At 69.2% G+C, this 55,269-nt stretch carries 53 protein-coding genes and 1 pseudogene (1 of these 54 only partly in view); 21 read left to right on the top strand and 33 right to left on the bottom strand.

Going from position 1 to position 55,269, the window contains the following annotated elements; all coding sequences use genetic code 11:
• The 10 genes from tnpC to hoxE all read right to left on the bottom strand — a co-directional run.
• Positions 1–250, bottom strand: partial view of an IS66 family transposase gene (gene tnpC, locus CKO41_RS09875; RefSeq protein ID WP_200382044.1) — the beginning only. Its footprint begins 1,337 nt before the window's first position; the window shows 250 of its 1,587 coding nt (coding positions 1–250); the start codon lies at positions 248–250; its stop codon lies beyond the left edge, outside the window.
• Between the two features lie 9 nt (positions 251–259).
• Positions 260–622 carry an IS66 family insertion sequence element accessory protein TnpB gene (gene tnpB / locus CKO41_RS09870; protein WP_200382042.1) on the bottom strand — a complete coding sequence of 121 codons (363 nt, stop codon included), beginning with the start codon at positions 620–622 and terminating at the stop codon, positions 260–262.
• Positions 622–924, bottom strand: coding sequence for an IS66 family insertion sequence element accessory protein TnpA (gene tnpA, locus CKO41_RS09865; protein ID WP_200382040.1), 303 nt, complete (start codon positions 922–924; stop codon positions 622–624). Before tnpA ends, tnpB begins: the two co-directional genes overlap by 1 nt.
• Before the next feature lie 225 nt (positions 925–1,149).
• Positions 1,150–1,380 carry a type II toxin-antitoxin system Phd/YefM family antitoxin gene (locus CKO41_RS09860; RefSeq protein ID WP_200255446.1) on the bottom strand — a complete coding sequence of 77 codons (231 nt, stop codon included), beginning with the start codon at positions 1,378–1,380 and terminating at the stop codon, positions 1,150–1,152.
• A gap of 185 nt (positions 1,381–1,565) precedes the next feature.
• Positions 1,566–2,099 carry a hydrogenase maturation protease gene (locus CKO41_RS09855; protein WP_200382037.1) on the bottom strand — a complete coding sequence of 178 codons (534 nt, stop codon included), beginning with the start codon at positions 2,097–2,099 and terminating at the stop codon, positions 1,566–1,568.
• Positions 2,100–2,102: 3 nt separating this feature from the next.
• Positions 2,103–3,530 (bottom strand): Ni/Fe hydrogenase subunit alpha, encoded by a 1,428-nt coding sequence (locus CKO41_RS09850; RefSeq protein ID WP_200382035.1) that lies wholly within the window; start codon positions 3,528–3,530, stop codon positions 2,103–2,105.
• A 55-nt stretch (positions 3,531–3,585) separates the two neighbouring features.
• Positions 3,586–4,140, bottom strand: a complete 555-nt coding sequence (locus CKO41_RS09845) for an NADH-quinone oxidoreductase subunit B family protein (protein ID WP_200254566.1) — start codon at positions 4,138–4,140, stop codon at positions 3,586–3,588.
• A complete protein-coding gene (gene hoxU, locus CKO41_RS09840) occupies positions 4,137–4,868 on the bottom strand; it encodes a bidirectional hydrogenase complex protein HoxU (protein WP_200254564.1) in 732 nt (243 codons plus the stop codon). Before hoxU ends, CKO41_RS09845 begins: the two co-directional genes overlap by 4 nt.
• Before the next feature lie 75 nt (positions 4,869–4,943).
• Positions 4,944–6,554 carry a NuoF family protein gene (locus CKO41_RS09835; protein ID WP_200382033.1) on the bottom strand — a complete coding sequence of 537 codons (1,611 nt, stop codon included), beginning with the start codon at positions 6,552–6,554 and terminating at the stop codon, positions 4,944–4,946.
• A gap of 3 nt (positions 6,555–6,557) precedes the next feature.
• Positions 6,558–7,052: a bidirectional hydrogenase complex protein HoxE gene (gene hoxE, locus CKO41_RS09830; protein WP_200254560.1), complete on the bottom strand. Its 495-nt coding sequence runs from the start codon at positions 7,050–7,052 to the stop codon at positions 6,558–6,560.
• A 240-nt stretch (positions 7,053–7,292) separates the two neighbouring features.
• Here hoxE and pssA point away from each other — a divergent pair, with 240 nt between their 5' ends.
• A complete protein-coding gene (gene pssA / locus CKO41_RS09825; protein ID WP_200254558.1) occupies positions 7,293–8,045 on the top strand; it encodes a CDP-diacylglycerol--serine O-phosphatidyltransferase in 753 nt (250 codons plus the stop codon).
• A 208-nt stretch (positions 8,046–8,253) separates the two neighbouring features.
• Here the strand turns inward: pssA and arfB are convergent, their stop codons facing one another.
• Positions 8,254–8,673 carry an alternative ribosome rescue aminoacyl-tRNA hydrolase ArfB gene (arfB, locus tag CKO41_RS09820; protein ID WP_200382031.1) on the bottom strand — a complete coding sequence of 140 codons (420 nt, stop codon included), beginning with the start codon at positions 8,671–8,673 and terminating at the stop codon, positions 8,254–8,256.
• A 468-nt stretch (positions 8,674–9,141) separates the two neighbouring features.
• Between arfB and crcB the strand changes: the two genes are divergently transcribed.
• Positions 9,142–9,531 (top strand): fluoride efflux transporter CrcB, encoded by a 390-nt coding sequence (gene crcB / locus CKO41_RS09815; protein ID WP_200251410.1) that lies wholly within the window; start codon positions 9,142–9,144, stop codon positions 9,529–9,531.
• Positions 9,532–9,538: 7 nt separating this feature from the next.
• Positions 9,539–9,913, top strand: a complete 375-nt coding sequence (locus tag CKO41_RS09810) for a putative PII-like signaling protein (protein ID WP_207143956.1) — start codon at positions 9,539–9,541, stop codon at positions 9,911–9,913.
• A gap of 468 nt (positions 9,914–10,381) precedes the next feature.
• Here the strand turns inward: CKO41_RS09810 and trxA are convergent, their stop codons facing one another.
• The gene (trxA, locus tag CKO41_RS09805) at positions 10,382–11,245 is read right to left on the bottom strand and encodes a thioredoxin (protein ID WP_200382030.1); all 864 of its coding nucleotides are present in this window, start codon (positions 11,243–11,245) and stop codon (positions 10,382–10,384) included.
• A gap of 160 nt (positions 11,246–11,405) precedes the next feature.
• Between trxA and trxC the strand changes: the two genes are divergently transcribed.
• From trxC to arsB, 3 genes are all read left to right on the top strand, one after another.
• The gene (gene trxC / locus CKO41_RS09800) at positions 11,406–11,840 is read left to right on the top strand and encodes a thioredoxin TrxC (RefSeq protein WP_200382029.1); all 435 of its coding nucleotides are present in this window, start codon (positions 11,406–11,408) and stop codon (positions 11,838–11,840) included.
• A gap of 132 nt (positions 11,841–11,972) precedes the next feature.
• Positions 11,973–12,407: an arsenate reductase ArsC gene (locus tag CKO41_RS09795; RefSeq protein WP_200382028.1), complete on the top strand. Its 435-nt coding sequence runs from the start codon at positions 11,973–11,975 to the stop codon at positions 12,405–12,407.
• Positions 12,408–12,411: 4 nt separating this feature from the next.
• Positions 12,412–13,518 carry an ACR3 family arsenite efflux transporter gene (gene arsB, locus CKO41_RS09790; protein ID WP_200382027.1) on the top strand — a complete coding sequence of 369 codons (1,107 nt, stop codon included), beginning with the start codon at positions 12,412–12,414 and terminating at the stop codon, positions 13,516–13,518.
• Positions 13,519–13,608: 90 nt separating this feature from the next.
• Here arsB and CKO41_RS09785 read toward each other — a convergent pair whose 3' ends face one another.
• The 6 genes from CKO41_RS09785 to CKO41_RS18655 all read right to left on the bottom strand — a co-directional run bounded on the left by CKO41_RS09785 (position 13,609) and on the right by CKO41_RS18655 (position 18,144).
• On the bottom strand, positions 13,609–14,103 hold the full coding sequence (locus CKO41_RS09785) for an arsenate reductase ArsC (RefSeq protein WP_200382026.1): 495 nt from the start codon (positions 14,101–14,103) through the stop codon (positions 13,609–13,611).
• Positions 14,104–14,169: 66 nt separating this feature from the next.
• Positions 14,170–14,523: a metalloregulator ArsR/SmtB family transcription factor gene (locus CKO41_RS09780; RefSeq protein WP_200251400.1), complete on the bottom strand. Its 354-nt coding sequence runs from the start codon at positions 14,521–14,523 to the stop codon at positions 14,170–14,172.
• 426 nt (positions 14,524–14,949) lie between these two features.
• On the bottom strand, positions 14,950–16,071 hold the full coding sequence (modC, locus tag CKO41_RS09775; RefSeq protein ID WP_200382025.1) for a molybdenum ABC transporter ATP-binding protein: 1,122 nt from the start codon (positions 16,069–16,071) through the stop codon (positions 14,950–14,952).
• A gap of 104 nt (positions 16,072–16,175) precedes the next feature.
• Entirely contained in the window at positions 16,176–16,853 is a 678-nt protein-coding gene (modB, locus tag CKO41_RS09770) for a molybdate ABC transporter permease subunit (RefSeq protein ID WP_200251398.1), read from the bottom strand.
• A 13-nt stretch (positions 16,854–16,866) separates the two neighbouring features.
• Entirely contained in the window at positions 16,867–17,625 is a 759-nt protein-coding gene (gene modA, locus CKO41_RS09765) for a molybdate ABC transporter substrate-binding protein (RefSeq protein WP_200251397.1), read from the bottom strand.
• Positions 17,626–17,718: 93 nt separating this feature from the next.
• Positions 17,719–18,144: a TOBE domain-containing protein gene (locus CKO41_RS18655; RefSeq protein ID WP_242464205.1), complete on the bottom strand. Its 426-nt coding sequence runs from the start codon at positions 18,142–18,144 to the stop codon at positions 17,719–17,721.
• A gap of 861 nt (positions 18,145–19,005) precedes the next feature.
• Here CKO41_RS18655 and CKO41_RS09755 point away from each other — a divergent pair.
• Both CKO41_RS09755 and CKO41_RS09750 read left to right on the top strand, forming a co-directional pair.
• Positions 19,006–20,649 carry a glutamate synthase-related protein gene (locus tag CKO41_RS09755; RefSeq protein WP_200251396.1) on the top strand — a complete coding sequence of 548 codons (1,644 nt, stop codon included), beginning with the start codon at positions 19,006–19,008 and terminating at the stop codon, positions 20,647–20,649.
• Positions 20,650–20,838: 189 nt separating this feature from the next.
• Positions 20,839–21,405, top strand: coding sequence for a Uma2 family endonuclease (locus CKO41_RS09750; RefSeq protein WP_200382024.1), 567 nt, complete (start codon positions 20,839–20,841; stop codon positions 21,403–21,405).
• A 73-nt stretch (positions 21,406–21,478) separates the two neighbouring features.
• On the opposite strand, the gene CKO41_RS09745 is transcribed toward CKO41_RS09750, so the two are convergent.
• The 4 genes and pseudogenes from CKO41_RS09745 to CKO41_RS09730 all read right to left on the bottom strand — a co-directional run.
• Complete coding sequence (locus CKO41_RS09745; RefSeq protein WP_200382023.1) at positions 21,479–21,721, bottom strand: thioredoxin family protein; 243 nt, start codon at positions 21,719–21,721, stop codon at positions 21,479–21,481.
• Between the two features lie 88 nt (positions 21,722–21,809).
• Positions 21,810–22,772, bottom strand: coding sequence for a permease (locus CKO41_RS09740; RefSeq protein WP_200382022.1), 963 nt, complete (start codon positions 22,770–22,772; stop codon positions 21,810–21,812).
• 308 nt (positions 22,773–23,080) lie between these two features.
• Entirely contained in the window at positions 23,081–23,452 is a 372-nt protein-coding gene (locus CKO41_RS09735) for a DUF6164 family protein (protein ID WP_200251389.1), read from the bottom strand.
• A pseudogene (locus CKO41_RS09730) lies at positions 23,449–24,491 on the bottom strand (efflux RND transporter permease subunit); the annotation flags it as partial. The pseudogene CKO41_RS09730 and the gene CKO41_RS09735, both read right to left, overlap by 4 nt.
• Positions 24,492–24,507: 16 nt before the next feature.
• Here CKO41_RS09730 and CKO41_RS09725 point away from each other — a divergent pair.
• Complete coding sequence (locus tag CKO41_RS09725; RefSeq protein WP_242464204.1) at positions 24,508–25,254, top strand: class I SAM-dependent methyltransferase; 747 nt, start codon at positions 24,508–24,510, stop codon at positions 25,252–25,254.
• Between the two features lie 33 nt (positions 25,255–25,287).
• On the opposite strand, the gene CKO41_RS09720 is transcribed toward CKO41_RS09725, so the two are convergent.
• Positions 25,288–26,493 carry a hypothetical protein gene (locus CKO41_RS09720; protein WP_200251384.1) on the bottom strand — a complete coding sequence of 402 codons (1,206 nt, stop codon included), beginning with the start codon at positions 26,491–26,493 and terminating at the stop codon, positions 25,288–25,290.
• 167 nt (positions 26,494–26,660) lie between these two features.
• Positions 26,661–27,824: an AI-2E family transporter gene (locus tag CKO41_RS09715; protein ID WP_200382021.1), complete on the bottom strand. Its 1,164-nt coding sequence runs from the start codon at positions 27,822–27,824 to the stop codon at positions 26,661–26,663.
• A gap of 349 nt (positions 27,825–28,173) precedes the next feature.
• Between CKO41_RS09715 and msrA the strand changes: the two genes are divergently transcribed.
• Complete coding sequence (gene msrA / locus CKO41_RS09710; RefSeq protein WP_338115563.1) at positions 28,174–29,442, top strand: peptide-methionine (S)-S-oxide reductase MsrA; 1,269 nt, start codon at positions 28,174–28,176, stop codon at positions 29,440–29,442.
• 693 nt (positions 29,443–30,135) lie between these two features.
• On the top strand, positions 30,136–30,765 hold the full coding sequence (locus CKO41_RS09705; RefSeq protein ID WP_200254982.1) for a MarC family protein: 630 nt from the start codon (positions 30,136–30,138) through the stop codon (positions 30,763–30,765).
• Here CKO41_RS09705 and CKO41_RS09700 read toward each other — a convergent pair.
• Positions 30,711–31,739: a hydrolase gene (locus tag CKO41_RS09700; protein WP_200382020.1), complete on the bottom strand. Its 1,029-nt coding sequence runs from the start codon at positions 31,737–31,739 to the stop codon at positions 30,711–30,713. The genes CKO41_RS09705 and CKO41_RS09700 overlap by 55 nt on opposite strands.
• Before the next feature lie 153 nt (positions 31,740–31,892).
• Between CKO41_RS09700 and CKO41_RS09695 the strand changes: the two genes are divergently transcribed.
• From CKO41_RS09695 to CKO41_RS09670, 6 genes are all read left to right on the top strand, one after another.
• Positions 31,893–33,314 carry a TolC family outer membrane protein gene (locus CKO41_RS09695; RefSeq protein WP_200382019.1) on the top strand — a complete coding sequence of 474 codons (1,422 nt, stop codon included), beginning with the start codon at positions 31,893–31,895 and terminating at the stop codon, positions 33,312–33,314.
• 61 nt (positions 33,315–33,375) lie between these two features.
• Positions 33,376–34,479 (top strand): chorismate synthase, encoded by a 1,104-nt coding sequence (aroC, locus tag CKO41_RS09690; protein ID WP_200382018.1) that lies wholly within the window; start codon positions 33,376–33,378, stop codon positions 34,477–34,479.
• Positions 34,480–34,529: 50 nt separating this feature from the next.
• Positions 34,530–35,669, top strand: coding sequence for an MFS transporter (locus CKO41_RS09685; RefSeq protein WP_200382016.1), 1,140 nt, complete (start codon positions 34,530–34,532; stop codon positions 35,667–35,669).
• 387 nt (positions 35,670–36,056) lie between these two features.
• Entirely contained in the window at positions 36,057–38,150 is a 2,094-nt protein-coding gene (glgX, locus tag CKO41_RS09680) for a glycogen debranching protein GlgX (protein ID WP_200255386.1), read from the top strand.
• Between the two features lie 183 nt (positions 38,151–38,333).
• A complete protein-coding gene (locus tag CKO41_RS09675) occupies positions 38,334–38,567 on the top strand; it encodes a hypothetical protein (RefSeq protein ID WP_200382014.1) in 234 nt (77 codons plus the stop codon).
• Positions 38,568–38,589: 22 nt separating this feature from the next.
• Positions 38,590–39,375, top strand: coding sequence for a hypothetical protein (locus tag CKO41_RS09670; RefSeq protein ID WP_200382012.1), 786 nt, complete (start codon positions 38,590–38,592; stop codon positions 39,373–39,375).
• A 126-nt stretch (positions 39,376–39,501) separates the two neighbouring features.
• On the opposite strand, the gene CKO41_RS09665 is transcribed toward CKO41_RS09670, so the two are convergent.
• Together CKO41_RS09665 and CKO41_RS09660 are read right to left on the bottom strand one after the other, a co-directional pair.
• Positions 39,502–40,329 (bottom strand): ABC transporter ATP-binding protein, encoded by an 828-nt coding sequence (locus tag CKO41_RS09665; protein WP_200382010.1) that lies wholly within the window; start codon positions 40,327–40,329, stop codon positions 39,502–39,504.
• Positions 40,313–41,449 (bottom strand): MlaE family ABC transporter permease, encoded by a 1,137-nt coding sequence (locus CKO41_RS09660; RefSeq protein ID WP_242464202.1) that lies wholly within the window; start codon positions 41,447–41,449, stop codon positions 40,313–40,315. Before CKO41_RS09660 ends, CKO41_RS09665 begins: the two co-directional genes overlap by 17 nt.
• Before the next feature lie 547 nt (positions 41,450–41,996).
• Between CKO41_RS09660 and CKO41_RS09655 the strand changes: the two genes are divergently transcribed.
• The 3 genes from CKO41_RS09655 (at position 41,997) to CKO41_RS09645 (ending at position 48,215) form a co-directional block, all read left to right on the top strand.
• Complete coding sequence (locus CKO41_RS09655) at positions 41,997–42,914, top strand: alpha/beta fold hydrolase (RefSeq protein ID WP_200382006.1); 918 nt, start codon at positions 41,997–41,999, stop codon at positions 42,912–42,914.
• A gap of 828 nt (positions 42,915–43,742) precedes the next feature.
• Positions 43,743–44,972, top strand: a complete 1,230-nt coding sequence (locus CKO41_RS09650; protein WP_200382003.1) for an AAA family ATPase — start codon at positions 43,743–43,745, stop codon at positions 44,970–44,972.
• Positions 44,973–44,984: 12 nt separating this feature from the next.
• Positions 44,985–48,215: a tetratricopeptide repeat protein gene (locus CKO41_RS09645; protein ID WP_200382001.1), complete on the top strand. Its 3,231-nt coding sequence runs from the start codon at positions 44,985–44,987 to the stop codon at positions 48,213–48,215.
• A gap of 117 nt (positions 48,216–48,332) precedes the next feature.
• On the opposite strand, the gene CKO41_RS09640 is transcribed toward CKO41_RS09645, so the two are convergent.
• Positions 48,333–48,830 (bottom strand): DUF1648 domain-containing protein, encoded by a 498-nt coding sequence (locus CKO41_RS09640; RefSeq protein ID WP_200381999.1) that lies wholly within the window; start codon positions 48,828–48,830, stop codon positions 48,333–48,335.
• Positions 48,831–48,871: 41 nt separating this feature from the next.
• Positions 48,872–49,654, bottom strand: coding sequence for a Uma2 family endonuclease (locus tag CKO41_RS09635; protein ID WP_338115562.1), 783 nt, complete (start codon positions 49,652–49,654; stop codon positions 48,872–48,874).
• On the opposite strand from CKO41_RS09635, the gene CKO41_RS09630 reads away from it, so the two are divergent.
• On the top strand, positions 49,648–50,682 hold the full coding sequence (locus CKO41_RS09630) for a zinc-binding dehydrogenase (RefSeq protein ID WP_200381998.1): 1,035 nt from the start codon (positions 49,648–49,650) through the stop codon (positions 50,680–50,682). The genes CKO41_RS09635 and CKO41_RS09630 overlap by 7 nt on opposite strands.
• 697 nt (positions 50,683–51,379) lie before the next feature.
• Here CKO41_RS09630 and CKO41_RS09625 read toward each other — a convergent pair.
• The 4 genes from CKO41_RS09625 to CKO41_RS09610 all read right to left on the bottom strand — a co-directional run.
• Positions 51,380–51,787 carry a putative toxin-antitoxin system toxin component, PIN family gene (locus CKO41_RS09625; protein ID WP_242464201.1) on the bottom strand — a complete coding sequence of 136 codons (408 nt, stop codon included), beginning with the start codon at positions 51,785–51,787 and terminating at the stop codon, positions 51,380–51,382.
• Positions 51,788–51,793: 6 nt separating this feature from the next.
• Complete coding sequence (locus CKO41_RS09620; RefSeq protein ID WP_200381997.1) at positions 51,794–52,048, bottom strand: type II toxin-antitoxin system prevent-host-death family antitoxin; 255 nt, start codon at positions 52,046–52,048, stop codon at positions 51,794–51,796.
• A gap of 559 nt (positions 52,049–52,607) precedes the next feature.
• Entirely contained in the window at positions 52,608–54,440 is a 1,833-nt protein-coding gene (locus tag CKO41_RS09615) for a BatD family protein (protein ID WP_200381996.1), read from the bottom strand.
• Positions 54,434–55,269: hypothetical protein (locus CKO41_RS09610; RefSeq protein ID WP_200381995.1), on the bottom strand; the 836-nt coding region annotated here is incomplete at its 5' end. The genes CKO41_RS09615 and CKO41_RS09610, both read right to left, overlap by 7 nt.

Below are 55,269 nucleotides of genomic sequence, written 5' to 3'. Positions count from 1 at the left end.
GCCGGCGGCGCTGGTGGGCACCGACCGGGGCGCTGGCGGCAGGTGGCGCCTCGGGGCGACCAAGTCCCTCGCCGAGAGACATCTGCTCAGGGGGTGGCTCGCCATGGCGACGCTCGGACTTCTCGCCGAAGATCTGGCGCTGAAACCAGGCCAGCTGCTGCTCGAGCTGGGCGATGCGCGCGAGCAATTCCGCGCGCTCGGCGGGCCACTCCGGCGGGGCGTCGAAGATGTCACAAGCCTCTGATGTCATGAGGAAATTCTACCAGATTGCGGTTCTCTTTTCACCTTCTCGTGCATAGCGCAAACGCCGTCGCGCCGGCTCGATGCCCTCCAACAGCAGCCGCAAACCGGTGACATCGAGCTCCCGATCCTGACCTCGGCGCCAATCACTGATCAAGCGCCCGCGCTCCAGGCGCTTGCACCACAGACAGAAGCCGCTGCGGTCCCAGTAGAGCGCCTTGAGATAATCACCGCGGCGGTTGACGAAGACGAACAGATGCCCCGACAGCGGATCCTGAGCCAATGCCTGCTGGGTCAGGGCGATCAGCCCGGTGAAGGACTTGCGCATGTCGACCGGGCGGCCGTGGAGAAAGACCCGCACGCGACCTTCGGGGAAGAACATTACCCACGCCTCAGGCGCAGCGCGACGCCGTCGCTGAGGTCGAGCTCAAGGTCCCAGGATGCGGTATCCGTCTTCGCCGGCCTCGACAGCCGGCCGAGATCGAGAAACTCAGGGGTCGGCCCACGCGGCTCGGGCACGCTCGGAGCCACGCCGCGCAGGCGCTTGCGCCAAAGGTAGAAGCTGGTGGTGCTGATGCCCTCGGCCGCGCAGAAGGCGGCGGTGCTCAGCGAGCTGCACTCAGCGCGCGAAATGAGGGCTTGCCAGTCGGCGCGGCTGCGTCGCACGCGGGTGGTCGTGGCCATGGTGGTCTCCTGTCGTGATCGATGACAGAAGCCATTGTCCGCATCGCGCGCGGGCGGAGAAGAACGCCGCTCAGTTGCCGGTTACGGCATTTCTCCCGTACCGGACAAGTAGGACCCCGGGACCTGTTACCCAGGGACTTGCGTGGCCTGCAATGGCTACCATAGCCGCATGATCCCTAAGGTATCGAACAGCAGGGCGTGGGTATCGAGCAACAGGCGCATCCCTTACTCCCAGGCGCTCAGCTCGGCCTCGGGCAGGGGCTCGAAGAACCGCTCGTCGACCCGCGCCCGTCCCGCCAGGGTACCGAATCGGCGTCCTGAACGCGCCGGCGGGATGGCGGTCAAGCGAGCGACGGGTATACCGGCCTTGGCGATGATGACCTCCTCGCCGCGACTGGCTTGATCGATGAGCCGGGACAGTTGGGTCTTTGCTTCGTGGATATCGACTTGCTGCATGCGCTACTCCGGACAATCTTCGCCAGGTAGACCGAGCCGAGCTTGGCACGATCGGCCGTCATCCCCCTTTGCGTTACGAAGCGGGCCCGCATGAGAAGGCCGGATTCGGAAAGAGCCGGAATCTTGCCCGGCTGAGACGGGCAGAGAGGCCGTGATCTGGGCGCGCCGTCCCGATTCGACCGCGATCAACTCGTCATCGAGCCGTCACCGAAGGCGTTCGAGACGACCGGTTGTCCATCGATGCCGGGCGGCTCGGCAATCAACCCGCGCACCCGCGCGGCCAGCGCCTCGACCGCCCCGGCAACGGGCTCGCTGAGCCCGAAGTGGGCGAATGCGAAGCTGTGTCCGGGGGTCGAGACGAGGTAGGCGGGCGGGTGGTGGTCGTAGAGGGCGGCGGCCCAGGCGAGGAGCTCGCGGGGGTCGAGGGCGTGGGCCATCGGGGCGATGGTCGTGGGGTCGGCGGCGAGCGGGCGGCAGTGGATCTCGCCCGGTTCGCCGTCGGGGGTCGCGTCGATGAAGATGACGAGGTCGGCGGCGCAGATGTCGGGGACGAGGTCGGCGGTGAGGATGTGGCGGGCGAGGATGGTGACCCCGGCCGGGACGCCGTCGCGTTCGAGGCGCTCGGCGACGAGCGGGCCGATCGCGTCGTCGCCGCGGATCGGGCTGCCGTAGCCGATGACGAGCGCGCGGCGCACCGGGGTATCGGAGGGTGCCAACACCGCTCAGCCTCGCCGCACGGTGGCGAGGATCCGCCCGGTCGGGTCGGCGACGTCGACCTGGAGCGGCATCTGGCCGAAGGCGTGCGAAGCGCACGAGAGGCAGGGGTCGTAGCAGCGGATCACGGCCTCGACGCGGTTCAACATGCCTTCCTGGACGTTGGCGCCGTCGACGTAGGCCTCGGCGACCTGGCGGATGCTCGCGTTCATCGCCAGGTTGTTGTGGCCGGTCGCGATGATCAGGTTCATCCAGGTCAGGAGGCCCTCGTCGTCGATCCGGTAGTGGTGGATCAGGGTGCCGCGCGGGGCCTCGGCGACGCCGATGCCCTCGTTTTGGTTGCTGCGGGCGCGCGCGCGCACCCGGTGGTCGAGGATCTGCGGGTCCTTGAGCAGGCGCTTCATCATCTCCAGCGCGAAGATGATCTCGACGAGCCGCGCGTAGTGGTAGTGGAAGCTGCTGCTGATCGGCCCGGATTCCTGGAGCGTGCGGAATTCGGCCAGCGCGACGTCGGCGTAGGGCGTGCCGCACGACTCGGCATTGTTGAGTCGCGCCAGCGGGCCGACCCGGTAGATGCCCCGCGGGTAACCGAGCGGCTTGTAGTAGGGGAACTTCATGTAGGAGAAGTCTTCGACCGCCTCGCCGATCAGGCGCTGGTACTCGCTTGGCGGCACCATGTCCTCGAGGATGTGGCCGTGGGCGTCGGTGATGCGGATCAGCCCGTCGTAGTGCTCGAGATCCCCCTCGGGCGTGATCAGGCTCAGAAACAGGGTCTGGAGGTCGCCGAAGTGGCGCGCCTCTTGATGGAATTTGGGCACCAGGGTCTTGAAGAAGGCGTAGCTCTCCTTCGCGATCTCCAGCCCCTCGGGCAGCAGCGCGAGCATCGCATCGCGCTTCTCGGCCGTCAGTGGCTCGTTGACGCCGCCGGGCACGACCCAGGTCGGGTGGATCTTCTTGCCGCCGAGCATCTCGATGATCTGCTGGCCGATCTGGCGCAGGCGGATGCCGTCGCGCGCGAGCTGCGGGTGGCCCTGCATGACGCCGAAGATGTTGCGGCTGGCCGGGTCCGAGTCCCAGCCGAGCAGGAGATCAGGCGAGGAGAGGTGGAAGAACGACAGCGCGTGCGATTGGACGAGCTGGGCCAGGTTCATGACCCGCCGCAGCCGCTCGGCCGTGGCCGGGATGCCGACGCTCAAGAGATCGTCGCAGGCCTTGTTCGAGGCGAGCAGGTGGCTCACCGGGCAGATGCCGCAGGTGCGCGCCGTGAGCGCCGGCATCTCGCGGTAGGGGCGGCCCTCGCAGAACTTCTCGAAGCCGCGGAACTGGGTCAGATGGAAGCGGGCGTCGCTCACCTTGCCGGCGTCGTCGAGCTGCAATGTGATGCGGGCGTGGCCCTCGATGCGGGTGACGGGCTCGATGGTGATGGTGCGGCTCATGGCGGTGGTCCCCGGATGGTGGCCCCTGATGGTGGCTCAGGTGATGGCGCTCGGCTCAGGCCCCGAAGCGGGTCAGGTCGCTCGGCCTTGGCGTGCGCCCGGCGAGGAGCTCGCCGAGGACGTGCCAGATGGTCTCGGCCGACGGCGGGCAGCCGGGGATGAAGAGGTCGACGGCGACGGCGGCGTGCACCGGTATCACGGTCTCGCGCAGGGCCGGCACGTCCCGGGTCGGGAGCTGCGGGTGCAGCGTGACCGTCTCGCGGTAGGCGCGATCGATGACGTCGGCGAGCTTGAAGTGGTTGCGCAGGGCCGGGACGTTGCCGGTCACCGCGCAGTCGCCGAGGCTGATCAGCCGCTTGCAACGACGTCGAAACTCCTGCGCCCGGGCCAGGTCGTCCTCGTTGCTGATCGCGCCCTCGAGGATCCCGATGTCGACCTGCTCGGGCAGGGTCTTGGTATCGACGAGCGGGCTGTAGACGATCTCGATCTGGCGGGCCAGCTCGATCAGGCGCTCGTCGAGGTCGAGGAACGACATGTGGCAGCCGGAGCAGCCGTCGAGCCAGGCGGTGGCCACCCTGATCTTCGCCGGGTTCTTCGCCGGGGCGCTCATCGGTTGTGCCTCCTGCGGGTGATGTAGGGAAGGAAGTGGAGGTCCTTGGTCATCTCCCCGACCGAGGTGCCCTGCTTGACCAGCGCCCCGGTCGGGCAGACCTGGACGCACTTGCCGCAGCTCGTGCAGGTGTCGCTCGCCCCCCAGGGGCGGTTCATGTCGGTGATGACCCGGCAGTCGCTGCCGCGGCCCATGACGTCCCAGGTGTGGGCGCCCTCGACCTCGTCGCAGACGCGCACGCAGCGGGTGCAGAGGATGCAGCGGTTGTGGTCGACGCGGAACATCTCGTGCGAGGCGTCGACCTCGTAGGCGACGTGGCGGTAGGGCACGCGGACGTGGTCGAGGCCGTAGCGCTGGGCGAGGGCCTGGAGTTCGCAGTGGCCATTGGAGACGCAGACCGAGCAGACGTGGTTGCGCTCGGCGAAGAGGAGCTCGAGGATCGTGCGCCGGTAGCGCTGTAGGCGCGGGGTATCGGTGTAGATCTGCAGGCCCTCGGCGACCTGGGTCGCGCACGCGGCCACCAGGCGCGGTGAGCCGGCGAGCTCGACTAGGCACAGCCGACAGGCCCCCCAGGTGCTCAGCCCCTCGAGGTAGCACAGGCTCGGGATCGGGATGCCGTTCTCGCGGGCGACCTCGATGATGGTCTCGTCCTCGCGGGCCGAGTAATCCCGGCCATCGATCTGGAAGGTGACGACGCGGACATTGGTGGGCGGGGCAGGGATGGGCATCGATCGGCTCCGGAGATGGCGGACGCGCTCGGCTGGGGGCGGCGGCCAGCGGTAGGCCGGGCCGTTCGTCAGGTCCTAGACCTGCGCTGCGGCCAGCCGTTCCTCGTACTCCTCGCGAAAGTAGCGCAGCGTGCTCAGGACCGGGTTCGGCGCGGTCTGGCCGAGGCCGCACAGGCTGGTCGCCTGGACCATGTCGCAGAGCTCTTCGAGCAGGGCCAGGTCCTGGGCCGAGCCCCGCGCCTTGGCGATCTTGTCGAGCAGGCCGTGCATCTGCAGGGTGCCGGCGCGGCACGGCACGCACTTGCCGCACGACTCGCTCATGCAGAACTCCATGAAGTAGCGCGCCACGTCGACCATCGACGAGGTCTCGTCCATGATGATCATGCCGCCCGAGCCCATGATGGTGCCGAGCTCCCGCAGGCTGTCGTAGTCGACCGGGATGTCGAGCATCGCCGCCGGCAGGCAGCCGCCCGACGGGCCGCCGGTCTGCACCGCCTTGAAGGCCTTGCCACCGGGGATGCCGCCGCCGATCACCTCGATGATGTCGCGCAGCGTCGTGCCCATCGGCACCTCGATCAGGCCGGTGTTGCGGATCGTCCCGGCCAGCGCGAAGACCTTGGTGCCCTTCGAGCGTTCGGTGCCGATGTCGGCGAACCAGTCGCCGCCCTCGCGGATGATCGGGGCGATGTTGGCGTAGGTCTCGACATTGTTGATCAGGGTCGGATAGCCCCACAGGCCGGCCTGGGCCGGGTAGGGCGGGCGAGGTCGCGGCTGGCCGCGCAGGCCCTCGATCGAGGCCATCAGCGCCGTCTCCTCGCCGCAGACGAAGGCCCCGGCGCCGAGGCGGATCTCGACGTCGAAGCTGAACTGGGTCTCGGCGATGCGGTTGCCCATGAAGCCAGCGCGCTTGGCCTTGCGGATCGCCGTCGCGATGCGCTCGACGGCGAGCGGGTACTCGGCGCGTACGTAGACGTAGCCCTTGTTGGCGCCGACCGCATAGGCGGCGATCGCCATCCCCTCGAGGATGCGGTGGGGGTCCGACTCCAGGACCGCGCGGTCCATGAAGGCCCCGGGGTCGCCCTCGTCGGCGTTGCAGATCACGTACTTCTGCCCGGGGGGCATCTTGGCGACCGTCGACCACTTGAGACCGGTCGGGTAGCCGCCGCCACCGCGCCCGCGCAGGCCGCTCTTGGTCACCTCTTGCACGACCTCGGCCGGGGTCATCTCGGTGAGGGCCTGGATCAGCGCGAAGTAGCCGCCGGCGGCGACATAGCCCTTGAAGCTGTCCGGGTCGATGATGCCGGCGTTGGCCAGCACGATCCGCTGCTGGCGGGTGAAGAAGGGCTGATCGGTCGGACAGCGCAACCGTTCCACCGGCTGCCGGCCGACGCTCGCGAGGATGTCGGGCGCATCGGCGGCGCGCACGTCGCGGTAGAGGACCGGTGCCTCGTTGGGCGCGGCGACCTCGGCCACGGCGACGAGCGGGCCGGCCGAGCACAGGCCCATGCAGCCGACCGCCTTGACCCGGCACGCGTCGCCCTGGCCGCCCTCGCTCAGCGCGGCGAAGACCGGCTGGGCGCCGGACGACTGGCAACTCGCCGCCATGCAGACGCGCACCTCGTGCTCGACGCCGGCGCTCTCGGCCCGGTACTCCTCGGCGCGCTCGAACATGTCATCCAGGTGCATGGCTCACTCCAGCCTGTTCAATTCGGCGACCAGCGCGTCGGGCGTCTGCTTGCCGAGGACCGCGCCGTCGAGGACCACGGCCGGGGCCAGGCCGCAGGCGCCGACGCAGCGCGCCGTGAGCACCGAGAGGCGGTCGTCGGGCGTCGTCTCGCCCGGGACGACGCCGAAGCCCTGCTCGACGCCCTCGATCAGCCCCCCGGCGCCCTTGATGTAGCAGGCCGTGCCGGTGCAGACGACACAGGCGTGGCGACCCTTGGGTTTGAGGGTGAAGAGGTGGTAGAAGGTCGCGACGCCGTAGACCTTGCTCGGGGGCAGGTCGAGCGACTCGGCGACGAAGCGCAGCGAGGTCTCGTCGAGATAGCCGAAGGCGTCCTGCACCGCGTGCAGGGCCTCGATCAGGGCGTGGCCGGCGTAGCCGTTGCGGCGCATTGCGGCGTTGACGAGCTTCCAGCGCTTGTCGGCGTCGGGCGGGGCGGGCTTGGTCTGCTGCAATGCCATGGCTCCTCGGGATCTGACGGTGGCGCCTGGCGGCGGTCCGATGCGGGCGGTGGATCGGTTGCGACCTGTGAACGGGCCGATGTCTGGCGGTTGGCCTCGATCCGGGCAGGCGCCATTGTGCCTGGCGGTCATTACAGCCCGAACGGCAGGCGCAGCGCATCCGGGCTTGTCCGGCTTTTTCCCCTGGGGCGGGCGCGGCTATACTGACGGACGCCTGCTGGCCTGGGGACCCCTGCATCGATGGAAGAGCCGCTCATCCCGCCGAAACGCCGCCGTGGCATCTACCTGCTGCCGAACCTCTTCACGACCGCCGCCCTGTTCGCCGGTTTCTACGCGATCCTCGCCGCCGACCAGGGGCGCTTCGAGGCCGCGGCCCTGGCGATCTTCGCGGCTATGGTCCTCGACGGCTTCGACGGGCGCATCGCCCGTCTGACCAACACCCAGAGCGATTTCGGCGCCGAGTACGACAGCCTCTCGGACATGGTCGCCTTCGGGGTCGCCCCGGCGCTCGTCGTGTACCACTGGACGCTCGAGACCGCCGGCCAACTCGGCTGGCTCGCCGCCTTCGTCTACACGGCCGCCGCGGCGCTGCGCCTGGCGCGCTTCAACACCCAGGTCGGCATCGCCGACAAGCGCTATTTCCAGGGCCTACCGAGCCCGTCGGCCGCGGCGATCGTCGCCGGCGGGGTCTGGATCGGCGACGTCTACGGCGTCCCGCGCGACCTGTGGTTCGTCGCCCTGACGGCGACGCTGCTGACCGGGACTGCCGGGCTGCTGATGGTCAGCAACTTCCGCTACTACAGCTTCAAGGACCTGGAGCTGCGCGGCCGCGTCTCCTTCATCCTGGCCGTGCTCGTCATGCTGACCTTCGCGGTCGTCTCGATCAACCCCCCTGTCGTCCTTTTTTCGGGCTTCCTGGTATATGCCGTCTCGGGTCCGATTTGGACCCTGGCACGCCGTCGACAGCACCGCGAGCGGCGCCGGCCGCACTGAGGCCGCTGTCGGACTGCGGCGCGCCTAACCCGACGGCCTCGCACCCGAAAAAGAGATATCGCGCAGAGACGCAAAGGCGCAGAGAAGGAGAAGAGGGGCGTACTGGTGACATCGACCAATGCCTTCTCTTCACTTTGCGCCTCTGCGTCTCTGCGCGAGCCCGTAGGTCGCATGAGCCCTGTAGGGTCCGCTGTGCGGACCGTTCGTGCTAGTCGTCGACGGGCGTCCCGCGCTGGCGCTTGGTCGCGGCGCGCTGACGCTTGCCGGCGAGGCGTCGCTCCTTCGCCGCGCGGGTCGGGCGGGTCGGCTTGCGCAGCGTCGGGGCGCGGCCGGCGCGTCGGATCAGTTCGGCGAGGCGCTCCAGGGCATCGGCGCGATTGCGCTCGCGGGTGCGGAAGCGGTGGGCCTCGATGGTCAGGATGCCGTCGTTGCCGACGCGCCGCCCGGCGAGGCGGATCAGTCGCTCGCGCACGTCCTCGGGCAGGGCGCTGAAGCCGCCCAGGTCGAATCGCAGCTGGACCGCGGTCGCGACCTTGTTGACGTTCTGCCCGCCCGGTCCCGGGCTGCGCACGAAGCGCTCCTCGAGGTCGCGTTCGTCGACGGCGATGTCGGGGGTGATCTGGATCATCTGGTTGTGTCGCTGTCCGGGCGGCCTTTCGCCGCCTCGCGGGCCGTGGGAGAATCGCCGAGGCACCTCGGGCGGGGGAGCGGTAGCGGTCCTCGCCGACTGCACCGCGTTCGCCTCATGGGCGGTTCCAGAACAACGGGGGGCGTACCTCTGGGCCGCCAGGCGGACGGGACCCCGCCCCCATGGTCGCGCGCGCCACTTGATTTTTCACTCGTTACTTGGTGACGATTCAAGAACGACCGGAGGCTCTTCTTGGAACTACGAAACACGCGGAATAAGCGAAAAGGATGGATGAACACAGGAGCACCTGCTGTCTTTTCGCGACTTTCGTGTATTTCGTAGTTTCTTGTCGTTCGCGCTTGTGTCGGCTGTTTTCGAACCCTTCCGAGTGTTCGATCGGCCCGCGTCGTCAGTTTACCGCCGGCCGGCGCATCGCGTGTCGCCGGCGACCGTCGCCAGGACCTGTCCATGTGGAGATCCGTGCTCGCCATCGCCGCCGGCGCCGCCCTCGGGGCCGTCTTACGGTGGCAGTTGGGCGCCAAGCTCAATGCCCTCTTCCCGACCATCCCGCCGGGCACCCTGGCCGCCAATCTGATCGGCGGCTACCTGATCGGCCTGGCGATCGGCTTCTTCGCGACCATGACGGCGCTCGCCCCCGAGTGGCGCCTGTTCGTCATCACCGGCTTTTGCGGCGGGCTCACGACCTTCTCGACCTTTTCGGCCGAGATCGTCACGCTTTTGCAGCAGGGCCGGCCGTCGTGGGCCCTGATGGCCGTTGCGCTGCACGTCGCGGGCGCGGTCCTCGCGACCGTCGCCGGCATCGTCAGCGTTGCCTGGGTGCGCCAGCTCGGCGGCTGACGGATCCATGCCAACCGATTCGGAGGTGACCACCGTGGACGGCTGCTTCATCCGTTTCTACCTGCACGAGGATCAGCGCTGCCATGGTCGGCTGGCCTGGGAGTGGCTGCTCGAGCAGGCCAATCGGCTCGGCATCCGCGGCGGGTCGGCCTTCCGGGCGATTGGCGGCTTCGGCCGTCATCACCAGCTTCACGAGAGCCGCTTCTTCGAACTGGCCGGGGCGTTGCCGGTGCAAGTGGACTTCATCGTCTCGGACGCCGAGTCCGCACGCCTGCTCGAACTGGTCCGCGAGGCCGGCCTTCGGGCCCCTTACGCCCACATCCCGGCCCGTTTCGGCGTCATCAATCCGGAGCCGGGCGAGCCGCCGACCGAGCCCGAGTGACGATGCAAGAACAATCGAAACGGGTGCGGTCTTCGCATAATGTGTAAGATTCAATAAGAACTACGAAATACGCGAAAGACACTGGTTGACGGAACGTTTCTGCTCGATCTTTGGGTTGGCGACCGACATCGACCAGCACACCGAGCGGCTGACCGAAAGCGCTGCTCCTTGAACAGGATGTCCCCGGGGCAGCGTTTCGCGCGTTTCGTCGTTTCTGATCCTCCTAAGGCGACCTCCTGCGCACCGAAGGCACATTGTTCGAAGACCACATCCACCGAAACGGCGGCGGACCGGGTCGCTGAGGTCGCGAAGCGGAACAGCGCGACCAGGGAGCGCTGCGCCCCGTAGGAGCCGGCTTGCCGGCGATCCCCACGGTCCGATGGCAATGCCGATCGCCCGCAAGCGGGCTCCCACCGGTGCCGGCGAGGCGCGCGTACCGATCGCCGAACCCGGACTCGGCGCGCTTCGTCAGAAGAGGACCGCGGTCATGCGGTTGCGGTAGCGCTTGACGAGTTCGCCCTCGCCGCCGAGGAGGTCGAAGACCATGACCATGCCCTTGCGCGCGGCGTCCTCGCCCCAGGCGCGGTCGCTCTTCAGGAGTTGGAGCAACTCCTCGAGCGCGCCCTCGTAGTCGCCGGCGACGACCCGATGGGCGGCCGACTGGTAGCGCGCCTCGCTGTCCTTCGGGTTGGCCGCGAGGCGCTCGCGCAGCGCCTCGGCCGACGGGGCGCCGGCGAGGATGCTGGAGAAGCGCAGTTCCCCGCGCAGCGCCGCCACCTCGGGGTCGTGGGCCAGCTCGAGCGGGACTCGCTCGAGCAGCGCCTCGGCCTCGGCCGTGTCGCCGCGGGCCGCCGTCAGGCGCACCTCGGCCAGGTGCAGGCGGGCGTTCTCCGGGTCCTTCTCGCGCGCCTCGGCGATCGCGGCGGCGGCCTCGTCGAGGCGGCCGGCGCGCAGCAGCTGTTGGGCGCGCTCCACCAGCCCGGCGGATGCGCGGGGGATGTGGCGGTCGAGGAAGTCGCGGATCTGCGCCTCCGGCAGGGCCCCCATGAACTGGTCGATCGCTTGGCCGTCCTTGAACAGTTGGACCGTCGGCAGGCTGCGGATGCCGAAGTAGGCGGCCAGGTCGCGTTCCGCCTCGGTGTCGACCTTGGCGAGGATGAACTTGCCGCCATATTCGTTGGCCAGCTTCGCGAGCAGCGGCATCAGCGCCTTGCAGGGGGCGCACCAGTCGGCCCAGAAGTCGACCAGTACCGGGACCCGGTAGGAGGCCTCGAGGACATCCTGGCTGAAGGTCTGCGCGGTGACTGTGACGATGAAGGGTGAATCGGCCATGAGACTTGTCGCTCCCGAAGCTCTTGAGGAAAAATCAGGCGAGCAAAATAGGCGCCTTGTTCGGGCGAATCAAGGCGGCGCACCGTCGGTCGGGCCGCGGCGTCGACCGCGGGGAGCCTGTCGCGCGAGTGTCTCGGCGAGTGAATCGGGGGAGGTTGGGATGAGCGAGAGTGTCCATGTCGTCTGTCCGCACTGCGATGCGGTCAATCGCGTGCCGCGTGCGCGGCTCGCCGCCGGCGCCAAGTGCGGCCGGTGTCACGCCCCCCTCTTCGCGGGGACCCCGGTGGCGCTCGACGAACGCCGCTTCGCCACGCACCTGGGGCGCAGCGATCTGCCACTGGTCGTCGACTTCTGGGCGCCCTGGTGCGCGCCCTGCCGGATGATGGCGCCGATCTTCGAGGAGGCCGCGCGCACGCTGGAGCCGGGTGCCCGCTTGGTGAAGGTCGATACCGAGCAGGCCCAGGGGCTGGCGATGCAGTTCGCCATCCGCAGCATCCCGACGCTGGCCGTCTTCCGCGGCGGCCGCGAGGTGGCCCGCACCGCCGGCGCGATGGACCTGGCCTCGCTCCTCGCCTGGGTGCGCCAACACCTCTGAGCGGCCGCGGCGGCGGCTGCGCCGCATCGCGGTCGGAGCCCTCGCGCCGTCCTGTATATCCGCTCTCGTATATATGGCCATGGGAATATAATCGGCGGCGTTGCCGTTTTGCACGCTGCCAGAGGAATCCCCATGCAAAAAGCCCCGCCGACGGTCCTGGTCCTCTGTACCGGGAATTCGTGCCGCTCGCAGATGGCCGAGGTGCTTCTCAACCACGACCTGGCCGGGCGGGTGCGCGCGCGCTCCGCCGGCACCCGGCCGCAGCCCCGCGTGGCCGATGGCGCGCTCGCCGCGCTGCGCGCGATCGGCCTGCCGACCGATGGTCTGGTGCCCAAGGACGTGGAGGCCGTGATCGACGAGCCGATCGATCTGGTGGTCACCGTCTGCGACAAGGCCAACGAGGTCTGCCCGGTCTTCCCGCGCCCCGTGCCGCGCCTGCACCTGCCTTTCCACGATCCGCACGGCGAGCCGCTGGAGTCCTTCATCGCGGTGCGCGAGGCGATCCGCGCGCGGCTGGTCCCGGCCGTCGCCGAGGCGCTGGGGCTCGCCCCGGGCGCCGGGGGCTGATGCCATGTCGGTGCAATGCGACGTCTCCGTCAAGCAGGCCGCCGGGGCGCCGATGAGCGTCTTCGAGCGCTGGCTGACCCTGTGGGTCGCCCTCTGCATCCTGGTCGGCATCGGCCTCGGCCAGCTCGTGCCGGCGCCGTTTCGGTTCCTCGGTCAGCTGGAGGTCGCGCAGGTCAATCTACCGGTCGGCCTGCTGATCTGGGTGATGATCATTCCGATGCTGATGAAGGTCGACTTTGGCGCGCTGGGCCAGGTGCGCGCGCATTGGCGGGGGATCGGCGTGACCCTCTTCGTCAACTGGGCGGTCAAGCCCTTCTCGATGGCGCTGCTGGCCTGGCTCTTCATCCGCGTCCTCTTCGCCGACTGGCTGCCGCCCGAGCAGCTCGACAGCTATGTGGCCGGGCTGATCCTGCTCGCCGCCGCGCCCTGCACCGCGATGGTCTTCGTCTGGAGCCGGCTGACCGGGGGCGATCCCTACTTCACGCTGTCGCAGGTCGCCCTCAACGACGTCATCATGATCTTCGCCTTCGCGCCGATCGTGGGGCTCCTGCTCGGCCTGTCGTCGATCCTGGTGCCCTGGGACACCCTCCTGACCTCGGTGGTGCTCTACATCGTCGTGCCGGTCATCATCGCCCAGCTCTGGCGCCGGCACCTGCTCGCGCAGGGGCAGGGGCGCCTCGACGCGACGCTCGAGCGGCTCGGGCACGCCTCGATCGTCGCGCTGCTCCTGACCTTGGTCCTGCTCTTCGCGTTCCAGGGCGAGCAGATCCTCCGCCAGCCGCTGATCATCGCCCTGTTGGCGGTGCCGATCCTGATCCAGGTCTTCTTCAACTCGTCGCTCGCCTATCTGCTCAACCGGGCGGTCGGGGAGCGGCACAGCGTCGCCTGTCCCTCGGCGCTGATCGGGGCCTCGAACTTCTTCGAACTCGCGGTCGCGGCGGCCATCGCGCTGTTCGGCTTCCAGTCCGGTGCGGCCCTTGCGACCGTGGTCGGGGTGCTGATCGAGGTACCGGTGATGCTGTTGGTCGTGCGAGTGGTCAATCGCACCAAGGGCTGGTACGAGGCCAATGTCCCGGTCGGCCGCAGGGTGGCCCGAGCGGAGGACGCCTGATAGACGGTGCGACCGGCCAGGCGCGCGCCATGGAGCGCCTGGCCGGTCGCGGGCGACCCCATGGGGCGGCAGTGCCGCCGGTCGATGCGCTCAGGTCGTGCCGATGCGCTCGATCTCTCGCTGGAGCCTGAGTCGGTCGAGCGAGGCGAAGGGCAGGGCGACGAAGATCTTGATGCGATTCTCGATCTCGCGCAAGGCGGTGCGGAAGGCGTTGAGCCGGGTCAGTTCGTCGCCCTCGACGGTGGCCGGGTCCGCCGTGCCCCAGTGGGCGGTCATCGGCTGCCCGGGCCAGACCGGACAGAGCTCACCGCGGGCCTTGTCGCAGACGGTGAAGACGAAGTCCATGGCCGGGGCGTCCGGCTGGGCGAATTCCGCCCAATCCTTGCTGCGCAGTCCCTCGGTCGAATAGTTGTTGCGCCGCAGCACCTCCAGTGCCAGCGGGTGCACCTCGCCCCGGGGGTGGCTGCCGGCGCTGAAGCCGCGGAAGCGACCGCCCCCCCAGCGCTCGATGAGGCGCTCGGCGAGGATGCTGCGTGCCGAGTTGCCGGTGCAGATGAACAGGACGTTGTAGGTCTCTTGGCTCATGCGACCTTCCCGTGACTCCTCACGATGAAGCGGTGACCGGGTGCGCCGAGCCAGCGCGGCTCGGGCTCAGGCGCAACGCGCGGTGCTGGGACGGGCCGGCATCCTGGCCAGCGCGCGATCATCGTCGGCGAACGGCCCCAGGTGCGCGACGCCGCGCAGGGTCTCGCGCAGGACCCCCTCGACCCAGGCGGGGATCCCCGGATTGACCCGGTAGTGGATCCACAGCCCCTCGCGCCGATCGACGACCAGTCCGACCTCGCGCAGTTGGGCCAGGTGCCTGGAGATGTGCGGTTGCGCTGCGCCGATGGCCTCGGTCAGCTGGCAGACGCACAACTCTTCGTGCCGGAGCAGCAGCACGAGGCACCGCAGGCGGGTCTCGTGGGAGAGGGCACCGAAGAGCTCGGTTGGTCGAATCTCCATGGGAATATATACCGTCAATAAAATATACAGGCAAGTGAAGATTTTATTGCGGTCCCCAGGTCGCGTCGAGTGCGATGCTGGCGGCGTCGCGAATGACGGCTGCGGCGGAGATGCTGGAACCGGCGCGTTGCGGGAGCCTGTCCGAGCCCCAGCATCCGCCCGGTGTAACCGACGAGGACTCATGACAACCGCCGCCTGGGTTGCGCGCCCATGGGCGGCGCCAGCCGAAGCCTCGCACCTCGCCCGGTGCGGCGGCGATCCGCCTCGGGAGCAGGATGACCTCTGGGACGATGAGCGCGCCACTTGAATCTGAAAACGGCGCTTGACCGCTTCATCATCGCTTCAAGTCATCGAAATCCCGAATACGCCCCCGCGCGGCGCACCTCGGGCACCGTCCAACTGTCGCTTTATGGGTTGAATCGTTCCTCAGTCCATCAGGGCTACGGCCTTGACTTGGGCGAAGACCTCTTGTCCCTCCCGCAGGCGCAACCGGTCGCGCGAGTGGCGGGTGATGCGCGCGAGCAGGGGCGTCGCCTTGCTGGCGCCGGTGCAGAGCTTGACCAGGACCTGGGCCTGTTCGATCTCGCGCATCTCCAGGATGCGGGCTGGCAGGATGTTCAGGATGCTGGAGGTGCCCGGCTCGTCGAGGGCGAGACTGACGTCACGCGCATGAATGCGCACGCGCACCGAATCATGGATCTCACGATCGACACGCGCCACGGTCAGGCGCCCACCTGGAATCCCCAAGTGCGTCAGCGCATAGTCGACATCGTGACCGAGGATGACCCCTTCGATGATGGCGCTCGCCTCCTGATCCTGGGCTAGCGCCAGATCGAGCCGGCTGAACACGTCGGCTACCGGACCCAGCGCGCGCACCCGGCCCTCTTCCATCAGTACGACCGTGTCGGCCAGTCGGGCGACTTCGTCCGGCGCGTGGCTGACATAGAGCACAGGGATCTCCAGTTGGTCGTGCAGCCGCTCCAGATAGGGCAGAATTTCCAGCTTGCGCTTGAGATCGAGCGCCGCGAGTGGCTCATCCATCAGCAGCAGCCGTGGCTGGACCGCCAAGGCGCGGGCGATGGCCACGCGCTGCCGCTCGCCGCCCGAGAGTTGGTGCGGACGGCGCTCGAGCAGGTGGGCGATGCCGAGCAACTCGACGGCCTGCGTCAGCGCTTGGCGATCCATGGCGTTGCCCACGCGCCTCATCCCGTAGGCCAGATTGCCGCGCGCGCTCAGGTGCGGGAACAGGCTCGCCTCCTGAAAGACATAGCCGAGCGGGCGCTGATGTGTCGGTCGAAATGTCCGCCCGTCCTGCCAGACATCGCCATTGACCTTGAGATGGCCGTCGCGGACCTGGATCAGTCCGGCGATGAGCCGCAGCAGGGTCGTTTTGCCCGAGCCCGAGTGGCCGAACAGGGCCGTGACCCCGCGCCCCGGCAGTTGGAGATCCACATCGAGCGAGAATTCCGCGTAGTCGAGATGGAAGCGCGCCCGGATCTGGTCGGAGCCGAGGGCGTCGGCGGCGAGCGCATGTCGCTCAGTGGGCATGCTGAGACACCTTGATTGCGGAGATGAGAAGGATCATGCCCAGGGCCGTGATCAGGATCCCCGACGGGACGGGCTGTGTGGCCAGACCGATGGTGTCATCGGCGTCAGAACGTCCGTTGGCGGGGGTTGAGGGTATAGAGCGCCAGCAGCACCAGGAAGGAGAAGACCACCATGCTTGCCGCCAGCCAGTGGGCTTGGCCGTATTCCATCGCCTCGACATGGTCGTAGATCTGTACCGAGACGACGCGGGTCGCCCCTGGAATATTGCCGCCGATCATCAGCACCACGCCGAACTCGCCGACCGTGTGGGCGAAGCCGAGGATAGCGGCGGTGAGGAAGCCCGGTCGCGCCAACGGTAGCACCACGCTGAAGAAGCGGTCCCAGGGACCGGCGCGGAGCGTGGCGGCGACCTCCAGCGGTCGTTCGCCGAGCGCCTCGATGGCGTTCTGGATCGGCTGCACCACGAAGGGCATCGAATAGAAGACCGAGGCGACGACGAGGCCCCAGAAGGTGAAGGGCAATAGCCCGATGCCGAGTGCCTGGGTAAGCTGGCCGACGGGGCCGTTCGGCCCCATGGCCAGCAGCAGGTAGAAGCCAAGGACTGTCGGTGGTAGCACCAGCGGCAGGGCGACCACTGCGCCGACGGGCCCCTTCCAGCGCGAGCGGGTGCGCGCCAACCACCAGGCGATGGGGGTGCCGATCAGCAGCAGCAAGATCGTGACCAGCCCGGCGAGTCGCAGGGTCAGCCAGATGGCCTGGAGGTCGGCATCGGAAAAGCCCATCGCGCTCGGTCTCCTACTTCGACAGCCCGTAGCCATAGGCGCGGATGATGCTCTGCGCCCGCTCGCCTTGGAGATAGTCCATCAGCGCGTGCGCGGCGGGGTTCTCGGCGCCCCTTGCCAGGATCACAGCGTCCTGGCGGATGGGCGCGTGCATGTCCGCCGGCACCACCCAGCCCGAGCCAGAACCGATCTCGCCGTCCTGGATCACCTGCGACAGGGCGACGAAGCCCAGTTCGGCATTCCCGGTGCTGACGAACTGGTAGGTTTGGGCGATGTTTTCCCCTTGGACCAGCTTGGGCGTGACCAGCTGATCGACATCGAGCTTCTCGAGGACCTCGATGGCGGCCGCGCCATAGGGCGCGAGCTTGGGGTTGGCGATTGCGAGCTTGCGGAACTGGTTCCGTCCCAGCACCCTGGGGCCATCCTGGATGAGCTCGGCATCGGCGCTCCAAAGCACCAGGCTGCCAAGGGCGTAGGTGAAAGTCGTGTCGGGCACGGTCAGTCCGTCCTCGACGAGCTGTGCCGGCTTCTCCGCATCCGCCGAGAGGAAGACCTCGAACGGGGCGCCGTTCCTGATCTGGGCGTAGAACTTGCCAGAGGAGCCAAAGGAGGTCTTGGCCTGGTGTCCGGTGTCTTCGCCGAATGCCTCGGCGATCTCGTTCATCGGGCCGGTGAAATTGGCGGCGACCGCCACCGAGACGGTTTCGGCGCCCGCGGCGGTACTGACGAGGGCCAGCGCGAACAGGGTAACAAGGTTGCCTGGGGTCTTCATCGTGGGTCTCCGGATGGGTATGAGGCGGGTCGAGCGTTGCGTCTTGTTTGCTATAACGGTGGTCGCGGCAGGCTCCTGACCTGCCGGGTATCCTCAGTCCTCGACGGCCAGGATGACGTGCGGCGCCTTGATCAGCGCGCAGGCGCGGCCGCCCTCGGCGAGTCCGAGTTCCTCGGTGCTGTCGTTGGTGATCATCGCGACCAGGCGGGTCCCGCCATCGAGCGCCAAGACCACCTCGGCGTTGACTGCGCCCCTGGTGATGCGCTCGATGGTGCCGCACAGGCGGTTGCGGGCGGAGGTCTTGAGCCCACCGTCTTCGGTGGCCAGGATGACGAAGGAGGCCTTGATCAGTGCGAAGACGTCCGCTCCGACCGTCAACCCCAGCGAGTGGACGCTCTCATTGGTGATCATGGCGACCAGGGGGGCACCATTGACGTCGAGGATGACCTCTGTGTTGACCGCGCCCGCTTTGATGGCGGTGACGACACCGCGCAGGTTGTTGCGTGCACTGACCTTCATGCCTACGACTCCTCACAGGTTGTGAAAATGTTCGAACTCCCGCTTGTGCCGGCCCAGTCGTGCGAGAACGCGGCGGTGCGCCTCGTCGGCGATCCGGAGCCGGTGTGTCGCCCCTCGTCTGTCACCTCGGCTCGGCCTTGCCGCCACGACGCCCGCCGGTCTGACGCCATAGCCGGGGGCTGGTCCGAGAGGTCATCTGCAGAGTCGACCGAACCCCAGGCCTGTTCGTGGGACATGCCCGTCTGCGAGATCGAGCCCGTCTCGCCGGTCCGCCGCATCGATTCGTTGCCGTCATATCCGATGAGGCGGTGCTTGTTCAGGTCGTCAGGCCCCGCGGACCTCCGGGCTCGACACGAGGGTGTCAGCCTCGAAGGGGGTGCTCCGATCACGACAGGGTTATGTGTTGCACGATATAACGCCTGGCCGATACCAAGCAAGTTGTGGGCCGTCCATTCGGGGCGCTGGATCGGTGCCCCGAGCGCCGGTGGTTTGTCGGCTTCGCGACAAAGGTCGTCGAGATTGAGAGGCATCGAACAGTCGGTGGCGCCTGCGTCGTTCGCGGCGTGATCGCGACTGGGGGGCCGCCCTGGCTACCCGAGCGCGCGATCACCCTTCGCGTCGGTCTCGCGGCGGGAGCCAAGGCCTTGGCATCGCGGTAAGATCGCCCGCAGGCCGAGATCCCGGCAGCGGGATCGCGCGCCTGCCGGGGGTCATTGCCCCGCGCCTTGACAGGGCGCTGTCTTTGCCGCGTCGCGCGCTGCGGCGATGTCGCCGGCGCGATCGGGTGAAGCGTCCGTGCGCCCCCGGATGCAACCACTGAGAGCGACATCGAATAAAGACGAGATAAGACGAGGTATCCGCATGTATCAAGCGCCGAAGCAGAACGATGCCCTGGGCACGACCAACCGGGGCAACCCCTGCGAGTCCGGGCTCTGTACACTGTGCAGCGCCGATTGCAAAGGCAAGTGCGAGACATGGCTTTCGTCGCTGCTGGGTCGCAAGCTGCTCTACCCGCGCAATTTCGGCGAGATCACGGCCGGCTCGGCCAACATCGAGGCCGAGGGCATCGGCTATCACGCCCTGCGCATCCAGGGCTACGCCCATGGCGCCCACGGCCTCGATGGTCGTCTCTCGCGCAGCCCCGACGATCGGGTCTTTCCCAACGTCGAGATCATGACCCAATTCGGCCGCACCCACCCGGTGCGCTGTCGGCTGCCGATCATGACCGGTGCCCTCGGTTCCACCCCGATCGCGGCCAAGTATTGGGATTCGTTCGCCGTCGGTGCGGCCCTCTGCGGCTTTCCGATCGTGGTCGGCGAGAACGTCGTCGGGATCGACCGGCAGGCGGTCATCGACAACGGGCGGACCCTGGCGGCCCCGGAGCTGGATCGGCGCATCGAGACCTTCAAGCGCTATTTCGATGGCCATGGCGCCATCATCGTCCAGATGAATGTCGAGGACACCACCAATGGCGTGGCCGAGTACATCATCGACAAGTTCGGCGACGAGGTGGTCATCGAACTGAAGTGGGGTCAGGGGGCCAAGGACATCGGCGGCGAGATCCAGGTCGCCGACATCGAGTATGCCCGTTTCCTGAAGGGGCGTGGCTATGTCGTCGACCCGGACCCGACCGACCCGGTCGTCGAGAAGGCCTATGCGAGCGGGGCGGTCACCAGCTTCGCCCGCCACAGCCGTCTGGGGGCGACCGATCAGGATGCGGCCGTCGCCGTGCGCGAGGCCTTCCTGGCCGAGGTGACCCGCCTGCGCCGCCTTGGCTTCCAGCGCATCTCGCTGAAGACCGGGGCCTATGGCGCCGAGGCCCTGGCGATGGCGATCCGCTTCGCGGCGGACGCTGGGCTGGACCTGCTGACGATCGATGGCGCCGGCGGTGGCACCGGCATGAGTCCCTGGAACATGATGGATCACTGGGGGGTGCCCTCGCTGCCGCTGCACGCGATGGCGCAGGAGTACTGCGAGATCCTCGCGGGTCGCGGCCTGACGCCACCGGACCTCTCGCTGGCCGGGGGCCTGGCCCGCGAAGACCACATCTTCAAGGCCCTGGCGCTCGGGGCGCCCTATGCGAAGCTCGTCTGCATGGGCCGGGCGCCCATGATCCCGGGCTTTCTCGGCAGCAACATCGAGGGGGTCCTGCGCCCGGAGCGGCGCGCCGCCGTCGCCGGTCACTGGGACAAGCTGCCCGCCTCGGTGGAGTCCATCGGGACCCGCCCCGAAGAGATCTTCGCGGGCTGGGAGGCGGTGCGGGCCAAGGTCGGCGAGGCCGAGATGGACAAGATCCCGTTCGGTGCCGTGGCCATGTACGGCTATGCCGACAAGCTCGCGTGCGGGCTCCAGCAGTTCATGGCCGGCGCCCGTAAGTTCTCGCTCGATCAGATCGATCGCGGCGACCTGATGGCCGCCAACCGCGAGACGGCCGAGGTCACGGGCCTGCCCTTCCTGACCGAGGCGGGCCGGGAGCGGGCCCTGGCGATCCTCCAGGCCGAGTAGCGGCGAGCCCCGGCGAGGCAGCCTGGGGCCAGGGATGGGTGCCGGTCAGCAGCGGGCTGGGATCGCCCGCCCAGGTTCCTCGCTGCCGCCGGGGTATCGCCCCTTGGCCCTCGAGGTGTCTGGACCGCAGCATGCTAAGCTGAAGGCTATGTCCAAGGGCCTCACCGGTCGAGTTGTGAGAAACACCTGATGGAAGCGCGACGATTGCTCAACATCGACGACCTGCTGGCCTGGCCCGGCGATGAGCGCGTCGAGCTGATCGACGGCGAGATCGTGCAGCGGCCGATGGGTCGCTTCGAGCATGGCCAGGCGCAGACTGCGCTGATTGGCCAATCATTTCCGCTCGTCCTGCGACGCCAACCGGGCGGTTGGTGGATCGTCCCCGAGATCAGTGTCCGGTACAACGAGCACCACTGTCCCAGCCACGACCTGGCCGGCTGGCGCAAGGAGCGGCTGCCGGAGCGCCCTTCCGGCGTCATCACCGTGTTGCCGGATTGGGTCTGCGAGATCCTCTCCCCGGGCCACGAGCGCAAGGACACGGTCACGCACTTCCTGCGCCTACAGCGCGCCGGGGTTCCCTTCTATTGGATTGTCGCACCCGAGGACCGGGCGCTGATCGCCTATGCCCTGGAGGCCGGCGGCTACCGTGCCCTGTTCACGGCCGAAGGCCCGGAGGAGACCTCGGCCAAGGTGCGTATCCCGCCGTTCGAAGCCATCGAGATCGATCTGGGCCTGCTGTTCGGGAGTCTGGAATGACGGGCGACCGCCCGGAGATGGCGACGTCACGTCCGAACAGGCCCATCCAGGCCCTGTCGGCCTGGTGGCCAGCCTAATCCGAGGCCTGCATCCAGGCGCGGATCCGCTCGGGGCCCGGCACCCCGCCGGAGTGCACGACCGTGCCGTCGATGACCACTCCCGGCGTGGACATGACCCCGTAGGACATGATCTCGGCGATGTCGGTGACCTTCACGAGGTCGATCTCGACGCCGGCCTGCTCGGCCGCCTTGGCGATCGCGTTGGCGGTGATCTCGCAGTTGCGGCAGCCGGAGCCGAGCACCTTGATCTGTTTCATGGATTGACCTCGTAAATCGCATAAGTAATGGAGGGGAGGGCGTAGGATGCGGCGAGGAACGAACCGCATCGATCGCGTGCGTCTTTCCTCAGGTGATCAGGTTGAAGCCCCAGCCGACCAGGATGAAGGACACCGCCAGCACGGCGGCGAACAGGGCCAGCGCCGGCCAGCGGATGACCTTGCGCAGGATCAGCATCTCGGGGATCGACAGGGCCGCGATGCTCATCATGAACGCCAGCACCGTGCCGAGGGCGACCCCCTTGCCGAGCATCGCCTCGGCCACCGGGATCACGCCGGTGGCGTTGGAATAGAGCGGGATCCCGACCAGGACCGCGGCGGGCACGGCCAGCCATTGGCCATCGCCGAGGTGCTCGACGATCCAGTCCGCGGGCACGTAGCCGTGGATCAGCGCACCGACGCCGATACCGATGACGACCCACTTCCAGATCCGGCGGAGGATCTCGCGGACCTCGGCGACGGCGAAGCGGTGACGCCCGAGTAGGCTGGTGTCCGGGCGCGGCACCGCGGCCTCGCCCATCTGGATCCGCCAGACGTACGCCTCGACCCAGCGCTCGGGTCGGAAGCGCTGCATGACGATGCCGCCGACCCAGGCGACCAGCAGCCCGGCGCCGATGTAGAGCAGTGCCAGCTCCCAGCCGAGGAGGCCGATCAGGAGCACCGCCGCCACCTCGTTGATCATCGGCGAGGCGATCAGGAACGAGAAGGTCACCCCGAGCGGGATGCCGGCCTCGACGAAGCCGATGAACAGCGGTACCGACGAGCAGGAACAGAAGGGCGTGACCGCGCCCAGGCCGACGGCCAGGCCGCGTGCCTGCCAGTCCGGTCGACCGCGGACGAACTCGCGCACCCGTTCCGGGGAGACCAACGCGCGCAGCAGGCCCATGACGTAGATGACGACGACCAGCAGGGCGAAGATCTTGGCGACGTCCATGACGAAGAACTGCACGGCCGCGCCGCTGGCCGAATCGCCGGCGAGGCCCAACAGGTCGTAGGCGACGCGGTCGCCGAGCCAGTCGAAGGGGTCGAGCATGTCCTGAATTCCACGGAGGCGGGGCCGAGCACCGCCCGGGTGGTGTGCCCTGGCCCGCCGTGCTTGGGCATGGTGTGTCGGGCGCAGTATATAGCGTTAATCGAATATACTCAACGGCGCCCGATTCGAAGGCGTCGCGGTCGGGGATCGCGTCCTGTGTGGCGATGGGAGGACCTCGCCGTCGGTCTCGATGCGGTGCCCCGAGCCGACATCCTTTCCGAATATCGGTTCGAAAAGACCTGGGCATTCGTCTGGTGGGCGCGGCGCGACCCGACATCCGAGGCCGAGATCCCTGGCGGGTGTCTCGGTCAATCCCCGAGGGCGACCTGGATGAAGGGCACCGTCATGAGCGCGGCGATGGCCGCGACGGCCGCGAAGTAGAACAGCACCCGGGCCGGTTCGCGCCGGATGCGCTCGGCCAGGGTCTCCAGTTCGCCGCGCGCGCGGGCCGCCTCGTGCTCGGCCCGCACGCGGGCGCCGCGCTCGGCCTGATACCGATCGAGCAGGCGTCGCGCCGCCGGGAACTGGCCGTGGTCCTCGAGCCAGATGGCCCCGACCGTGATGCCCCAGCGATTGGGCGGCGTCTCGTAGTAGGCGATCTGGTGACGATTGAGGAGCTCGCGGACCTCCGCGGCCTCCTCGTCGGTCACGTAACGCAGATTCATCAACAGCTTGCTCATGCCTTCCTCGACGTTGCCGCCACCCCGGGCGCACCGCCTCGCCGGTGCAGGATCAGGTAGATGGCCGGGATCACGAACAGACTCAACAGCGGGGCCGTGATCATGCCCCCGACCATCGGGGCCGCGATCGGCCGCATGACCTCGGAGCCGACCCTGGCCCCGAGCAGGATCGGCAGCAGCCCGGCGAAGATGGTCGCGACCGTCATCGCCTTCGGCCGCACGCGCATGACGGCGCCTTCGATGATCGCCTCGACCAGATCGGGCTCGTCTCGCAGCCGACCGGCCGCGCGCCGATCGCGCACCGCATTGTTCAGGTAGACGAGCATGATGACGCCGAACTCGGCGGCGACGCCGGCCAGCGCGATGAACCCGACGGCGACGGCGACCGACAGGTTATACCCCGCGAGATAGACGAGCCAGACCCCGCCGAACAGTGCGAACGGCAGCGACAGCATCACGAGAGCAGCGGTGCCCCCCGAGCGGAAGGTCAGGTACAGTAGCAGGAAGATGGACGCGAGCGTGATCGGCACGATCTGCGCGAGCCGGGCCTGCGCGCGCTGCATGTATTCGTACTGGCCGGACCAGGCGATCGAGATCAATACCGACACCGCGATGGTCGTGCCGGGGCGGCACAGCCCGCCGCGCAACAGCGGCCGGTAGATCGCGATCAACGCGCGATTGATCGGGTTGGCCTCCTCGCGCGCGATCCGCCCGCGGAGCAGGTAACCCATCAGGACCGGGACCAGGGTCACCGCCAACCCGGCGGCCGCGGCCATCGCATAGAGGTCTTCGTGAAGGCCAGCGGGGCGAAGAGCCGGCCCACTTGGGCCTCGAGCGCGAAGACCGGCAGGAAGCGGACGGTCACGATCAGGAGCGAGAAGAACGGCGTCGGACCGACCTCGATCGCCGTCGCGCCGATGACCTCCCAGCGGCGGCTGGCACTCAGGCCCGGCCCCGCGCGTTCGAGGTGCTTGTGGGCGTTCTCGATCATCACGATCGCGATCCCGCCGAGCGACATGATGTTGGCGTTGATGCCTTCGGAGGGTCCATCCCCCATGCAGGGCGACATCCCGAGGCGGGGGCGTCCCCCGCGCTGCCCGGTCTGCCGTGCCCCGGGACCCGCCCCGCTGCTGTCCAGCGCGGGGCGTGACTATTGGGCCTGTGGGACCTGCGAGGCCCGCTTCCTCGACCCCCGCCAGCATCCGTCGCGCGCGGCGGAGCGGGCGTATTATCGCCACCACCAGAACGACGTGGCGGACCCCGACTACCGGCGCTTTCTCGCCCGGCTCGCCGAGCCCTTGCTCGCGCGGCTGCCCGTCGGCGCCAGGGGGCTCGACTTCGGCTGCGGCCCGGGTCCGGCGTTGGCCGCGATGCTGCGCGCGGCGGGCCACCCGATGGCGCTCTACGACCCCCTCTTCCAGCCCGATCCGGCAGCTCTGCGCGGCCCCTTCGATTTCATCACCTGCACCGAGGTGGTCGAGCACCTCCATCGCCCCGCCGAGGAGTTGGCGCGCCTGGACCGGCTGCTCGCGCCCGGCGGCTGGCTGGGCATCATGACCTGCTTTCAGACCGACGATGCGCGCTTCGCCGGCTGGCACTACCGGCGCGACCCGACGCACGTCGTCTTCTATCGTGCCGCGACCTGGCGGTATCTCGCCGCCGCGCGCGGCTGGCACTGCGAGATCCCGGTCAAGGACGTCGTCCTGTTGCGCAAGCCGCCCGGCGACGGCCCGTCCGGCGATGACGCCGCCGGAATCGACGGGGAGCGAAGGGGTGCGGTGAATGATGGGCGTCGCCGCTGACGAGCGACCGGCCAGCGCCCGGTCGGTCGGGGCCTACCCGCCACCCTTCGACTCCGCCACCAACGCTTCGAAGCGCTGCACCGTCACCGGTCCCTCGTCCGCGGCCAGGGACCTGGCCACATCATCGAGACTGTGTGCGCCGTCGCTCTTGCGGCGGATCTCCCGGTCGATCTCCCGCAATACCCCGACGGCCCGGGCGGTGATCGGGCCGCTCGCGCGCTCCACGTCGAGGGTGCGGACGTCCCTTCCCCAGTCTGCCAGTTGCCGGTGCGCCCGCTCGAACCGCGCCTCGCTGATGGCGCCCGAGCGACGCAGGATCTCCAGCGAGTAGTACTCCGCGAGCCCCTCGACGATCCAATCGGCGCCAGGGGCGCCGCGGGCGCGCATCGCGACGTGGATCAACTCGTGGACGAGGGTGCTGGTAGCGTTGCCGCTGATCAGCGGTCGATCGCGGTGCAGGTAGAGCGACCCCGGCCCGGACAGGGCGCCACGCCACATGGGATCGCCCGCGCTCACCACGAGCAGCCGCTCGGGGAATCCGGGGAAGAGTCGTTGGATCGAGGGCAGCGTCCAACGCAGGAAGGCGAGGGTGTCGAGGTAGCGCACGTCCTGGCCGACCGGGGCCGAGACGGCGACGCGGGTGTCGCCGATGCGCTCGCGGCGGGTGCCGATGTCGCCCATGACCAGCCAGCCGGTCGGACGGTCGAAGCGTCGGCGGGGATCGTCGACCTTGAAACGGCCGCTCCTGTAGCGCGGATAGCGGGTCTCCACCGACCAGCCCGCGGGCAGGTGGAATTGCAGCTTGGCGTTCGAGGAGGCGGTGCCCTCGAAGCTGGAATGGATCGGCGGCACCAGGTCGTCGGCTCGGAACAGCGCCCATCGGGGCGTGATCATGCCGTCGTGGTCGCCGTTGTCGCGCCGGCTGGCGAGATCCACCCGGTACTGCAGCCAGGCGTCCTGCGCTGGCGGTCTCCACAGCACCTCGTCCCCCTGTTTCGAAACCTGTCCGGTACCGAAGAAGCCGCTGTAGCGTTGCGGGTCGGCCTGCAGCTTCAGCCAATCCACGAGATGGATGTTGCGGCTCAAGCGGATCTTCACGACCGCGGATTCGCGCTCGGGCTTGATCCAGACGGAGTAGAGCACGCCGAAGGTCGCGGGATCGGCGGCGCGGACGACGCCGCCCGGCAGCGCCAGTACCAGGGCCAACAGGAGGAATCGCAGGACGGACATCGGGCGCATGGGCGGGATCGTGAGCGGGTTATCGAGGGCAGGGTGGGGCATCGGGTCGAACGGCGAATTATAGGGCACCTCGGTTGGCGCGTAGACATATCCGGCGATGGGTCGCAGGGCGGGGCGCCCGCCGAGGGAGTCGACCGGCGAGGCGGCCTCGGGCGGGCCGACGCGGATCAGGGCGTGTCCTCGCCCTCGCTGTCCCCCTCGCCGGGCACCGTCCGGCTGCGGGCGAGGTACTGTTCGCGGTAGATGTGCGCGAAGGCGAACACGCAGGCGATGACCATGGGGCTGATCAGGGCGCCGATGAGGCCGTAGACCTGGATGCCCCCGAGCACGCCGAGGAACAGCAGCAGGATCGGCAGTTGGGCATGGTCGCCGATCACCACTGGGCGCAGCACGTTGTCGATGAGACCGACCAGCAGCAGGCCCCAGATGCCCAGGCCGACCGCGGCCAACGTCTGCTCGTTCACGAACAGGTAGACGGCGGCCGGGAGCCAGATGAGGCTCGCGCCGACGAAGGGCACGACCGCGAGGAAGGTCGCGGCGAAGCCGAGCAAGACCGGGAAGGGCACCCCGAACAGCGCGAGTCCGATGCCCGTCAAGGCGCCCTGCGCCGAGGCCGTCACCACGGTGCCGCGGAGCATCGCGACCAGGATGCGATCCAGGCCGGCGAGCACCCGCTGCTTGCCGGTCTCCTCCATCGGGACGAGTTCCACCACTCCGCGCACGAGGTGCGGTCCGTCGCGCAGGAAGAAGAACAGCGTGAACATCAGCACGATCAGGTGCAGCAACACGACGAAGAACTGCGCGACCAGGCTCGCGCCGAGCCGCGTGATCTCGTTGCCGGCCTGGCGCACCGTGTCGAGCGCGATGCCCGCGAGGTCGAGTTCGAAGCGCTCGACGTAGCCCCGCAGTGTCTCGACGAGAGCGGCGAGTGGGTCGGGCAGGTCGAGTGCAACGAGCACCGCCCCGAGGTCGCGGTGCGACAGCAGCCAGTCGCGTGCCACTGGGACCACCGCGGCCGCCTCGCGCAGCAGCAGCCAGATCAGGATGCTCAGCGGCACCACCACCGTGAACATGATCAGCAGCGTCGTCATGGTCGCGGCGAGATTCGGTCGGCGCACGACGCGGTGGATGATCCGGTGCACCGGGTAGGCGACCAGCGCCAGCATCACGGCCGCGATGAGCGGCGCCATGAACGGCGTGAGGATGAGGACGAGCTGGTAGATCAGGAAGAAGTAAGCGGCGAAGAAGAAGGCGATGAACAAACGCTCGCGATCGAAGCCGCTGAAGGCCTGCGAACGGGCCGGTGGAGGGCTGCTTGGGACGTCGCTCATCTTTCCGTCTTCCAGGGACAGTGGCAGATTGGTGGCGAACCGGCGTCGGCGCTCAGGGGTCCGGTGTCCGGCCCGATCGAAGACCCGCGCGCCCCTGACCACTGGGCGCGGCCCCAGGCAAGGATCGCGAGCGGGTCGCCTATATTCTCCCCCGGGCCTCGGGCGCACAAGGTCTAAGGGTTCCGCCGCGTAGGCGTGGCCGCGAGGTCCCATCGGACCCCGCTGAGCCGATCTGCGTCGGGGGAGGGGCGGTGCCGACCTTCATCCATGCGAAGGCTGGGGTGAAACATCCGGCGCCTTCGGCCTGTCCTACTGACATCGCAACGATCAACGCAATGAAGGCCCGACCATGTCCATGATTCGACCAACGATCTTGCCGGCGCTGCTGCTCGCGCTGCTGCCGCTCGCCCCGGCCTTGGCCGCGAGCGAATCCATCGTGCTCGGCATGGGCTGCTTCTGGGGCGCCGAGAGACGCATGTCGGAGATCCCGGGCGTCCTGGATGTGGAGTCCGGCTATGCCGGCGGCGATGCCGAGCGGGTCGGCTACCGTGACGTGCTGAGCCTGGAGCGGCAGATCCGTGGCGGGCGCAGCGACGCGCGCAACCATGCCGAGGTGGTGAAGGTGACCTTCGATCCGGCCCGGGTGTCGCTGGAGCGGGTCCTGATCGGCTTCTGGGAGAACCACGACCCGACCCAGGGCGACCGCCAGGGCAACGACATCGGCAGCAACTACCGCAGCGCCATCTACTGGACCGATGCGGACCAGCGCGCGGTCGCCATCGAGACCCGCGATGCCTACCAGCAGGCCCTGAGCGCCGCCGGCTATGGCCCGATCACGACCGAGATCGCGCCGCTGAGCAACTACAATCGCGCGGAGACCTATCACCAGGACTATCTGACGAAGAACCCGGACGGCTACTGCGGTCTGGGCGGTACCCGGGTCGCCTATCCAGGCGAGCCGGCGAAGCCGCGGCCGCAGCCGCTCGCGGCCGATGCGTTGGATCGGGACCGCCAGCTCATCGTCTTCGAGGCCGAAGACTGCCCATACTGCAAGGCCTTTCGCACCGAGGTGCTGGCGCACTGGTCCTCAGACGTGCCTGTCGTGACGACCTTCAGCTCTGAGCCACCATCGGGCTGGACCCTGGCGAAGACCCTGTTCGCGACGCCGACGATGGTCCTGTTCGAGGACGGCCGCGAGGTCGCCCGCTACACCGGCTACCAGGGCGACAAGGAGCGGTTCTGGAAGTGGCTCGGTTTCCAGATCCTGACCCCCGAGCAGCAGAAGATCGCGTTCGAACAGGGTACCGAGCGCGCCTTCACCGGCTCGCATCTCGATGAGAAGCGCCCTGGCGTCTTCGTCGACCCAATCACGGGTGCACCTTTGTTCCGCAGCGATGCCAAGTTCGACAGCGGCACGGGTTGGCCGAGCTTCTTCAATCCGGTGGAGGGCGCGATCACGCTGCAAGAGGACAGGTCCCACGGCATGCGCCGCATCGAGGTGCGCAGCGCCAGCTCCGGCATCCATCTGGGGCATGTCTTCAACGACGGCCCACCGCCCACCGGCAAGCGTTATTGCATCAACGGCAACGTGCTGACCTTCGTGCCGGATCCCGAATAGCTGCGCGGGCGGGGCTGACAGCAGCGTGCAGCCCCGTGCGTTTGGGGTGGCATCGGGCGGTTACGCGTGTCTGCGCATATCCGGTGCCCGCTGTTGGACTGGTTGCCCGCTTGGGCGAACCTTCTCGCCGATGCCGGGGCGGACCGGCTCGATCGGCATGCACGCCCGGTTCGGCCGTTGGGCTCGAAGGATTTCGTCGCAGGCGTCGAGGTCCGCCCCGGGCAGTGGCTTCGAGCGCAGACGCCGCGTCGCGAACGCGGCATCGAAGCCGGGCGGCGCCCCGTGGAAACGGCTCAGAGGCTGAGGTATCCCCGGATAAGAGGCCTAAACCGCCGTGGCGTAGGTCGACTTACCGACGGAAGCCGGCGCTCGCAAGCTGAGCCATCTCGCCGTCGCGCGGCTGACTGGGAGCGCCGGCTTTCCAGCCGGCTCGTCGCCGTTGCGGCTCGATGCCGCGTTGGCGGCGTCTGGGCCGGTAGAAGGGCACGTGCGCAGCGGCCATCCAGCGGCGCTTAGGACCGGTGCATAAACAACCGATACAGGCACGCGGAAGACAAGAAACTACGAAATGCGCGGAAGTCGCGAAAAACAGCGGATAATTCTATGCGTATTCAGTTTTTTCGCGTGTTTCGTAGCTCTCAGAAGATTTTCCGGTTGTTCTTGAATCGCCACTGAGCGGTCCCGCGGGTCGACATGGACTTTCTCTCCGCCGCAATCCTGCTCTTCATCATCATCGATCCGCTGGGCAACATCCCGGTGTTCCACGCCCTGCTCGGGCGGTATCCGCGCGCCCGGCGGTTGCGGGTCATCGTCCGCGAGATGCTCGTTGCGTACGCGGTGCTGCTTGCGTTTCTGTTCGCCGGCGGGGCGATCCTGCGCTATCTGGGGCTGAGCCAGCCGGCGCTCGGCATCGCCGGCGGCATCGTCCTCTTCGTCATCGCGCTGCGGATGGTCCTGCCCGGGGCGCAGGCCGGCGAGCCGCTGCGCGAGGGGGAGGAGGAGCCCTTCATCGTGCCGCTCGCGGTGCCGATGATCGCCGGCCCGTCGGCCGTCGCGGCGCTGCTGCTGCTCGTGAGCCGCGCGCCCGACCAACTCTGGACCTGGTGGGGGGCGATGACGCTCGCCTGGGGTGCGAGCGCGCTGATCCTGGTCGCCTCGGGCCTGTTGATGGAGGTCGCCGGGCCGCGCACGCTGCGCGCCCTGGTGCGCCTGAGCGGCATGCTGCTGATCATGATGGCCGTGCAGATGCTGATCGATGGCCTCACGACCTATGTCTGCGCGTTCGCGACCGGGACCCTCTGCCCCGGTGGCGCGTCGCCCTGAGGGCCGGCCTGCGCCCGCGCCATGCAGGCGTCGAGGTGGCGCAGGATGCGTCCCTCGAGCCAGTAGACGGGCCGCCCGGGGACGGCCCCGGCGATGAAGCCGACGTGGCCGCCACCCTCGGCGAGCTCGAGCGTCACGCCCGGGCCGAGTTCGTGTTCGTAGGGGATGGTGCGCGGGTACATGAAGGGGTCGTCGCGGGCGTGCAGGATCAGGGTCGGTGTCGTGATACCGGGCAGGAACCGCCGGCAGCTGCACCGTGCGTAGTAGTCGTAGGCCCCGGCGAAGCCGTTCAACGGCGCCGTGATGCGGTCGTCGAAGGTGTCGATGTCGTCGATCTCGGCGAGCGCGGGGTCGTCCGGCAGGCCGAGGTGTGCGAGCTTGCGCCGGTAGGCGGCCTTGAGCTTCGCGAGCAGGTGGCGGTGGTAGAGGCGCGAGACGCCGCGCTCGAGCCGCAGCATCGCATCGCGCAGCACGAAGGGGACCGACACGGCAACCGCGCTCGCGAGCGGTGGCTGGCGCGTCTCGCCGAGGTACTTCAGCAGCAGGTTGCCGCCGAGCGAGAAGCCGACGGCCGCGAGCAGCGGGCCTTCGGGATCCTCGGCGAGCTCGACGAGGACGGCGGCGAGGTCGTCGCTCGCCCCCGAGTGATAGCCGCGCTGGAGGCGGTTAGGCTCGTCGCCGCAGCCGCGCAGGTGCATGAAGATCGGCCGATAGCCCTGGGCGGCGAGGCGCGCCACCAGGGCCCCGGCATAGTGCGATTGCAGGCTCCCCTCCAGGCCGTGGATGACCAACACGCGCGGGCCCTGGCCCTCGGCGACGGCCAGGTCGATGAAATCCCCGTCGGGCAGTTCGATGCGCCGCCGCGGCAGCCTCAAGCGCGGGCGGGCGCGCGCCAGGCTCGGCCACAGGGTCTGCAGGTGCGGGTTGGCCAGCCACCAGGCGGGGCGAAAGTCGCTGATTTGCAGTTGGCCCATCTCGGCAAGGCACTCCGGTTCGTGGGTTGGCGATCGCCGGCGGGGGCCGGGCGGCCGACGAGCGGGTCGCCCGCCCCGTCAAGGTCCCCTCAAGTCGGCGCGGTTTGTGTTAGCTTATATGCCTTTCATCGGGCGCTTGAGGATTCATCGAGGATGTTCAGATCAATCCCGGCCATCGTCGCCGTCCTGTGCTGCGTCGTGTTGCCGCTTCCAGGGCACGCAGAGGACCTGCTTCAGATCTACGATATCGCGGTCGAGAGCGACCCGAGGCTGGGCGAGGCGGAACAGATCCTGGCCTCGACGCGCGAGCTCAAACCCCAGGCGCGGGCGCTGCTGCTGCCGTCGTTCGGCCTCGAGGGTTCGGCGGAGTATGTCGATTCCAAGGTCTCCGGGACGACCAGCGTACCCAGCCTCAGGTACGACCCGGCTGGCGGCTTCCCGATCCGCGACCGCTTCTCGATCGGTTCCGGCGAACGCCGCTTCGAGCGCAGCGACAGCTATTCGCAGGAGTCCTTGTCGGCGGTCCTGACCCAGTCCGTCTTCGATCGGGCCAACTGGATCCGGTTGCGCCAGAGCGATGCGACGATCGCCCAGGCCGAGGCCCAGTACAGCGATGCCCAGCTCGCGCTGATGGTGCGCACGACCGAGGCCTATTTCGGGGTCCTGCGGGCGGCCGATGCGGTGCGCGTGCAGCAGGCCCTGGTGCGCGCCAACGAGCGCACGCTCGAGCAGTCCAGGCAGCGCTTCGACGTCGGCCTGGTCGCGATCACCGACGTCAACGAGAGCCAGGCCGCCTACGACCGCTCGCGCGCTACCCTGATCGCCGCCGAGAACGCCCTCGGCAACGCCTGGGAAGCCCTGCGCGTCATCGTCGGCCCGATCCGCGTGCCGATCGCCCGTCTCGGCGGGCAGCTGCCCCTGGCGCCGCCGGAGCCGAACGACATCGACCAGTGGGTCGAGACCGCGCTCCAGCGCAACTACGGCATCGCCGCGGCCCAGCAGGCGGCGACCGCGGCCAAGCAGCAGATCGAGATCGAGCGCAGCGGCCACCTGCCGAAGGTCGATCTGCAGGCCGGCTACAACTGGGACGAGTCGCAGGCCGACACCGGGACCGATACCGAGACGGCCTTCGTCGGCCTGCGCGTCTCGGTGCCCATCTTCCAGGGCGGGGCCGTGACCTCGCGCACCCGCCAGGCCGGCCACGACTTCAGCGCCGCCCAGAGTCGCCTCGATCAGCAGCGGCGGGCCGTGCTGAACCTGGTCAAGGACTCCTTCCGCGGGATCCTCTCGAACATCAGCGACGTCGAGGCGCGGCAGGCGGCCATCGTGTCGGCACGCAGCGCCCTGGAGTCGACCCAGGCCGGGCTCGAGGTCGGCACCCGGACCCAGGTCGACGTGCTCAACGCCCAGCAGCTCCTGTTCGAGGCGGAATTCCAGTACCTGAGCGCCCGCTATGACTACATCATCAACGGCGTCAAGCTCCACCAGGCGACCAGCACCCTGAACCGGGAGGTCTTGGCCAAGGCCAACGCCTGGCTCGACCCGCAGGATACGGTCCCGCCGCCGGCCTACTGACCTCGATCGCGCCGAGCGCGATCGCGCTCGGCCCGCCGCCCCTGAGCCCGCGAGACCCAAGATGTCCGGAAACAGCTTCGGCAAGCTCTTCGTCGTCACCAGCTTCGGTGAGAGCCACGGGCCGGCGATCGGTGGGATCGTCGACGGTTGCCCGCCGGGGCTGCCGCTCGGCGAGGCCGACCTGCAGCCGGATCTGGACCGGCGCCGCCCGGGCACGTCGCGCCACACGACCCAGCGACGCGAGGCCGATCGCGTCCAGATCCTCTCGGGGGTCTACGAGGGGGTGACGACCGGCACCCCGATCGGGCTCCTGATTCACAACGAGGATCAGCGCTCGCAGGACTATGCGCAGATCGCCGCCAAGGTCCGCCCGGGCCATGCCGACTACAGCTATCTCCTGAAGTACGGCCTGCGCGATCCGCGCGGCGGCGGGCGCTCGTCGGCGCGCGAGACGGCGGTGCGGGTCGCGGCCGGGGCCATCGCGAAGAAGTATCTGGCGGTGCGCCATGGGGTGCGCATCCGCGGCTACCTTTCGCAGCTCGGCCCGCACCGCCCGGCGGGCTTCGACTGGGCGGCCGTCGAGCAGAATCCCTTCTTCTTCCCCGATGCGGCGGCCGTGCCCGCGCTCGAGGCCTTCATGGACGCGCTACGCAAGGACGGCGACTCGATCGGCGCCGAGGTGACGGTGGTCGCGACCGGCGTTCCGCCCGGTCTCGGCGAGCCGGTCTTCGACCGCCTCGACGCCGACATCGCCCACGCCCTGATGGGGATCAACGCCGTCAAGGGGGTCGAGATCGGCGCCGGCTTCGCCGCCGTGACCCAGCGTGGCAGCGAGCATCGCGACCAGCTGACCCCCGAGGGCTTCCTGAGCAACAACGCCGGCGGCGTGCTCGGCGGCATCTCCAGCGGTCAGGACATCGTCGCCCGCTTGGCCCTCAAGCCGACCTCGAGCATCCGGGTGCCGGGTCGCACGATCGACGCCACGGGCGCCCCGACCGAGGTCGTCACGACCGGCCGCCACGACCCCTGCGTCGGCATCCGCGCGACGCCGATCGCCGAGGCGATGCTGGCGCTGGTCCTGATGGATCACCTGCTGCGCCATCGCGCCCAGAACGCCGACGTCGCCCCGACCACCCCCGCCATCCCGCCCGCGGCCCCGGCCTGAGCCGGGCGCTACCCGGATGCCCGGCCGGTGCGGCCGGGCCGACCCCATCGATGCCCTACTGGCGCCTCGCGAGCTTCTATTTCTTCTACTTCGGGTCGCTCGGCGCCCTGATGCCCTACTGGGGGCTCTATCTCCAGGAGCGCGGCTTCTCGGCGCTCGCGATCGGGCAGCTGGTCGCGATCCTGCTGGCGACCAAGATCGTCGCGCCGAACGTCTGGGGCTGGCTCGCCGACCGCCAGGGTCGGCGGATGCCGATCGTGCGGCTGGCCTCGCTGCTCTCGGCCATCGCCTTCCTCGCCGTCTTCGTCGCCGACGGGCTGGCCGAGATGGCGCTCGTGATGGTCCTGTTCAGCTTCTTCTGGAACGCCTCGCTGCCGCAGATGGAGGCGGCCACCTTCAGCCACCTCGGCGCCCGCGTCAATCGCTACGCGAGCATCCGGCTGTGGGGCTCGATCGGCTTCATCCTGGCCGTCGGCCTCGTCGGCATCGGCCGGCAGCACCTGGGCAACGAGGTCGTGCCGCTCGTCGTCCTGGCCCTCTACGTCGGCGTCTGGCTGAGCACGCTGGCGGTCCCCGAGGGTCGGGCGGTGGTCCACGCCGAGGAGTCTCCGTCGCTCGCCGGGCTGTTGCGGCGCCCCGAGATCCAGGCCTTCCTGGCGAGCGGCCTGCTGATGCAGATGAGTCACGGGGCCTACTACGCCTTCTATTCGATCTATCTGGAAGAGGCCGGCTACGGTAGCCTGGCCATCGGCGGCCTCTGGGCCTGGGCCGTGGCGATCGAGGTCCTCGTCTTCCTCGGCATGCACCGGATGCTCGATGTCTTCGGCGCGCGGCGCATCCTGCTCGCAACCTTCGTCCTGGCGGTCGCGCGCTGGCTGTTGATTGGCGCCTTCATCGCCGTGCCGACCGTGCAGATCCTCGCTCAGGCCCTGCATGCGGCGACCTTCGGCGCCTTTCACGCGGCGGCAATCCACCTCGCCTATCATTACTTCCCGGGGCGCACGCAGGGGCGTGGCCAGGCCCTCTACAACAGCGCGAGCTTCGGCGTCGGCGGGGCGGGGGGCGCCCTGGCGAGCGGGGTCCTCTGGACGACGCTCGGGGCGAGCGTCACCTTCGTCCTCTGTGCCGGGGTGGCGGCGCTCGGCGGGCTGCTGGTCTGGGGTTGGGTGGATCGGGGGCGCCGCTTCTGAGGCACGGGCGTGCCGCAACCGGCCCGCACGTTGTCGAGCGCGGGCGTGTCCCCCAAGATGATGGGGATCTGGCGGGCGCGGCGCGCGATCGGCGCCGAACCGCTTCTAACGGGGACGCGGATGAACGATAATCGCCATGGGCGCATTCGTCGGCGATGGTTCGCCGGCGGCTGGCGCCCGTCGCCCTGTCTGGCGGCCCTGATCGAGACCATCCGCAGGACGTCGTTCGGCCGTCGCCCGCCCGCCGGCGGCAACGACGGGCCTGCCGGCACCCGACGGTCCTGGTGTCTCGCGGGTGCAAGGGACCCGGGTCTCGCCTGCCCGTCACACCCCCCAGCATCGACACCCGACCATGGCCCCCTGATCACTACACGAGCGGTCCAGCCGATGATTCGCCAATATGAGACGCGCCCTGGGCGGCGCTACCCGTCCGGGGCGAGCGTCGAGGAGCTCGGCGTCAATTTCTCCGTCTATGGCCGCCACGCGACCGGGGCGGAGCTGCTGCTCTACGCCTCGGCAACGAGCGCGGAGCCCTTCCAGGTGATCCGGCTCGATCCGCGGGTCAACCACACCTTCTTCACCTGGCACGTCCTGGTCATCGACCTGCCGCCCGGGGTCCATTACACCTGGCGCATGGACGGCCCCTACGACCCGAGCGGCCGGGGGCTGCGCTTCGACGCGCGCGTCGAACTGATCGACCCCTGGGCGCGGGCCGCGACGACCGAGGTCTGGGATCGCTGGCGGCGCTGGCGCGACGGGCCGCAGCCACACGACTCGCCGCGCGCCGTCGTCCTCGCCGAGACCTACGACTGGGAGGGCGATCGGCCGCTGCGCATCCCCTCGGAGGAGACCATCATCTACGAACTGCACGTCGGGGGCTTCACCCGTGATCCCTCCTCGGGCGTGCGTCACCCCGGGACCTTCGCCGGCATCATCGAGAAGATCCCCTATCTGGAGGCCCTCGGGATCACCCACGTCGAGCTGATGCCGGTGATGGCCTTCGACGTCCAGGATGTCCCCAAGCCCGTCTGGGAGGCCGGCCTCAGCAATTACTGGGGCTACAGCACCCATAGCTTCTTCTCGCCGCACCCGGGCTACTGCGTGACCCCGGAGGCGGGCACCCACCGGCGCGAGTTCCGCGACATGGTCAAGGCCCTGCACCGGGCCGGGATCGGCGTCATCCTGGACGTGGTCTTCAACCACACGGCCGAGGGCAACGGCGCCGGCCCCGTGATCAACTTCAAGGGCTTCGGCAACGAGACCTTCTACTGCCTCGACCAGATCAACAAGGGCATCTATCTCGACTTCACCGGCTGCGGCAACACGGTCAACGCCAATCACCCATTCGTCAGCCGCTTCATCATCGATTGCCTGGAGTACTGGGTACGCGAGATGCATGTCGACGGGTTCCGCTTCGATCTGGCGAGCGCTATGGCGCGCGACGCGAACGGGATGCCGATGGCCCACCCGCCCGTCATCTGGGGCATCGAGCTCTCCGAAGCCCTGGCCTCCACCAAGATCATCGCCGAGGCCTGGGATGCCGCCGGGTTGTATCAGGTCGGCAGCTTCCCGGGCTACCGCTGGATGGAGTGGAACGGGCGCTATCGCGACAGCATCCGGCGCTTCGTGCGCGGCGACCCGGGGCTGGTCGGCGAGGTCGCCACGCGCATCGCCGGCAGCAGCGACCTCTACGAGGCCAACCTGCGCCTGCCGATCAACAGCATCAACTTCATCACCTGTCATGACGGCTTCACATTGGCCGACCTGGTCAGCTACGAGCACAAGCACAACGAGGCCAATCACGAGGGCAATCGCGACGGCAGCAAGGAGAACCTGAGCTGGAACGGCGGCGTCGAGGGGCCGACCGACGACCCGCTGATCCGGGCGCTGCGCCGCCGCCAGGTGCGCAACTTCTTGACCATCCTGATGGTGAGCCAGGGGATCCCGATGCTGTTGGCCGGCGACGAGGTGATGCGCAGCCAGGGTGGCAACAACAACGCCTGGTGTCAGGACAACGCCACCGGCTGGTTCGATTGGGGCCTCCTCGAGACCCACCGCGACCTGTTGCGCTTCACCCGCGAGCTGATCGCGCTGCGCAAGCGCCACGCGAGCCTCCGACGGCGCTACTTCCTCTCCGGCCGCCACCGCGCCCCCTTCACCGATCAGCCCGACATCCGTTGGCACGGCCTGGAGCTCGACGCGCCGAACTGGGACGACGAGCGTGCCCGCTATCTGGCCTTCACCCTCTCCGGGCGCACCGCCGAGGAGGCGCCGTTGCACGTCCTCCTCAACATGGACGACGAGCCGCAGACCTTCGCCCTGCCGGTCCTGCCCGACTGGACCTGGCGGCGGGCCGTCGACACCGGGCTCGACACGCCCGAGGACATCAGCCCGCCACTCGAGCAGCCCGCCGTCACCGGCGGGTCCTATCGCGCCGGTCCGCACACGATTGTCGTCCTCGAGGCGATTCCGGCAGCTTGAGCGCGGCGCGCCGGAAAGCGATCGAGCGCCTGCGCAGGGCTGGACGGGGGCTTGCTCCGGGGCCTAATCTGGAGCCTCATGTAGGCGCTGGGGCGTTGGACCGTCGCGCTTCTCGGGCACGGGGCGGGGCCGGGGAGGGCGGCCTGGCGTCATCTGGCCCGAGTTCAGGAAGCCGTTTCTTCGATGACTGCGACCAACATCCATCTCGCCATCGGGCGGCGCAGGCGCCTGGTGCCCGGCAAACCCGCATCGCCGACCGAGACCAGTCCCCGCGAGGCCGAGCCGATCGACCGCCGCGACCAACGGGCACCCCGTGCCCCCGTCCACCTCCCTGTCCCCTGCGGGCCGACGGCCGAGGTCATCGAGCGTGCCACGCGGGCCGTCGATCCTGCCGATGGGCGGGCCGGCAGTGGCTGAGGCGCCTCGCGAACCCTCCCCGATGCTGCTGATCGAGCCGGCCGGGCCAGCGGCGGCGCGGCTTCGCTGGTCGGTCAGCGCCGCCGATTGGGCGCGTCTGGATGCCGAATTTCCCGGCAGCGCCGGGGTGACCGAGCCGGTGGCGCGGCTGCGGTTGATCCGCCGCAACGGGGCCGTCGCCGAGGTGGCGACCGAGCGGCTCGGCGATCCGGCGCTGGCGCGCAGCGGGGTCGTCGAGGTCGCCCTCGCCGAGGAGGGCGACTACGAGGCCGAGCTCGGCCTGGCGACCGCCGACGGCGGCTGGCTCGTGTTGCTGCGTTCGGCGCGTTGGCACTGGTCGCGATCGGGCGGTCGCGGCGATCCCGAGCCGATCGCCGGGGGCCGGGCGCCGGAGGACGACTCGCCCGAGCGGCCACTGGCGGTGGCGTCGGCCGTGTATCCTCCGGTCTGGGGGCTGCTGCCGCCCGCGGTGGGGCAGGCGGCGCCGGCGGCCGAGTCGTCGCCGAGTCCGCGGGCGGGGGGTGCTACCGAGCGGCCGCCACGCTGGGGCGAGGGGCCGGCGGCCGCCGGCTACGCGGCGGTGCCGGGCGGTGCCGGCGGGGTACAGGTCCGCGCCGAGGTGATCCTCTACGGCAGTGCCCCGCCGGGCACCCTCGTCGACCTCTACGGCCGGCGGCTGCGGGTCGGGCCGGGCGGGGCCTTCTCGTTGCGCTTCGATCTCGACGACCCCGAACTCCTGCGCCGGGTTCTGGCCGAGGCCCCACAGCCCCCCCAGGGGCCGACGGTCGCGCCCGACGAACCCGACTGAAGGCCCGAGCTGGCGGTCCAGGCTACCGAAACCCGTCCCGGCACCGCTGTGACGGGTGGCTGTGACGGGTCCGCGTAGGGTTGTCGGCGATCCGTCGTCGGCCGGCCGTGTGCCCTGATCGGATCCTCAGTCCGCCGTCTCGCCGGCCGCGCCGCGGGTCAGGAATGCCTGCACGCGCGGGTGGCGGCACTGCTCGAGGAGGGCCTGCGGTGGCCCCTGGGCGATCTGGGTGCGGGTCTCGACATCGAGGAAGACGGCGTTGGTGCCGATCCGCAGCAGGCTTGCGAGTTCGTGGGTGATGACGACCATGGTCGTCCCGAGGCTGTCGCGCAGCTCCAGGATCAGGTCATCCAGGCGCCGGGCGCTGACCGGATCGAGGCCGGCCGAGGGCTCGTCGAAGAAGAGGATCTCCGGGTCCAGGGCCATGGCCCGGGCGACCCCGGCGCGCTTCTGCATGCCGCCGCTGATCTCGGCCGGGTAGTAGTCCTCGAAACCGGCGAGCCCAACCAGGGCCAGCTTGTAGGCCGCGACCTCGCGGATCGTCGCCGACGAGAGGTCCGTGAACTGCTCCAGCGGCAGGGCGATGTTCTCGGCGAGGGTCAGCGAGCTCCACAGGGCCCCGCCCTGGTACATGACCCCGACGCGGCGCAGCAGATCCTCGCGCTCGGCGCGTTGGGCCTCCCAGAGGCTCTGTCCGTCGATTAGGACGCGGCCTTGGGCCGGGCGCTTCAGGCCGATCATGTGGCGCATCAGGGTGCTCTTGCCACACCCGCTGCCGCCCATGATGATGAAGATGTCGCCGCGCTTGATCGCGAACTCCAGGTCGCGCATGACGACGAAATCGCCATAGGCCATCTTCAGGCCATGGACGCTCAGCTGGTCGTCGTCGCTGGCCGCCGTCGAGGCCAGCCAGCAGCCGGGGCAACGCTCGCTGTCGTCAGATGCCGAGGGCATTGAGCGCCACCGCGAAGAGGCCGTCGGCGACGACGATGGCGACGATGGCGACCACCACGGCCGAGGTCGCGGCCGTCCCCACCGCCGAGGCGCTGCCGCTGGTCTTGATGCCCTGGTAGCAGCCGGCCAGCGCGATCAGGGCGCCGAAGACCACTGCCTTCACCAGGCCGATCGCGAACTGCTGGAGCGACAGGGCGACCAGGGTCTCGTTCCAGTACTGAGTGAAGGTGAGTCCGAACAGGCTGATCGAGACGGCCATGCCCCCGGCGATGCCGACCAGGTCGGCGTAGAGGGTCAGCAGCGGCATCATGATGACGAGCGCCAGGATCCGCGGCAGGACCAGGAACTCGATCGGCGAGATGCCCAGCGTCTTGAGGGCATCGACCTCCTGGTTGACCTGCATCGTGCTGATCCGGGCGGCGAAGGCGGCGCCGGTGCGCCCGCTCATGATGATCGCGGCCATCATCGGACCCATCTCGCGGACCATCGCCAGGCCGACGAGGTCGGCGATGAAGATCTGGGCGCCGAAACGCGAGAGCTGGATGGCGCCGACGAAGGCCAGGATGACCCCGACCAAGAAGCTGATCAGGGTGACGATCGGCAGCGCCCTCGGGCCGACGTCCTGGAGCACGAGCCAGAGGTCCGTCTTGCGGTAGCGGGCCCGCCCGCCGAGGAAGGCGACGAAGGCGAGGGCAGTCTCGCCGAGGAAGGCGAGGGCCCCGAGCAGGGTCTGCCAGATCCGCAGCGTCGCCTCGCCGACACGGGTCACGAGGCCGGTGCGTCGGGCCTCCTTTTTGCCAGCGTCCTGGGCCGCCGGGACCGCGCCGGCCAGGTCGAGGAGACGCCGCGCCCCGTCGGGCAGGCCGTCCGCGTCGAGCGCGATGCCGCGCTCGGCGGTGGCCTTCTGCACGCCCCAGAGGAAGACCGCGAGCGCCGTGTCCCAACCCGTGATGCCGGTCGTGTCGAAGGTCACCCGTGGCACGGGTGGGCCATCCGCGAGCGCGGCGACGACGGCCCCGGCGCCGGGCGGATGCTCGGCGAGCCGCCAGCGACCGGCCAGGCGCAGCACCAGCGCCTCGTCGTGCCGTTCGATGGCGAGCGAGGCCGCGGAGGGGGGCAAGGTGGGGTTTGGCGTCAAGGTCGGCAGGGGGCGGCGAAGACAAGGCGCTAGCCTAGCATGTCGGGCTGGATGGCAAGAAGCCGCGCGACCACGAGGGGCACGACGGATCCGTTCTGCGGCCTTCTTCGAGGCGATTGGAGTGTCGAGGTGGAGCCTCGTCGGGGTGCGCGGGCGAATCCCCGCCGACCGGGGTCATCGAGTCGGCGTCGTCTGTGCCCCACCGGCGCAGGCCGCTGGCGGGTGGCGGCGGCGCGCGGGTCGATTCCTTGTCGGCGACCGCTGCGCCGGGGTGTCGAGATCGGCCTGCGCGGCGTGCCGAGATTCGCCGGGCCGTCGGTCGGGCTAGGCCCTTGGCGCGCGACCGGACAGGCGGCTGTCGACCGCGCCCCCCAGGTTTGGAAACGGTATCTGGGCCCGACCGGGCCGTCGCGCCGGCGTGGTCCGGCTGCGGGCAGCCGCTTCGGCAACGAGTGGTGGGACGGTCTGGTCTCTTGCGATCCCGGCCGCTGCGCTATCCTGAGCCCTTCCACCCTGGGGGAGCCGATCGATGACTCGCCGCTCGACCTTCGCCCGCCTTGCGGCGGTTGCCGCGTGCACCCTCGCGTTGCTCGGCGCGGCCCCGATGCGGGCCGCTGCGCCGCCGTGTGGGATCGTCGCGGTCCAGATCCCGTTGGCTGGTGGCATCCTGCACTTCAGCCGCGCCGGCCAGGGGCCGGCCGTGCTCCTGTTGCACGGCCTATTCGCCCAGAAGGAGCAGTGGCACGACCTCGCCTGCGCGCTCTCCGCGGCCGGCTTCGCGGCGATCGCCCCGGACCTGCCGGGCTTTGGCCGCAGCGACGGCTTCGCGGTGACCGACTACGCGCTCGACCGCCAGGTCGCGCTGCTCGACGGTCTCGCCGACGCCCTGGGCCTCGCGCGTTTCGCCCTGGCCGGCAACTCGATGGGCGGGGCCATCGCGGCCCTCTACGCCGCGCGTCATCCCGAGCGGGTCGGGCACCTGGCCTTCATCGGCGCGCCGCTCGGCTGGGTCGACTGGGGGCCGGGCCTGCGCCAGGCGATCCTGGAGGGCGTCAATCCCTTCATCCCGGTCGACCGCGCCCAACTCGCCCGTGAGATGGACCTCCTCTTCGCCGAGCCACCGGCGCTGCCCGAGGCGCTCGCCGACCAGCTCGTCGCCGATTATCGGGCGCGCCGCGACCACTACCGCCAGGTCTGGGACATCGTCGGCCTCTTCGACCGCGTCCTCGCCGACGGCGCGCTCGCGGCCCTCGACCAAGGGCTGTCGCTGCTGATCCTCTGGGGCGAGGCCGATGCCATCTTTCCGGTCGCTGGCGCCGCCTCTTTGCACGCGCGCCTGCCGCAGGGCCGGCTGGTCGTGCTGCCGCAGAGCGGCCACCTGCCGATGCTGGAGCGTCCCGCCGAGACCGCCGCTGCCCTGATCGAGCTGCTCGCTGGATCGGACTGATGCGGTCGTCGGTGCGGATGCGCGTCGCAGGCAGTGGGGTATCAACGGGCCAGGGCGACCGGACCGCGATCCGGGGCCAGTCTCACACGCGGCGGCCCTGCCTGGAGGTCGGCTAGCGTCCCCGCGCGTCCGCGCCGTAGGGTCCGCTGCGCGGACCGTCGCGCTTCACGACACCGAGCCCGCGTGCCTGGACCAGAGCGCACGGCGAGGAGCACCGCTCGCCCGTGGCGGCCGCAGGGAAGACGGACGCGAGCACGGCCGGCGAGGTGGCGGGGTCCAGCGGCCTTGGGGGTCGCCGCATTGCTGGCCGTCGGGTTACGCCCCGAGGGCCAACCCGACCGACCTCTCCGTTGACGCCGTCTGGAACGGGCGGTCCGGTTAGGCGCGCCATAACCCGACAGGCGGCTGCATGGTTCGCGGTAAACGGCTGAAAATGAAGCGAAGCGGAGGCCGTATTTTCGCTTCGCGCCTTGCAGAATTGCCCGGATGGCAATTTTTCGAGGTCCCCCAAAATGGGCCATTCCGGCGGACAGCATTCAGCGGTTGCCCTGCCCGGAGGGGCCGACATCGATTTCTCCTGTTGGAGCCCCATGCCCGTCGCCGTCTCGCATGAGCGGCGGGCGCTCGTCCCCGGCGTCCATGCGGCTGTTGCACCGAGAGGGGGTCGCGCTTCGCGAGCGGACCCTCGGCGCATGAGCTCGAGACCGAGGCATCGCATGCCAAAGAGGGACTGTAGGACAGGGATTCTGGCTCGCAACTTCAACAAAAGTGTTGACAACGAAATTGTTGACTTTAAACTTCAACAAAACCGTTGAAGAGGGCTGAGACATGAAATCCTCCACTGGCCGCTGGGTGACGGGCGAGAACTTCTTCGACCGCGAGACCGAGCTGCGGCTGCTCCGTCAACGCATCGAAGACGGTAACCATGTGTCGTTGACCGGGCAGCGACGGATGGGCAAGACGAGCGTCGCCAGGGAGCTTGGCCGCCGGCTGGAGGAGGAAGGCTGGGTCTTCCTGTTCGCCGACATCGAGGGCGCGTCCAGCCCCGAAGATGTCATCGTCGAGTTCGCCAAGGAGGTCAAGCGAGTGCAGCCGTTGGTCAAACGGTTTGCGTCTGGCCTAGGCCGCTGGCTGGACGGTCGCATCGAAGAGCTGAGCGCGCTGGACTTCTCAGTCAAGGTCAGGGCGGCGCTGGACGCCGCGAACTGGCGTCGCCATGGTGAAAACCTCTTCGCCGATTGTGCGGACTACGAAAGACCCGTGTTCCTCGTCGTCGACGAGCTGCCGATCTTTTTGAATCGCATCCAGAAAGGGGACGATGGTCTCCGGCGGGTCGATGAATTCCTGAGCTGGTTCCGGCAGGTGCTGCAGGAAGACCATCCGCGCGGGTCGCTGGTGGTAATGGTCTCGGGCAGCATCGGGCTGCGTCCGCTCCTCGAGAGGCTCGGCATCCCGGATCGGATCAACCACCTGGATCCGTTTCGGCTCGGGCCTTGGTCCAAGCGAGACAGCGAGGACTGCTTCCGCCGCCTCGCGGAAGGCTACGCGATCCAGATGGACGAGGCTGTCCCCGGTGCCGTCTATGACAGGCTGGGGATCGGCATCCCACAACACGTGCAATCCTTCTTCGCCCGGCTTCGCGATCATTCGATCAAGACCGGCGGTGCCCGCCTGACGGTGGCGGATGTCGATCACGTCTACCGTAACGAGCTGCTCGGGCCCTCGGGTCAAAACGATCTGGTGCACTACGAAACCCGCCTCAAGGATGGTCTGGACGAGGCGAATTTCCTCCTCGCCATGGAGATCCTGGCCGAGGCCGCCATCGTGGGCGCGTTCTCTCTCCCAGCACAACGCTGCCTGGCGGCCGACTACGAACGGATCGTCGACGAGGTCCGCGTCCGTATCGTCAACACGCTCGAGGTCCTGGTCCACGACGGCTATCTCGCCGAATCGGACGGAGATTACCGTTTTCCGTCGCTGTTGCTGCGGGACTGGTGGGCGGCCCGCTTCCGCGGTCACCATGTTCCGCTTCGCGATCGCCCGCGAGCTGGCCGCTGAGGGCGGGACGCCATGACCGAAGCGACCGCCAAGCAAAGACCGCGACTGCGCAAGTTCCACGTCGGCACCGGGCAGAGCGACCAGGAGATCATCGACCAGTTCGTCGTCCGCCAAAGCGAGCTCGCGGCCGTCCTCGATGTCCTGGACGGGAACATCGGGTCGGACTCCTGCCAGCATCTGCTCGTCGTGGCGCCGCGGGGCCGGGGCAAGACCACGCTGCTGGTCCGAGTCATCGCCGAGCTCCGCACCAATCCCCACTTCAGCGACCGACTCCTGCCCGTCAGGCTGATGGAGGAGAGCCAGGAGATCTTCACGCTGGCCGACTTCTGGCTGGAGTGTCTCTACTACCTGGCCAAGTCCTGCGCCCCGATCGATCAGGCCCTCGCGGACGAGCTGCGCGCCAGCCACGCCGTGCTGACGCAAGGCTGGACCGACCCGGCGCTGGAAGGCCGCGCCCGCGCCACCGTCCTCGACGCCGCCGACCGGCTCGGGCGCAGGCTGGTGATCATGATCGAGAACCTGCAGGCGCTCTGCCATGATGCCGAGCCGAATTTCGGCTGGGACCTGCGCCAGGTCTTGCAGACAGAGCCGCAGATCATGCTGCTCGCCAGCGCCACCAGTCGCTTCGCGGCCCTGGAGAACGCCGAAGAGCCCTTCTTCGAGCTTTTCCGCACCCTGTGTCTGCCGCCGCTGGACACGGAGGAATGCCGCCGCCTCTGGGAGGCGATCAGCGGCGAGGTCGTGGATGCGCACCGGATCCGCCCGTTGCGGATCCTCACCGGCGGCAGCCCGCGCCTGATGGTGGTGCTGGCGGGTTTCAGCCGCAACCGGTCGCTGCGCCAGCTGATGGACCACCTGGTCGAGCTGATCGACGACCACACCGAGTACTTCCGCGGTCACATCGAAGACCTGCCGGGCCATGAGCGGCGCGTCTACCTCGCGCTGATCGATCTTTGGCAGGCGTCGACCAGCGCCGAGATCGCGGCCCGGGCGCGGATGGAGATCCGCAAGGTCTCCGCGTTCCTCGGCCGGCTCGTCGAGCGGGGCGCCGTCGTCGCCGAGGGGACAGGCCGCAACCGCACCTACTACGCGGCCGAGCGGCTCTACAGCATCTACTACAAGCTGCGCCGAGACCGCGACGAGGCGGCCGTGGTGCGCAACCTGATCCACTTCATGGTCACCTACTACCAGGGCGACGAGCTGGCGGTGCTCTCGCGCCAACTGATGAGCGAGGCGCTCGAATCGGACGGCATTCGGGAGGGGCTCGCCCGCGCGGCCAACGAGGTGCCCGAGCTGCGCACCCTCTTCGAGGGTCAAGGAATGGCGCTCCCCGGCCTGTCCGAAAAACGAGCAGGTGATGAATCGTCCGAAGCGTTGACCCAGATCCGTCGGCATTTCGAGGCCGGTGAGTTCGAGACGGTGATTCAACTGGCGGAAAGCCTGATCGCAGTGGGTCCGAACAGACCGATCACCGATCCGGTCACGGAGGCAACGGCGATGTTCTGGAAGGGGCTCGCGCAGGGCGAACTCGGCGAGTCGGCAGCCTCGATCGCGACCTACGATCGGGTGGTCGAGCGCTTCGGCGAGAGCACGGACGGGGAACTGCAGGTTCGGGTTGCCTGGGCGCTGTTCAACATGGGGTACAGGCAGGGCCAGCTCGGCGAGTCGGGAGCCGCGATCGCGACCTGCGATGCGGTGGTCGAACGCTTCGGCGAAAGCACGGACCGGGAACTCCAGGAGGCGGTCGCTCGGGCGCTGGTCGAAAAGGGGTACAGCCAGGACGAGCTGGGCGAGCCGGCGGCTGCGATCGCGACCTGGGATCGGGTGGTCGAGCGCTTCGGCGAGAGCCCGGACCCGGAGCTGCGGGTTCGGGTAGCCTCGGCGCTGGTCAACAAGGGCGTCAGGCAGGACCAGCTCGGCGAGCCGGCGGCCGCGATCGCGACCTACGATCGGGTGGTCGAGCGCTTCGGCGAGAGTCCGGATCGGGCGTTGCAGGTTCTGGTCGCCTCGGCGCTGTTCAACAAGGGGTGCACGCAGGGCGAGCTAGGCGAGTCGGCGGCCGCGATCGCGACCTGCGATCGGGTGGTCGAGCGCTTCGGCGAGAGCCCGGACCCGGAGCTGCGGGTTCGGGTAGCCTCGGCGCTGGTCAACAAGGGCGTCAGGCAGCGTCAGCTCGGCGAGCCGGCGGCCGCGATCGCGACCTACGATCGGGTGGTCGAGCGCTTCGGCGAGAGCCCGGATCGGGCGTTGCAGGTTCGGGTCGCCATGGCGCTGGTCAACAAGGGGTACACGCAGGGCCAGCTCGGCGAGCCGGCGGCCGCGATCGCGACCTGCGATCGGGTGGTCGAGCGCTTCGGCGAGAGCCCGGACCGGGAGCTGCAGGATGCGGTCGCCCGGGCGCTGGTCCACAAGGGGTACAGGCAGGACCAGCTCGGCGAGTCGGCAGCCGCGATCGCGACCTACGATCGGGTGGTCGAGCGCTTCGGCGAGAGCCCGGACCGGGAGCTGCAGGTTCAGGTCGCCGGGGCGCTGGTCAACAAAGGCGTCACGCAGGGCCAGCTCGGCGAGTCGGCAGCCGCGATCGCGACCTACGATCGGGTGGTCGAGCGCTTCGGCGAGAGCCCGGACCGGGAGCTGCAGGTTCAGGTCGCCGGGGCGCTGGTCAACAAGGGGTACACGCAGGGCCAGCTCGGCGAGTCGGCGGCCGCGATCGTGACCTGGGATCTGGTGGTCGAATGCTTCGGCGAGAGCCCGGACGCTCAGGTGCAGGCCCTGGTTGGCCACGCGCTCGGACATGCGGCAGAGGCCCTTTGCATGGGCGGCGATGCCGAGGCGGCGATACGGAAAGCGGATCGGCTGCGCGACCTGGCCGGCCGCGCCCAGTCGCCCGCGGCTGAGACTCAGGCCGATTGGGCCGAAGCCATGGTCCGGGCGCTGCGCGGAGAGACGCGGCGCGTTGAAGGGCTCGTGCGGAAGATCCGCTCCGCATTCCGTCCGGGCGACGAGGGCATGCTACGGGCCTTCCAGGAGGGCGTTCCCACCCTCGTCGCGCTCGGTGCCGACCCGGTCTGTCTCGCGGCGGTGCTGGAGGAAGAACAGGAGGTCCACGACGTCCTGCGGCCCTTGACAACGGCACTGCGGCTCGAGGCGGGCGAGAAGGTCCGCGCGCCCGCCGAGATGCTGGAGGTCGCGGCAGATATCCGGGCGGCGATCGACGAGAAGCGCGGACGATGTGGTCGCTAGACGACCTGGGCCGAGTGACCGCAACTGGGATGCGGTATTTACCCGTGCGGCTCGGATGGCATCGATCTGTCGTGGTCCCGCTCGCGCCCCGCATCGGCCAGACTGTGGAACTGGCGCCTAGGTGCCCGGGCCCTTCGGCAGACGCAGGTCCCGTACCAGTGTCAGGGTCCAGTAGAGGGTGTAGGCTAGGAAGGCCGCCAGCGCGGCGAGGAACAGCGGCTCGTCGAGTCGGACGGGATCGGCGCGATTGGCCTCGAGGGTCAAGAGCCCAGCAGCCAACAGGAAGAGGAACAGCGCCGTTCCAAAGGCCCACAGGCGCTGGCCGAGGCGGGCGATGGTCGCCTCGCGCCGCTCGGGGCTCAGCCAATAGGTGCGGTTGGGCAGATTCACCCACCTGGCCGGTGTCCGGCGCAGCAGCGCGGGCGCGAACCAGAAGGTCAGGAAGAGTAGGGTGTCTAGGGCGAGCGTCAGCCGGGTGGCGTCGAGCCGCGGGGCCCAGCCGTCGGCGGCCCCGCCCCAGGCGAAATGGATGGCCACGCGCTCCGGCAGGATGGCGACCGAGATCAGGGCGAGCGTCAGGTTGGCGAGGAAGCTCAGGACGAAGGCGACACGCATGACTCGGCGTCCTACGTTAAATCAGAGACGTACCACGAACCCTACGGCAGGAAATGGTGCCTTGCGACCAACCCTCGCCACGCGCAGGCAGCTACCTCGACAGCTCCACCTTGTCGTAGATCTCGGCGAGCGACAGGTCGGCCTCGATCGCGCGCAGGGGAATGGATTCCGACGGCGCTTGGTAGCTGGGTCAGGCTCCAAGTCCCGTCCGGCTGGCGGAGGAACAGCTCCGCCTGCACCCGGTACTGTGATACAAGCAGGTAGGCCCGCAGGCTGTGGAGGTTTCGATAGTGCCGGAACTTGTCGCCGCGGTCGTATGCCTCGGTAGACTCGGACAGGACCTCGACGATCAGTCTCGGGTTGGTGACCAGGTCGCGCCTGCCGTCGTAGAACTGGCGCTCGCCGCAGATCACCATGACGTCCGGGTAGGTGGCGACGTCGGCGGCGGCGATATGGACCTTCATCGCGCTTTCGTACACGCGGCAAGGTCTGCCCTTGAACTGGTTGCCGAGCTCCCGGACCAGGTTGGCGACGATGAGATCGTGCTCTTCGGTGCCGCCAGCCATCGCGAAGACCTCGCCGGCGACATATTCACTGCGTGGGTCGGTGGTGGTCCGCTCGATGGCGAGCCAGTCGACGAAGGAGCGATGCGTTTGGGGTGCAACAGACATCATGGCCTCCCGCAACGGGTAGCGGCGGACGGTGCTGCGCCGATTATAGCCCCGTCGGCGCGTATCTCGGTCGCGATGACCGGCCGTTGGGCGCGGCATCCAGGTCGCGTCGAGGTCGAGCCATGACGACGCGGCGAGTCTGGCAGATGCCATCGGCCGGATCGCTCGAGCGGCTGGCGCAGGTCACCGAGGACCTCCCGCCACCCGGTCCGGGCGAGGCGCGCGTGCGGGTCGAGGCGATCGGCCTGAACTTCGCGGACGTCTTCGCCTCCCTGGGTCTGTACTCGGCGACGCCGCCGGGCGCCTTCGTCCCGGGTCTGGAGTGTGCCGGCATCGTCGAGGCGCTGGGTCCCCCGCGCGCCGGCGGTGAAGCCGCCGGGACCGCGGTCGCGCTCGGGGATCGCGTGATGGTGCTCACGCGCTTTGGCGGCTACGCGACGGCGTTGAACGCCGATACGCGCTACCTGGTGCCGATCCCCAGCGACTGGACGATGGCGCAGGGCGCGGCTTACCTGGTGCAAGCGCTGACGGCCTGGTACGGCCTGGTGCACCTCGGTGCGCTCGCGCCAGGCCAGGTGGTCCTCATCCACTCGGCCGCGGGCGGGGTCGGGCTGCGCGCGGTCGCGATGGCGCGCGCGAGCGGTGCCAGCGTGATCGGGACCGTCGGGCACGCCGACAAGGTCCCGGTGCTCGAGGGGCACGGGCTCGCCCGTGGTCAGGTCATCGTGCGCGATGCCGCGCGCTTCGCCGCGCAGCTCGATGCTGCGCTCGCCGCGATCGGCGCCCCGGGCTTCGACCTGGTCTTCGACGCCCTCGCCGGCCCCTTCTTCCTCCCCGCGCTCGTGCGCCTCGCCCCCGAGGGGCGTCACGTGCTCTACGGGGCCGCCGACTTCATGCCGAGCGGTGCGCGTCCGAACTGGCTGCGGCTCGCCTGGCAGTACCCGCGCCGGCCGCGGCTCGACCCGATGAAGCTCATCGACAAGAACCGCAGCGTCATGGGGTTCAACCTCATCTGGCTCTTCGAGCATGCCGAGCGCCTGCCAGCGTCGGCGGCGGCCGCGCTCGCCCTGAGCCCCACGCCCGCGCACATCGGCGCACGCTTTCCATTCGAGGAGATGCCGCGCGCGCTGCGCGCGCTGCAGGGCGGCCGTACCACTGGTAAGGTCGTCGTCGAGGTCTGACGGCGATAGACCCTGAGGTATCCCCGGATAAAAGGCCTAAACCGCAGTGGCTTAGGTCGACTGACCGTAACTTCTCAATAACCCGTGGCGGATTTAGAATCAATGGCTTGCAAGTCAGAAATCGCGCTCCTAGTCTCACGTCGAGCGAGAGCGCAGACGAAGAATCAATGACTTGTAGTCAGGATCGACCGCGAATGAGGAGCGGCGAGGCGCACGGACGCAGTCGCCAGCACCTTCAAGTCATTGTTTTCATGGTTGCCATGACTTATTGAGAAGTTACGACTGACCGACGGAAGCCGGCTCTCGCGATCCGAGCCATGTCGCCGTCGCGTGGCCGACTGGGAGCGCCGGCTTTCAGCCGGCTCGTCGCCGTCGCGGCTCGATGCCGCGTTGGCGGCGTCTGGGCCGGTAGAAGGGCACGTGCGCAGCGGCCATCCGGAGGCGCTTATGGGTGATCTCCTGGTTCCAGCGCCGAAGGTTGCGCGCCGGGGTCATCGAGCCCCCTGCGCGCGAAGCCGGCTGAAAGCCGGCGCTCCCAGTTCGTACCGACTCGCCGTCGAGCTGGTTGGCCGGCGCAATTGCGCGCGAACACGGCGCCCGATTCGTGTGACGAACTCTGCGCGCGGCATTGGGTCGGCGCCGGTTCAATCGTTCTCGCACCGTTCCTTACGGATGTCGCTAACGGCTCTGGCTATGACTACAAGCGTCGGACGAAGTCGGCCGGTGTCTCGATCCGATAGTGCTCACGCAGCGCCAAGAGGTCGCTATCGCCGGTGACCAGCACTTCGGCGCAAGAGGCAATGAGCGTCGCCAGAATCGGCGCGTCGTTCGGGTCTTTCGGCAAGGCGGCGGCCCTGTCTGCAATCTCGACCACTTCAGCTCGCAGCACGAGTTGTCGCACGAAAGACTCGATCCGCGCGTCATTCCACCCCAACAACTTACGAATCTTCGGGTAACCCAAGACCCGTGCGACCTCATCCAACTGGAAGCGCGACATGGCCAGCCGCAGGGTGTGCTGGTCCCAGGCGGCGACAATTCGCCCGGGGACGCTGTTGGGATAGGCGAGCCCTGAGATCAGGACGTTGGTGTCCAGGACGACCTTCATCCGCGCCTAGGTCCTCGTGCCGCGGATCGCCGCTACCGCCTCCTCGATCAGGGCCTGGCCCTGCGCCTCCGGAAGGTCGGAGAAGCCTTGGGCCAGGTCCCCGCGCAGGCGGGCGTATTCGTCGTCCAGGGTCTGTAAACGTTCGAAGAGGGCGATGTCGATGAGCGCCGCGACCGGCTTGCCGCTCTTGGTGATCACGACCGAATCGCCGCGATACTGGATCTCGTTGAGCAACTCGCCGAGGTTCTGTCGGACTGTCATTGCCGGGGCCTCGCGGATCATATCAATTACCTCAATTGGTGCGGTTGGGTCGATCCTAGACCCGGCGACCGCCCGAGGCAAGACCTGGGTCAAGGCATGAGCCAAGGCAATCTCGACCGGAAACGCGGATAGAGCATCGCTTCATTGACGTCGCTTGGCGGTGGGCTCATCTCAGCACCGGGCCAACTTGGTCCGGCGTTGACCAGTCACAGGGGGGAGGTGTCGGGTCTTTCCCTGTGCCCGTAAGCCAGTCAGGCATCAGCGGGTGCGCGTGACGTGTGCGGCTGGCGACTCTGGGTCGATTCTCTTCACCCCCGTCGCTACTCCTACGGCGCCACCCGAACCCGCCGCGCCCACGCTTCGTCCTCCGCACAGGGCCTTCGGCCCTTCCGCGAGCGCTCCGCGGCGTACTCGCGGTCCCAGCAGGCCAACCCGTTGCGTATGCACTGTACATTCACTTCCCAGCCGTTGGCGATGATCGCCCGGGCCACGGTGGACCATTCTCGATGGAGGCCGCCCCGCGGGACGGTCCGCACGGGGGTTCCGATCGAGGTGCAGCTCAGGGCGCGACCGGCGGGTTGAGCGGTGGCAGGGTGGCGCGGCGTAGCGGCACTCGGAACCGCGGGCCCGAGCCTGCGCGTCCGATCGTGCGGCGGAAGCGCCGCTTCCAATGGGGGAAGTCGAGCGCTTGACCGGCGTAGAGGGCGCCATCGAGTTCGCCGAGGAGGGCGGTCAGTTCGGCGCGGCGCGCCGCCGGGCAGATCGGCAGCAGACGGTCGGCGAGGCGGCGGGGCGGTGGCCTGTGTGTCGCCGGCTCGAGGCCGTCGAGGTGTCGTTGCAGCCGGGCATGCCAGTCGGCCGGTGTCGGCGCCCGCTCGGCCGCGCGGATGGCGAGGGCGAGGCGGAGGTTCGGCGGGAGGGTGCGCCCCAGCCGGGAGCGGAGGTGGGCGAGGGCGGGGCGCGGGTCGAGCCGCTGGCGCAGCTCGCCCAGTTGGCCGGCCAGTCGGTTGCCGAGGTGCCGACGGGCGGTCGCCGCGAGGCCTTCGCGCCACGGTCCGAGGCGGCGCCGGGGGGCGCCCTCGGCCCGGGCGCGTCGCCGGTCGAGGCGGCCGCGGTACCACATGCCGGTCCAGTAGCCGATCAGCAGCAGGGCCAGGCCGCCCACCGGTAGCCAGTAGCTCGCCCAGTCGGCGTCGCCGCCGAGGCCCCCGGTGGCGGGGCGCCCGTCGATGCCGAGGGTGCGGATCGGCATGGTCGCGACCTCGCGGCTGTCGGTCGCGACGTTCCACCAGGCGAGCTCGATTTCGGGCAGGTGCAGCCGGCCCCCGGTCTGCGGGATCAGCGTGTAGTACTCGGTGCGTTGGCCCTCGAGCGCCTCGCCGTCGCGCGACAGGGTGGCGCTGGTCAGGGTCTGCTCGCGGTAGACGCGCAGGTCGGCGGCGCGCAGCTGCGGCTCTAGGCTCGGCAGCTGATCGCCGGTGGCGCCGGTGGCGTCGAGCTCCAGGATCAGCTGGACGGGCTGGCCCGGCTTGACGCGCGCCGGCCCGTCCAGGCTGCCCTTCAGACTGAGGTCGGTGAGCGGTAGCCAAGGGCTGACCGAGGCCAGCGCCGGGCGGACCTGAAGTGCGATGGGGTCGCTCGCGACGGCGAAGCGCTGACCGCTCTGTCCGGGCCGCGCGGCATGGGCGCCGCTGATCCGGATCGGCGGGACCTCGAGGTCGCCGGCGCGCAGCGGCGTCAGGATCAGGACTAGCTCGGTGACGATCTCCCGTCGGCCGTCGATCGTGCGCAAGCGGGTCTTGGGCTCCTCCAGACGCTGCCAGAGGACGGCATCGCTGCCCGGCGGTTCCGGCGTCGCCTCGGCCAGCTCCGTGTCGCTGATCAGGCGGACGCGGACCAGGACGTTCTCCATCAGATACGGCTGACGGCTGGCGACCTCCAGCTCGAGGCGCGGCGGGCGCGCCTCGATCGCCGGAGCCGCGGCCGGCTGTGGGCGGGCCTGGGGCGCGCCGGGTCGGCTGCCGTAGGGCGTCGACCAGGGAGTCGGCTGCGCCGGGGGCCAAGGACTGCCGCCTGGGGGGCTCCCCGGAGGACCGCCCGGATAGCCACCCGGAAACGCCCCGGGGTAGGTCCCAGGGTAGTTGGGATAGTTGGGGTAGTTGGGATAGCCTGGCTGCGCACCGCCCGGTGGGACGCCCGGTTGGTAGGTCGGCGGCTGGCCTCGGGCATCGCTCGGGGCGGGCGGGCGGAATGGCCAGCCGGTCGGCGGTGCGCCGAATGGAGAGGGGTGGGCCGGCGGTGCGTTGTCGGCCGCCTGCAGCGGCAGCGTGAGCAGCAGCGCCCACAGGCAAAGGACGGCGAGTGCGGCGTGCCTGGTCGCTGGACTCACCATGGCCGGCTCTCGCGCAGGGGGCCGCCGGTCGCCTGCTGGCGCCGCTCCTCGAGGCGGAACTGGTTGCGCAGCAGCAGCGCCGGCTCGCCTTCGACCTGCTGCAGGCGCTGCTCGAGGATGGCCATGTTGGGGATGATCGGCGTCGCACCGCCCCCGGCCAGCCCGCCGAGCGCGGCGCTGCCCGACTCTTCGGCCTCGATGCCGGCCATCGGCTGATCGCCCAGTTGGTCGAAGCGCTCGACGGCCTCGGCCTGACCGGCATCCGCGGCGGTCTCGGGCAGGTCGGTCGTCGCCGGGCCAAGGCGTCGGCCGCGGCTGCCGGGCGGGCCGTCGGTCTGGGTCTCTTCGTCGGTCGGTTCGTCGCCCGGCTCCCCATCGGTACCGGCGTCCGGCCGGGGGGCCTCGCGCTCGGCCTGTGGCTCGGGGCGCCCGGGTTGCTCGGCGGTGTCGTCGGTCCGCCGGCCTTCGTCGGGGCCGTCCTCGTCGCCGCCGGGACGCGGGGTCTCCTGCTCGGTTGCGGGCTCGGTTTCGGGCTCGGCCGCGGGGCTCGGCCGCTCGGCCATGTCGCGAACCTCGTCGCCGCCACTCCCATCGCGGGGCTCGTCGTCGGCCGCCTCGCCGCGTTCGCGGTCCGGTCGTGGTCGCTCGCCCGCCCCGGTCTCTTCGGTCTCTTCTTGTTCGCCGCCGGTCGCGTCGGGTTGGCGCTCGCGCTGGCCGCGCTCCTCGCCGGCTCGTTCTTCGCGCCCCGCGGTGGTGCCCTCGGGGCGGCTCTCCTCGGTCTCGGAGGGTGGGCTCTCGGGCGGGGCGCTGCCGCGCTCGGACGACCTGT

The sequence above is a fragment of the Thiococcus pfennigii genome, assembly GCF_016583835.1.
GTDB lineage: Bacteria > Pseudomonadota > Gammaproteobacteria > Chromatiales > Chromatiaceae > Thiococcus > Thiococcus pfennigii.
This window is presented reverse-complemented; position numbering and strand designations above follow the sequence as displayed.

Coding starts and splice junctions, on each gene's coding strand:
- crcB (WP_200251410.1), top strand. CDS start 9,142: ATGTGGAGATCCGTGCTCGCCATCGCCGCCGGCGCCGCCCTCGGGGCC.
- CKO41_RS09620 (WP_200381997.1), bottom strand. CDS start 52,048: ATGACAGTCCGACAGAACCTCGGCGAGTTGCTCAACGAGATCCAGTAT.
- CKO41_RS18655 (WP_242464205.1), bottom strand. CDS start 18,144: ATGAAGGTCAGTGCACGCAACAACCTGCGCGGTGTCGTCACCGCCATC.
- CKO41_RS09635 (WP_338115562.1), bottom strand. CDS start 49,654: ATGGCATCTGCCAGACTCGCCGCGTCGTCATGGCTCGACCTCGACGCG.
- CKO41_RS09735 (WP_200251389.1), bottom strand. CDS start 23,452: ATGAGCAAGCTGTTGATGAATCTGCGTTACGTGACCGACGAGGAGGCC.
- CKO41_RS09725 (WP_242464204.1), top strand. CDS start 24,508: ATGCAGGGCGACATCCCGAGGCGGGGGCGTCCCCCGCGCTGCCCGGTC.
- hoxE (WP_200254560.1), bottom strand. CDS start 7,052: ATGGCATTGCAGCAGACCAAGCCCGCCCCGCCCGACGCCGACAAGCGC.
- CKO41_RS09835 (WP_200382033.1), bottom strand. CDS start 6,554: ATGCACCTGGATGACATGTTCGAGCGCGCCGAGGAGTACCGGGCCGAG.
- CKO41_RS09850 (WP_200382035.1), bottom strand. CDS start 3,530: ATGAGCCGCACCATCACCATCGAGCCCGTCACCCGCATCGAGGGCCAC.
- CKO41_RS09740 (WP_200382022.1), bottom strand. CDS start 22,772: ATGCTCGACCCCTTCGACTGGCTCGGCGACCGCGTCGCCTACGACCTG.
- aroC (WP_200382018.1), top strand. CDS start 33,376: ATGTCCGGAAACAGCTTCGGCAAGCTCTTCGTCGTCACCAGCTTCGGT.
- CKO41_RS09615 (WP_200381996.1), bottom strand. CDS start 54,440: ATGGTGAGTCCAGCGACCAGGCACGCCGCACTCGCCGTCCTTTGCCTG.
- CKO41_RS09845 (WP_200254566.1), bottom strand. CDS start 4,140: ATGAGCGCCCCGGCGAAGAACCCGGCGAAGATCAGGGTGGCCACCGCC.
- CKO41_RS09645 (WP_200382001.1), top strand. CDS start 44,985: ATGACCGAAGCGACCGCCAAGCAAAGACCGCGACTGCGCAAGTTCCAC.
- trxA (WP_200382030.1), bottom strand. CDS start 11,245: ATGGCCGATTCACCCTTCATCGTCACAGTCACCGCGCAGACCTTCAGC.
- CKO41_RS09755 (WP_200251396.1), top strand. CDS start 19,006: ATGTATCAAGCGCCGAAGCAGAACGATGCCCTGGGCACGACCAACCGG.
- trxC (WP_200382029.1), top strand. CDS start 11,406: ATGAGCGAGAGTGTCCATGTCGTCTGTCCGCACTGCGATGCGGTCAAT.
- CKO41_RS09650 (WP_200382003.1), top strand. CDS start 43,743: ATGAAATCCTCCACTGGCCGCTGGGTGACGGGCGAGAACTTCTTCGAC.
- CKO41_RS09785 (WP_200382026.1), bottom strand. CDS start 14,103: ATGAGCCAAGAGACCTACAACGTCCTGTTCATCTGCACCGGCAACTCG.
- CKO41_RS09670 (WP_200382012.1), top strand. CDS start 38,590: ATGCTGCTGATCGAGCCGGCCGGGCCAGCGGCGGCGCGGCTTCGCTGG.
- CKO41_RS09745 (WP_200382023.1), bottom strand. CDS start 21,721: ATGAAACAGATCAAGGTGCTCGGCTCCGGCTGCCGCAACTGCGAGATC.
- CKO41_RS09860 (WP_200255446.1), bottom strand. CDS start 1,380: ATGCAGCAAGTCGATATCCACGAAGCAAAGACCCAACTGTCCCGGCTC.
- CKO41_RS09695 (WP_200382019.1), top strand. CDS start 31,893: ATGTTCAGATCAATCCCGGCCATCGTCGCCGTCCTGTGCTGCGTCGTG.
- CKO41_RS09810 (WP_207143956.1), top strand. CDS start 9,539: ATGCCAACCGATTCGGAGGTGACCACCGTGGACGGCTGCTTCATCCGT.
- arfB (WP_200382031.1), bottom strand. CDS start 8,673: ATGATCCAGATCACCCCCGACATCGCCGTCGACGAACGCGACCTCGAG.
- CKO41_RS09750 (WP_200382024.1), top strand. CDS start 20,839: ATGGAAGCGCGACGATTGCTCAACATCGACGACCTGCTGGCCTGGCCC.
- CKO41_RS09640 (WP_200381999.1), bottom strand. CDS start 48,830: ATGCGTGTCGCCTTCGTCCTGAGCTTCCTCGCCAACCTGACGCTCGCC.
- CKO41_RS09795 (WP_200382028.1), top strand. CDS start 11,973: ATGCAAAAAGCCCCGCCGACGGTCCTGGTCCTCTGTACCGGGAATTCG.
- modC (WP_200382025.1), bottom strand. CDS start 16,071: ATGCCCACTGAGCGACATGCGCTCGCCGCCGACGCCCTCGGCTCCGAC.
- hoxU (WP_200254564.1), bottom strand. CDS start 4,868: ATGCCCATCCCTGCCCCGCCCACCAATGTCCGCGTCGTCACCTTCCAG.
- CKO41_RS09665 (WP_200382010.1), bottom strand. CDS start 40,329: ATGCCCTCGGCATCTGACGACAGCGAGCGTTGCCCCGGCTGCTGGCTG.
- tnpB (WP_200382042.1), bottom strand. CDS start 622: ATGTTCTTCCCCGAAGGTCGCGTGCGGGTCTTTCTCCACGGCCGCCCG.
- CKO41_RS09700 (WP_200382020.1), bottom strand. CDS start 31,739: ATGGGCCAACTGCAAATCAGCGACTTTCGCCCCGCCTGGTGGCTGGCC.
- msrA (WP_338115563.1), top strand. CDS start 28,174: ATGTCCATGATTCGACCAACGATCTTGCCGGCGCTGCTGCTCGCGCTG.
- CKO41_RS09655 (WP_200382006.1), top strand. CDS start 41,997: ATGACTCGCCGCTCGACCTTCGCCCGCCTTGCGGCGGTTGCCGCGTGC.
- glgX (WP_200255386.1), top strand. CDS start 36,057: ATGATTCGCCAATATGAGACGCGCCCTGGGCGGCGCTACCCGTCCGGG.
- CKO41_RS09625 (WP_242464201.1), bottom strand. CDS start 51,787: ATGAAGGTCGTCCTGGACACCAACGTCCTGATCTCAGGGCTCGCCTAT.
- CKO41_RS09630 (WP_200381998.1), top strand. CDS start 49,648: ATGCCATCGGCCGGATCGCTCGAGCGGCTGGCGCAGGTCACCGAGGAC.
- modB (WP_200251398.1), bottom strand. CDS start 16,853: ATGGGCTTTTCCGATGCCGACCTCCAGGCCATCTGGCTGACCCTGCGA.
- modA (WP_200251397.1), bottom strand. CDS start 17,625: ATGAAGACCCCAGGCAACCTTGTTACCCTGTTCGCGCTGGCCCTCGTC.
- pssA (WP_200254558.1), top strand. CDS start 7,293: ATGGAAGAGCCGCTCATCCCGCCGAAACGCCGCCGTGGCATCTACCTG.
- CKO41_RS09780 (WP_200251400.1), bottom strand. CDS start 14,523: ATGGAGATTCGACCAACCGAGCTCTTCGGTGCCCTCTCCCACGAGACC.
- CKO41_RS09675 (WP_200382014.1), top strand. CDS start 38,334: ATGACTGCGACCAACATCCATCTCGCCATCGGGCGGCGCAGGCGCCTG.
- arsB (WP_200382027.1), top strand. CDS start 12,412: ATGTCGGTGCAATGCGACGTCTCCGTCAAGCAGGCCGCCGGGGCGCCG.
- CKO41_RS09705 (WP_200254982.1), top strand. CDS start 30,136: ATGGACTTTCTCTCCGCCGCAATCCTGCTCTTCATCATCATCGATCCG.
- CKO41_RS09685 (WP_200382016.1), top strand. CDS start 34,530: ATGCCCTACTGGCGCCTCGCGAGCTTCTATTTCTTCTACTTCGGGTCG.
- CKO41_RS09715 (WP_200382021.1), bottom strand. CDS start 27,824: ATGAGCGACGTCCCAAGCAGCCCTCCACCGGCCCGTTCGCAGGCCTTC.
- CKO41_RS09720 (WP_200251384.1), bottom strand. CDS start 26,493: ATGCGCCCGATGTCCGTCCTGCGATTCCTCCTGTTGGCCCTGGTACTG.
- tnpA (WP_200382040.1), bottom strand. CDS start 924: ATGGCCACGACCACCCGCGTGCGACGCAGCCGCGCCGACTGGCAAGCC.